The organism is Pseudomonas fragi, from assembly GCF_025426255.1.
In the GTDB taxonomy this organism is placed as follows: domain Bacteria; phylum Pseudomonadota; class Gammaproteobacteria; order Pseudomonadales; family Pseudomonadaceae; genus Aquipseudomonas; species Aquipseudomonas kulmbachensis.
In genome coordinates this window covers 57672-113337 of record NZ_CP104861.1, presented here as the reverse complement: position 1 = coordinate 113337, position 55666 = coordinate 57672, and the positions used below count along the sequence as shown (strand labels likewise).

57 protein-coding genes and 1 pseudogene (2 of these 58 only partly in view) are annotated in these 55666 nt (G+C 58.5%); 25 read left to right on the top strand and 33 right to left on the bottom strand.

Features of this window, described 5'->3' with window-relative positions; translation table 11 throughout:
* The 3 genes in view from dapF to lptM are tightly spaced (at most 9 nt apart) and all read right to left on the bottom strand, a layout consistent with a single transcriptional unit that may run on beyond the window.
* Positions 1-233, bottom strand: partial view of a diaminopimelate epimerase gene (dapF, locus tag N7D90_RS00565; RefSeq protein ID WP_094999749.1) — the start only. 598 nt of this gene lie to the left of the window's left edge; only the first 233 of its 831 coding nucleotides appear in the window; it begins with the start codon at positions 231-233; its stop codon lies beyond the left edge, outside the window.
* A gap of 4 nt (positions 234-237) precedes the next feature.
* On the bottom strand, positions 238-1485 hold the full coding sequence (lysA, locus tag N7D90_RS00560) for a diaminopimelate decarboxylase (RefSeq protein WP_261740427.1): 1248 nt from the start codon (positions 1483-1485) through the stop codon (positions 238-240).
* Positions 1486-1494: 9 nt separating this feature from the next.
* The gene (gene lptM / locus N7D90_RS00555) at positions 1495-1644 is read right to left on the bottom strand and encodes an LPS translocon maturation chaperone LptM (protein ID WP_261740426.1); all 150 of its coding nucleotides are present in this window, start codon (positions 1642-1644) and stop codon (positions 1495-1497) included.
* A 202-nt stretch (positions 1645-1846) separates the two neighbouring features.
* On the opposite strand from lptM, the gene cyaY reads away from it, so the two are divergent.
* The 3 genes from cyaY to rnk all read left to right on the top strand — a co-directional run bounded on the left by cyaY (position 1847) and on the right by rnk (position 3014).
* Positions 1847-2179, top strand: coding sequence for an iron donor protein CyaY (gene cyaY, locus N7D90_RS00550; protein WP_261740425.1), 333 nt, complete (start codon positions 1847-1849; stop codon positions 2177-2179).
* Positions 2176-2394 (top strand): DUF1289 domain-containing protein, encoded by a 219-nt coding sequence (locus N7D90_RS00545; RefSeq protein WP_261742526.1) that lies wholly within the window; start codon positions 2176-2178, stop codon positions 2392-2394. The genes cyaY and N7D90_RS00545 overlap by 4 nt, the downstream gene beginning before the upstream one ends.
* A gap of 206 nt (positions 2395-2600) precedes the next feature.
* Positions 2601-3014: a nucleoside diphosphate kinase regulator gene (rnk, locus tag N7D90_RS00540; protein WP_261740424.1), complete on the top strand. Its 414-nt coding sequence runs from the start codon at positions 2601-2603 to the stop codon at positions 3012-3014.
* Positions 3015-3095: 81 nt separating this feature from the next.
* Here the strand turns inward: rnk and N7D90_RS00535 are convergent.
* Both N7D90_RS00535 and N7D90_RS00530 read right to left on the bottom strand, forming a co-directional pair.
* Positions 3096-4334 (bottom strand): annotated as a pseudogene (locus N7D90_RS00535) (class I adenylate cyclase); the annotation flags it as partial.
* 36 nt (positions 4335-4370) lie between these two features.
* Positions 4371-4619 carry a TIGR02647 family protein gene (locus N7D90_RS00530; RefSeq protein ID WP_261740423.1) on the bottom strand — a complete coding sequence of 83 codons (249 nt, stop codon included), beginning with the start codon at positions 4617-4619 and terminating at the stop codon, positions 4371-4373.
* 432 nt (positions 4620-5051) lie between these two features.
* Between N7D90_RS00530 and oscA the strand changes: the two genes are divergently transcribed.
* From oscA to N7D90_RS00505, 5 genes are all read left to right on the top strand, one after another.
* Positions 5052-5234, top strand: a complete 183-nt coding sequence (oscA, locus tag N7D90_RS00525) for a sulfur starvation response protein OscA (protein WP_261740422.1) — start codon at positions 5052-5054, stop codon at positions 5232-5234.
* Between the two features lie 66 nt (positions 5235-5300).
* Positions 5301-6311, top strand: coding sequence for a sulfate ABC transporter substrate-binding protein (locus N7D90_RS00520; RefSeq protein ID WP_261740421.1), 1011 nt, complete (start codon positions 5301-5303; stop codon positions 6309-6311).
* A 90-nt stretch (positions 6312-6401) separates the two neighbouring features.
* Positions 6402-7220: a sulfate ABC transporter permease subunit CysT gene (gene cysT / locus N7D90_RS00515; protein ID WP_261740420.1), complete on the top strand. Its 819-nt coding sequence runs from the start codon at positions 6402-6404 to the stop codon at positions 7218-7220.
* 13 nt (positions 7221-7233) lie between these two features.
* Positions 7234-8106, top strand: a complete 873-nt coding sequence (gene cysW, locus N7D90_RS00510) for a sulfate ABC transporter permease subunit CysW (protein ID WP_261740419.1) — start codon at positions 7234-7236, stop codon at positions 8104-8106.
* A gap of 3 nt (positions 8107-8109) precedes the next feature.
* Entirely contained in the window at positions 8110-9090 is a 981-nt protein-coding gene (locus tag N7D90_RS00505) for a sulfate/molybdate ABC transporter ATP-binding protein (protein ID WP_261740418.1), read from the top strand.
* A gap of 118 nt (positions 9091-9208) precedes the next feature.
* Here N7D90_RS00505 and N7D90_RS00500 read toward each other — a convergent pair whose 3' ends face one another.
* A complete protein-coding gene (locus N7D90_RS00500) occupies positions 9209-9487 on the bottom strand; it encodes a YheV family putative zinc ribbon protein (protein WP_095027602.1) in 279 nt (92 codons plus the stop codon).
* Positions 9484-11562, bottom strand: coding sequence for an oligopeptidase A (gene prlC, locus N7D90_RS00495; RefSeq protein WP_261740417.1), 2079 nt, complete (start codon positions 11560-11562; stop codon positions 9484-9486). Before prlC ends, N7D90_RS00500 begins: the two co-directional genes overlap by 4 nt.
* Before the next feature lie 75 nt (positions 11563-11637).
* Here prlC and N7D90_RS00490 point away from each other — a divergent pair, with 75 nt between their 5' ends.
* A complete protein-coding gene (locus N7D90_RS00490) occupies positions 11638-12186 on the top strand; it encodes a gamma carbonic anhydrase family protein (RefSeq protein ID WP_261740416.1) in 549 nt (182 codons plus the stop codon).
* Positions 12187-12208: 22 nt separating this feature from the next.
* A complete protein-coding gene (locus tag N7D90_RS00485) occupies positions 12209-12856 on the top strand; it encodes an HAD family hydrolase (protein WP_261740415.1) in 648 nt (215 codons plus the stop codon).
* Between the two features lie 160 nt (positions 12857-13016).
* On the opposite strand, the gene N7D90_RS00480 is transcribed toward N7D90_RS00485, so the two are convergent.
* Positions 13017-13505: a DUF962 domain-containing protein gene (locus N7D90_RS00480; RefSeq protein ID WP_261740414.1), complete on the bottom strand. Its 489-nt coding sequence runs from the start codon at positions 13503-13505 to the stop codon at positions 13017-13019.
* A gap of 121 nt (positions 13506-13626) precedes the next feature.
* On the opposite strand from N7D90_RS00480, the gene N7D90_RS00475 reads away from it, so the two are divergent.
* The 3 genes from N7D90_RS00475 (at position 13627) to N7D90_RS00465 (ending at position 16143) form a co-directional block, all read left to right on the top strand.
* Positions 13627-14208, top strand: a complete 582-nt coding sequence (locus tag N7D90_RS00475; protein ID WP_261740413.1) for an alpha/beta hydrolase — start codon at positions 13627-13629, stop codon at positions 14206-14208.
* A gap of 49 nt (positions 14209-14257) precedes the next feature.
* The gene (locus tag N7D90_RS00470) at positions 14258-15154 is read left to right on the top strand and encodes a sigma 54-interacting transcriptional regulator (RefSeq protein WP_261740412.1); all 897 of its coding nucleotides are present in this window, start codon (positions 14258-14260) and stop codon (positions 15152-15154) included.
* Positions 15155-15360: 206 nt separating this feature from the next.
* Complete coding sequence (locus N7D90_RS00465) at positions 15361-16143, top strand: MetQ/NlpA family ABC transporter substrate-binding protein (RefSeq protein ID WP_261740411.1); 783 nt, start codon at positions 15361-15363, stop codon at positions 16141-16143.
* A 52-nt stretch (positions 16144-16195) separates the two neighbouring features.
* On the opposite strand, the gene N7D90_RS00460 is transcribed toward N7D90_RS00465, so the two are convergent.
* The gene (locus N7D90_RS00460) at positions 16196-17359 is read right to left on the bottom strand and encodes an AAA family ATPase (protein WP_261740410.1); all 1164 of its coding nucleotides are present in this window, start codon (positions 17357-17359) and stop codon (positions 16196-16198) included.
* A gap of 215 nt (positions 17360-17574) precedes the next feature.
* Here N7D90_RS00460 and N7D90_RS00455 point away from each other — a divergent pair, with 215 nt between their 5' ends.
* The 4 genes from N7D90_RS00455 to N7D90_RS00440 all read left to right on the top strand — a co-directional run bounded on the left by N7D90_RS00455 (position 17575) and on the right by N7D90_RS00440 (position 23646).
* A complete protein-coding gene (locus tag N7D90_RS00455; protein ID WP_261740409.1) occupies positions 17575-18666 on the top strand; it encodes an efflux RND transporter periplasmic adaptor subunit in 1092 nt (363 codons plus the stop codon).
* Positions 18663-19730, top strand: a complete 1068-nt coding sequence (locus N7D90_RS00450; RefSeq protein ID WP_261740408.1) for an efflux RND transporter periplasmic adaptor subunit — start codon at positions 18663-18665, stop codon at positions 19728-19730. Before N7D90_RS00455 ends, N7D90_RS00450 begins: the two co-directional genes overlap by 4 nt.
* Positions 19727-22789 carry an efflux RND transporter permease subunit gene (locus N7D90_RS00445; RefSeq protein WP_261740407.1) on the top strand — a complete coding sequence of 1021 codons (3063 nt, stop codon included), beginning with the start codon at positions 19727-19729 and terminating at the stop codon, positions 22787-22789. Before N7D90_RS00450 ends, N7D90_RS00445 begins: the two co-directional genes overlap by 4 nt.
* Positions 22790-22905: 116 nt before the next feature.
* Entirely contained in the window at positions 22906-23646 is a 741-nt protein-coding gene (locus N7D90_RS00440) for an SDR family oxidoreductase (RefSeq protein WP_261740406.1), read from the top strand.
* Positions 23647-23700: 54 nt separating this feature from the next.
* Here N7D90_RS00440 and N7D90_RS00435 read toward each other — a convergent pair whose 3' ends face one another.
* From N7D90_RS00435 to N7D90_RS00405, 7 genes are all read right to left on the bottom strand, one after another.
* Entirely contained in the window at positions 23701-24327 is a 627-nt protein-coding gene (locus N7D90_RS00435) for an ABC-type transport auxiliary lipoprotein family protein (protein WP_261740405.1), read from the bottom strand.
* Positions 24324-25262, bottom strand: a complete 939-nt coding sequence (locus N7D90_RS00430) for an MlaD family protein (protein ID WP_261740404.1) — start codon at positions 25260-25262, stop codon at positions 24324-24326. The genes N7D90_RS00435 and N7D90_RS00430 overlap by 4 nt, the downstream gene beginning before the upstream one ends.
* Position 25263: 1 nt before the next feature.
* Positions 25264-26055: an ABC transporter ATP-binding protein gene (locus N7D90_RS00425; RefSeq protein WP_261742525.1), complete on the bottom strand. Its 792-nt coding sequence runs from the start codon at positions 26053-26055 to the stop codon at positions 25264-25266.
* Between the two features lie 8 nt (positions 26056-26063).
* A complete protein-coding gene (locus N7D90_RS00420) occupies positions 26064-27194 on the bottom strand; it encodes an ABC transporter permease (RefSeq protein WP_261740403.1) in 1131 nt (376 codons plus the stop codon).
* Positions 27195-27273: 79 nt separating this feature from the next.
* Positions 27274-28314 carry a DUF2914 domain-containing protein gene (locus tag N7D90_RS00415; RefSeq protein ID WP_261740402.1) on the bottom strand — a complete coding sequence of 347 codons (1041 nt, stop codon included), beginning with the start codon at positions 28312-28314 and terminating at the stop codon, positions 27274-27276.
* A 264-nt stretch (positions 28315-28578) separates the two neighbouring features.
* Positions 28579-29244 (bottom strand): fumarylacetoacetate hydrolase family protein, encoded by a 666-nt coding sequence (locus N7D90_RS00410; RefSeq protein WP_261740401.1) that lies wholly within the window; start codon positions 29242-29244, stop codon positions 28579-28581.
* Positions 29245-29421: 177 nt separating this feature from the next.
* A complete protein-coding gene (locus tag N7D90_RS00405; RefSeq protein ID WP_261740400.1) occupies positions 29422-30816 on the bottom strand; it encodes an FAD-binding oxidoreductase in 1395 nt (464 codons plus the stop codon).
* A gap of 206 nt (positions 30817-31022) precedes the next feature.
* Between N7D90_RS00405 and serA the strand changes: the two genes are divergently transcribed.
* Positions 31023-32252, top strand: a complete 1230-nt coding sequence (gene serA / locus N7D90_RS00400) for a phosphoglycerate dehydrogenase (protein WP_048361436.1) — start codon at positions 31023-31025, stop codon at positions 32250-32252.
* Positions 32253-32310: 58 nt separating this feature from the next.
* On the opposite strand, the gene N7D90_RS00395 is transcribed toward serA, so the two are convergent.
* Positions 32311-32748, bottom strand: coding sequence for a DUF4399 domain-containing protein (locus N7D90_RS00395; protein ID WP_261740398.1), 438 nt, complete (start codon positions 32746-32748; stop codon positions 32311-32313).
* Positions 32749-32888: 140 nt separating this feature from the next.
* On the opposite strand from N7D90_RS00395, the gene N7D90_RS00390 reads away from it, so the two are divergent.
* On the top strand, positions 32889-33530 hold the full coding sequence (locus tag N7D90_RS00390; RefSeq protein ID WP_261740397.1) for a transporter substrate-binding domain-containing protein: 642 nt from the start codon (positions 32889-32891) through the stop codon (positions 33528-33530).
* Between the two features lie 120 nt (positions 33531-33650).
* On the opposite strand, the gene N7D90_RS00385 is transcribed toward N7D90_RS00390, so the two are convergent.
* The 3 genes from N7D90_RS00385 to N7D90_RS00375 are packed head-to-tail and all read right to left on the bottom strand — an operon-like array spanning position 33651 to position 37441.
* On the bottom strand, positions 33651-34910 hold the full coding sequence (locus tag N7D90_RS00385) for a c-type cytochrome (protein ID WP_405046608.1): 1260 nt from the start codon (positions 34908-34910) through the stop codon (positions 33651-33653).
* Between the two features lie 6 nt (positions 34911-34916).
* Complete coding sequence (locus N7D90_RS00380) at positions 34917-36701, bottom strand: GMC family oxidoreductase (RefSeq protein ID WP_261740395.1); 1785 nt, start codon at positions 36699-36701, stop codon at positions 34917-34919.
* Positions 36702-36703: 2 nt separating this feature from the next.
* Complete coding sequence (locus N7D90_RS00375; protein WP_261740394.1) at positions 36704-37441, bottom strand: gluconate 2-dehydrogenase subunit 3 family protein; 738 nt, start codon at positions 37439-37441, stop codon at positions 36704-36706.
* Between the two features lie 287 nt (positions 37442-37728).
* Here N7D90_RS00375 and N7D90_RS00370 point away from each other — a divergent pair, with 287 nt between their 5' ends.
* On the top strand, positions 37729-38364 hold the full coding sequence (locus tag N7D90_RS00370) for a dual specificity protein phosphatase family protein (RefSeq protein WP_261740393.1): 636 nt from the start codon (positions 37729-37731) through the stop codon (positions 38362-38364).
* Here N7D90_RS00370 and N7D90_RS00365 read toward each other — a convergent pair.
* Positions 38253-39413, bottom strand: coding sequence for an aminopeptidase (locus N7D90_RS00365; RefSeq protein WP_261740392.1), 1161 nt, complete (start codon positions 39411-39413; stop codon positions 38253-38255). The genes N7D90_RS00370 and N7D90_RS00365 overlap by 112 nt on opposite strands.
* A gap of 105 nt (positions 39414-39518) precedes the next feature.
* Here N7D90_RS00365 and N7D90_RS00360 point away from each other — a divergent pair, with 105 nt between their 5' ends.
* The gene (locus N7D90_RS00360) at positions 39519-39935 is read left to right on the top strand and encodes a hypothetical protein (RefSeq protein ID WP_261742524.1); all 417 of its coding nucleotides are present in this window, start codon (positions 39519-39521) and stop codon (positions 39933-39935) included.
* Here the strand turns inward: N7D90_RS00360 and N7D90_RS00355 are convergent.
* Together N7D90_RS00355 and N7D90_RS00350 are read right to left on the bottom strand one after the other, a co-directional pair.
* Complete coding sequence (locus tag N7D90_RS00355; RefSeq protein WP_261740391.1) at positions 39927-40172, bottom strand: DUF1161 domain-containing protein; 246 nt, start codon at positions 40170-40172, stop codon at positions 39927-39929. The two genes, N7D90_RS00360 and N7D90_RS00355, sit on opposite strands and share 9 nt — an antisense overlap.
* Positions 40173-40330: 158 nt before the next feature.
* Positions 40331-40762 (bottom strand): OsmC family protein, encoded by a 432-nt coding sequence (locus N7D90_RS00350; RefSeq protein WP_094999634.1) that lies wholly within the window; start codon positions 40760-40762, stop codon positions 40331-40333.
* Positions 40763-40977: 215 nt separating this feature from the next.
* Here N7D90_RS00350 and N7D90_RS00345 point away from each other — a divergent pair, with 215 nt between their 5' ends.
* Positions 40978-41982 carry an LLM class flavin-dependent oxidoreductase gene (locus N7D90_RS00345; RefSeq protein ID WP_261740390.1) on the top strand — a complete coding sequence of 335 codons (1005 nt, stop codon included), beginning with the start codon at positions 40978-40980 and terminating at the stop codon, positions 41980-41982.
* 105 nt (positions 41983-42087) lie between these two features.
* On the opposite strand, the gene N7D90_RS00340 is transcribed toward N7D90_RS00345, so the two are convergent.
* The gene (locus tag N7D90_RS00340; protein WP_261740389.1) at positions 42088-42312 is read right to left on the bottom strand and encodes a DUF1161 domain-containing protein; all 225 of its coding nucleotides are present in this window, start codon (positions 42310-42312) and stop codon (positions 42088-42090) included.
* Between the two features lie 119 nt (positions 42313-42431).
* Entirely contained in the window at positions 42432-42647 is a 216-nt protein-coding gene (locus tag N7D90_RS00335) for a dodecin (RefSeq protein ID WP_261740388.1), read from the bottom strand.
* A 154-nt stretch (positions 42648-42801) separates the two neighbouring features.
* On the opposite strand from N7D90_RS00335, the gene N7D90_RS00330 reads away from it, so the two are divergent.
* Positions 42802-43128 carry a YqjD family protein gene (locus N7D90_RS00330; RefSeq protein ID WP_261740387.1) on the top strand — a complete coding sequence of 109 codons (327 nt, stop codon included), beginning with the start codon at positions 42802-42804 and terminating at the stop codon, positions 43126-43128.
* On the opposite strand, the gene N7D90_RS00325 is transcribed toward N7D90_RS00330, so the two are convergent.
* A complete protein-coding gene (locus tag N7D90_RS00325; RefSeq protein WP_261740386.1) occupies positions 43125-44021 on the bottom strand; it encodes a LysR family transcriptional regulator in 897 nt (298 codons plus the stop codon). The genes N7D90_RS00330 and N7D90_RS00325 overlap by 4 nt on opposite strands.
* Positions 44022-44134: 113 nt before the next feature.
* On the opposite strand from N7D90_RS00325, the gene trpB reads away from it, so the two are divergent.
* On the top strand, positions 44135-45370 hold the full coding sequence (trpB, locus tag N7D90_RS00320; RefSeq protein ID WP_261740385.1) for a tryptophan synthase subunit beta: 1236 nt from the start codon (positions 44135-44137) through the stop codon (positions 45368-45370).
* Positions 45370-46176, top strand: coding sequence for a tryptophan synthase subunit alpha (trpA, locus tag N7D90_RS00315; RefSeq protein ID WP_261740384.1), 807 nt, complete (start codon positions 45370-45372; stop codon positions 46174-46176). The genes trpB and trpA overlap by 1 nt, the downstream gene beginning before the upstream one ends.
* Positions 46177-46315: 139 nt before the next feature.
* On the opposite strand, the gene epsC is transcribed toward trpA, so the two are convergent.
* The 7 genes from epsC to phoB all read right to left on the bottom strand — a co-directional run.
* Complete coding sequence (gene epsC / locus N7D90_RS00310; protein ID WP_261740383.1) at positions 46316-47242, bottom strand: serine O-acetyltransferase EpsC; 927 nt, start codon at positions 47240-47242, stop codon at positions 46316-46318.
* 95 nt (positions 47243-47337) lie between these two features.
* Positions 47338-48714 (bottom strand): M16 family metallopeptidase, encoded by a 1377-nt coding sequence (locus N7D90_RS00305; RefSeq protein ID WP_261740382.1) that lies wholly within the window; start codon positions 48712-48714, stop codon positions 47338-47340.
* An 83-nt stretch (positions 48715-48797) separates the two neighbouring features.
* Positions 48798-50456, bottom strand: a complete 1659-nt coding sequence (locus N7D90_RS00300) for a Na/Pi cotransporter family protein (RefSeq protein WP_261740381.1) — start codon at positions 50454-50456, stop codon at positions 48798-48800.
* Between the two features lie 253 nt (positions 50457-50709).
* Positions 50710-52023, bottom strand: a complete 1314-nt coding sequence (locus tag N7D90_RS00295; protein ID WP_261740380.1) for a CitMHS family transporter — start codon at positions 52021-52023, stop codon at positions 50710-50712.
* A gap of 306 nt (positions 52024-52329) precedes the next feature.
* Positions 52330-53670, bottom strand: coding sequence for a hemolysin family protein (locus N7D90_RS00290; RefSeq protein WP_261740379.1), 1341 nt, complete (start codon positions 53668-53670; stop codon positions 52330-52332).
* Between the two features lie 99 nt (positions 53671-53769).
* Complete coding sequence (gene phoR / locus N7D90_RS00285; RefSeq protein ID WP_261740378.1) at positions 53770-55092, bottom strand: phosphate regulon sensor histidine kinase PhoR; 1323 nt, start codon at positions 55090-55092, stop codon at positions 53770-53772.
* Positions 55093-55136: 44 nt separating this feature from the next.
* Positions 55137-55666: the 3' portion of a phosphate regulon transcriptional regulator PhoB gene (gene phoB / locus N7D90_RS00280; RefSeq protein ID WP_016782809.1), read on the bottom strand. 163 nt of this gene lie beyond the right edge of the window; only the last 530 of its 693 coding nucleotides appear in the window; its start codon lies off the right edge, out of view — the gene reads right to left on this strand; its stop codon occupies positions 55137-55139.

Here is a 55666-nt window from a genome sequence, read left to right as displayed (position 1 = left end):
CCGTTGCCGCATTGCTCAACTTCGGAGCCGTCGGAGTTGAAGATCCGGTAACGGAAATCCACCTCCGGGTTGCTCGGCGCCTCAACGATCAATAATTGATCAAAACCGACGCCCGTGTGCCGATCACCCCATTGCTTGGCGTGCTTGGGCAGGATGTGCGCGTGCTGGCTGACCAGGTCGAGAACCATGAAATCATTGCCCAGGCCGTGCATTTTGGTAAAACGCAGCAACATGGGATTACTCCGGCAGCAGGCTTTCGCCAGCAAACAACTCGGCCACGGTCTCGCGACGACGTACTTCAAACGCCTGATCGCCATCCACCAGAACTTCGGCGGCGCGGCCACGGGTGTTGTAGTTCGAACTCATGACAAAGCCATAAGCACCGGCCGAATGCACCGCCAGCAGATCACCTTCGGCCAGCGCCAATTGGCGGTCCTTGGCCAGGAAATCACCGGTTTCGCAGATCGGGCCGACGATGTCGTAAGCGCGGGCTTCGGTGCCACGCGGGCGAACCGCGGTCACGTCCATCCAGGCCTGGTACAACGCCGGGCGGATCAGGTCGTTCATCGCCGCGTCGACGATGGCGAAGTCTTTGTGTTCGGTGTGCTTGAGGTACTCGACCTGGGTCAGCAGCACGCCTGCGTTGGCCACGATGAAGCGGCCCGGCTCGAACACCAGCGCCAGGTCACGCCCGTCAATACGCTCGCGCACGGCCTTGATGTAATCGCCAGCCAGCGGCGGCTCTTCATCGCGATAACGCACACCCAAACCACCACCAAGATCGATGTGACGCAGGTAAATGCCGCAATCGATCAAGCGATCGATCAACGCCAGCAGGCGGTCGAGGGCATCGAGAAAAGGTTCGAGGGTGGTCAGTTGCGAGCCGATATGGCAATCGACGCCGACCACTTCCAGGTTAGGCAACTGCGCGGCGCGGATGTAGACATCTTCGGCGTCAGCGATGGCGATGCCGAACTTGTTTTCCTTGAGACCGGTGGAGATGTACGGGTGGGTGCCCGCATCAACGTCCGGGTTGACCCGCAGCGAGATCGGCGCGCGAACGCCCATTTCGGCGGCCACAACTTGCAGGCGCTCAAGCTCTTCAGTGGACTCGACGTTGAAGCAGTTCACGCCCACTTCCAGAGCACGACGCATGTCGTCACGGGTCTTGCCGACACCGGAAAACACAATCTTGTCAGCCGAGCCGCCAGCGGCCAGCACACGCTCCAGCTCACCGCGGGACACGATGTCAAAACCGGCGCCAAGACGCGCCAGGACATTGAGTACACCCAGGTTGGAGTTGGCCTTGACGGCGAAACAGACCAGGTGCGGCATGCCGTTCAGGGCATCGGCGTAAGCGTTGTATTGCGCCTCGATGTGCGCCCGGGAATAGACGTAAGTCGGCGTGCCGAAACGCTCGGCAATGGCCGTCAGCGCAACACCTTCGGCGAACAGCTCGCCGTCCCGGTAATTAAAAGCGTCCATGGTGTTCCCTTATTGGTGCTTGTGCGGTTGCGACGACTTCGCTTGGTCTTCAGGGGATTTGCTGTCATCGGGCAGATACAGCGGTCCTTTTTGACCACAGGCAGAAACAAGGCAGGCGACCGCGACGAGCGCAGCAATAGAAGAGATCAGGCGCTTCATGGCGAAATCCTTTGAAAAGCATTAATTGCGCCCGAGTATACCGAGCGCCTACCAGCTTGCCTATGCAGCAGAGCCGCCAAGCGCAAGGGCCTGTGTGAATAATCAGTAGTGTTGGCGGGCATCTGTCATGGGGTTTGCAATCGGCTTGGAGCGCCCGTATCTTGCGAGCTCCGAGCATGACTAGATATTACGAGGTTCCACCATGAGTTTGACTGAAGCCCGTTTTCACGATCTGGTCGATGCCACCCAGGAAAATCTGGAAGACATCTTCGACGACTGTGATCTGGATGTAGATGTGGAGAATTCCGCCGGAATCCTGACGGTCAAGTTTGAGAATGGCAAAGCCCTGATCTTCAGCCGGCAGGCGCCAGTGCTTCAGCTCTGGCTGGCGGCACCCAGTGGCGGTTTCCACTTCGACTACGATGAAAAGCGCAGTTCGTGGAAGTGCGATAAAACCGACGAGTTGCTCAGTGAAATGGTTCAGCGCCTGACCCTGGAACACGCTGGCGCAGAGCTGGAATTTGAAGAGATCTGATAGTGACCGCTCCTGTTAAACCTGCAAAACCGCTCTACAGCAACGTCAGTCCGGCAGTGCCGTCCCCATGCATCAGCACCTGCCGGCTGGATGAACACAAAGTCTGCCTGGGCTGTTTCCGCCACGTCGAAGATATCCGCGAGTGGCGCTCGGCAGACGACCAGCGGCGTCGGGTAATCTGTGAACAGGCTCAACTGCGCCAGATGCTCCCGTAGCAGCTGCCGCAGGCTGCGGCAGCTGCTACGAATAATCTCCAGTTGCAATCAGTTCAGGGGCAAACAGCAAAACCCCACACAGCTTGTGTATTTATTCTGCTGTGGTAGTGTCGGGGTTCGCCTCGCACTAACGAGGTTCGTCAAAACCCCGCCATTATCCGGCGGGGTTTTGCTTTTTCGTGCAGAAAAAAGGAGTCTGCCAGGTCATGAGCACCCCAACCCCACTCATCCTCACCCGCCTGGACGTACAGCGTCTGGAGCAACTCATCGACAGCTTGCCGGAAACGACTCCTGGCATTGAGGCACTGCAAGCCGAACTCGATCGCGCCGAAACCATCGTCGGCCACGAAGAAGTGCCTGCTGGCGTTGTGACCATGAACTCGCGAGTGCATTGCCGTGAAGAAAGCAGTGGCAAGGACTACCACCTGACACTGGTGTACCCGAAAGACGCCAATGCTGACGCAGGCAAGGTTTCGATTCTGGCACCGGTTGGCAGCGCGCTGCTGGGCCTGCAAGTCGGTCAACACATCAACTGGCCAGCCCCAGGCGGTAAAACCCTCAAGCTGGAACTGCTTGAAGTTGAATACCAGCCAAAAGCAGCAAGCGACTTCAGCGCATAAACCTTATCCGCGATAGGTTCAGATCAGTCATGTCACAGCGGTAGCGCTCGATTGCGCAGCGCTGCCCCAGCTTTATTTCGGCGCGGTTGCTTGCTCCACATGAGCCAGCTGACTCAAAAACCGATAGCTGACACTCAGCTCACGGGCCAATGCCCGGCACTCATGACTGACCTGCTGCACCTCCCACTGCGAGCGACTGTCGAGCATTGCCAAGTGCAGCTCATCCCAGCCCCATTCACGGGTCAGTCGCTGCAGTAACAGATACTGCCACTGCACACCTGCTGCAACGGCACTCAGCTTGTGACCGACCTTCAGATACAGGCTGCGGCGAACCAGCTCCAATCGCTGAAGATCACCACGCTCGATCAGGTAATGCTCTAGCCGGCGGTAAACCACCAGGTAGGGGTCCAGCTCATCAAGGTCCAATTGGTTGGCGTACACCGCCTGTTTGAAACTCAGACTCAGGCAACTGACCCGCGGGTGCTCGCTGGCGTACACCTCAATCAGCAACAGCTTGAGCAGCGACTTGTACGGCGACTCAATACCCTTGAACAACTGCCACAGCCCGGCGCTTAAATACTCGTCAGGGGCGATATGCGCCAGATGTCCAAGATCGATGGTTTCGTCGCCACCCACGACGCGCCTGGCCAATAGCCCCCGAGCAAACTCGGCGTACCGCGCCTCCTCATCCACCGGCACCCACCACCACATCGGCGTACGCCCTGCGAGCCAGATAGCCGTGCGATAAAACTCATCGAGCAACAATCTCTGCCGTGGCTCACCGCCCTCGTCGTTGCGCAGTTGAGCATCGATCAAAAACAAGTGTGCCTCACAGCCCTGACTCGCTGCCCAGGCTTCCAGGCGCCGACATTTCTTGCGCAAGGCCGTCAGTGCCTGATTGCTCAAGTTCGGGGCGAGACAAATCCACACGTCCATATCGCTTTGATCGGTCTGGGCCAAAGTACCGAGGCTACCCATCAGAAAAAGGCCGTGGATCGGCTGCGAAGGGCATGAGCTGCCCATGCTGCATGAAAAGCCCCGAATCAACTGCCGGGCTTCCGTCAGAGCAAGTGCATCGGGTTGATAACCCGAGACTCCGGCAGGGGTACAGTCCGACACATAACCGGGCAAGAGGGGGTGATTCACATGAAACAACAACGCCAGGAGGTTTAGTAACGCTTTCTGGCGTGGCGCCAGCCCCTCCATTGCACGGGCCAGGCGGCCCTCATTGACACTCAAAAAGCGCCCACGCATCTGCTGGAGAACCTGTCGTTCGGCTCCCTCGTTCAGTGCGGGTGTAGATAAGTGTGCCCGCGGAATCATTGATCGTTCAGATCCCGTGGGCGCGACGTGGTGTCAGGCAATTTCTTTGGATTCAACAAGGATCGTCAGCAGCGTCTGGACATTTTGGGCAGCATCGCGTCCCAGGCTTGTCAGGTAGCCGCCATCGGGTTGATCAATCAGCTTTTTTTCAAACAGGCGCTTCGCCGCAGCAATTTTTTCCGGCGCGGCATGTTGATGGATTTTCAGGCCCTCAAGAGTACTTTCCAGGTCAAACAGTGCAAGGACTTCCAGTTCGGCAACCAACTCAGGGGTAAACGACATAAAGACTCCAGACTATGCAGGAAAAGACGACAGCCGCTCTAAGGTGATCGCACTCGCGCTGACTGTCCAGCGACAGTTCCCACCTTTGTATAACAGCCTGTCGTGATAGGGCATTTGGAGTGTAGTCCGAGAACACCTGTATGCCGGGTAATTCGTAGCAGCTGCCGAAGGAACGAGGCTGCGTTCGGCCGCGTAGCGGTCGTAAAACCGGTTACTGCTGGGCTTCAGACAAAACCCGGGGGCAGAGTTTACGGTCGCTTCGCAACCGGACGCAGCCTTCGGCAGCGGCTACATACAGTTGTCCCAGCCTCTTGTTTGATCTTTCAGTTATATAAACATTCTTAAATAGTATTTTTAAGAATATCCGCACCTCACTACTATTGCCCCTACGCCAGCATCCCTGTCGGCACCCCATATTTCAGGAGCAGCACCATGAGCGTATCTCTACGTAGCGTTGACGGTCAGGACGAAGCAACCATTCTGCGGGAAATCCAGAGCGCGCTTCGAGACCTGCGCTTTGGTGCTGTTGAAATCACCGTGCACAACGCTCAGGTGGTTCAGATCGAACGCAAAGAGAAATTCCGCTTGCAGAACCCGAGTCAAAAAAACGCCTGAACCATTCAAAACGCATTCATCTGAGTGCGTTTAATAAAAATTAAGAAATGCTTTGGAGCCTCACCTATGTCCCTACGCCGTTACGCTTTGGCCGCGCTGGCCAGTGCCATTTTTGCTGGCTCCGCTGTAGCCAAAGATTACGAACTACTAAACGTTTCTTACGATCCGACCCGCGAGCTGTACCAGGATTACAACACTGAATTCACTAACTTCTGGAAAGCCAATCATCCCGGCGACAACGTCAAAATCCAACAGTCCCACGGCGGCTCGGGTAAACAGGCTCGCGGCGTAATTGACGGCCTGCGCGCGGATGTCGTGACCCTGGCACTGGCCGGTGACATCGACGAAATCGCCAAGCTGGGTAAAACCCTGCCGGAAAACTGGCAAACCCGCCTGCCGGACGCCAGCACTCCGTACACCTCGACCATCGTGTTCCTGGTACGCAAGGGCAACCCTAAAGGCATCAAGGACTGGGGCGATCTGACCAAAGACGGCGTGTCGGTCATTACTCCGAACCCGAAAACCAGTGGCGGTGCCCGCTGGAACTTCCTCGCGGCCTACGCTTATGGCCTCAAAGCCAACGGCGGTGACGAGGAGAAAGCCAAGGAATACGTAAAAACCTTGTTCAAACACGTCCCCGTGCTGGACACCGGTGCACGCGGTTCAACCATTACCTTCGTCAACAACGGCCAAGGTGACGTGTTGCTGGCCTGGGAAAACGAAGCTTTCCTGGCACTGAAAGAAGATGGCGGCACCGATAAATTCGACATTGTCGTACCTTCGCTGTCGATCCTGGCCGAGCCGCCAGTGGCTGTAGTCGATAAAAACGCCGAGAAAAAAGGCAACACCGAGATCGCCAAAGCGTACCTCGAACACCTGTACAGCCCGGCGGGTCAGGAAATCGCCGCGAAGAACTTCTACCGCCCGCGTGACAAGGCTGTCGCTGCCAAATACGCCACGCAGTTTCCGAAACTGGAGCTTGTGACTATCGACAAAGACTTCGGTGGCTGGAAGACTGCGCAACCGAAATTTTTCAATGACGGTGGCGTGTTCGACCAGATCTACCAGGCGCAATAACCTGCGGGGCGGGCCATCAGGCCATGCTGAAAGCTAGAACATCAGGCCCGCAATTGGTTGCGGGCCTCGTGCGTTAACCCAAGGACTTTTATGTCGCGTCGTATCTCCCCCGTCATACCCGGCTTCGGGCTGACACTGGGCTACACCTTGGTGTACCTCAGTCTGATTGTGCTGATTCCACTGGCAGCGATGTTCGTGCATGCCGCTCAACTGACCTGGGACCAGTTCTGGGCCATCATCACCGCCCCCAGGGTGCTGGCAGCGCTGCAACTGAGCTTCGGCACCGCCTTTGTCGCCGCCATCATCAACGGCGTTATCGGGACCGTACTGGCCTGGGTGCTGGTGCGTTACACCTTCCCGGGGCGCAAGGTCATCGACGCCATGATCGACCTGCCATTTGCCCTGCCGACCGCCGTGGCCGGTATCGCACTGACCGCCTTGTACGCGCCCAACGGCTGGATCGGCCAGTTCGCCGCCGACCTGGGCTTCAAAATCGCCTACACCCCGATGGGTATCACCCTGGCACTGACCTTCGTCACCCTGCCATTTGTGGTGCGTACAGTGCAGCCGGTACTGGCTGACATCCCGCGTGAAATCGAAGAAGCTGCCGCCTGTCTGGGCGCCAAGCCGCTGCAAGTGTTTCGCTACATCCTGGTTCCGGCCCTGCTGCCCGCCTGGCTGACCGGCTTTGCCCTGGCCTTTGCCCGGGGTGTCGGCGAGTACGGTTCGGTGATCTTTATCGCCGGTAACATGCCGTTCAAAACCGAGATTCTGCCGCTGCTGATCATGGTCAAGCTGGACCAGTACGACTACACCGGCGCCACTGCCATTGGCGTAATGATGCTGGTGGTTTCCTTCATTTTGCTGCTGGTAATCAATTTGATTCAGCGCCGCATCGAAAAACCGTGAAGGAGGCCTGACCATGTCCAACTCAACATTAAGCGCCTCATCCGCAGCCAACGCCGCCCGCCGAGGCAGCCCGCTGTCGCGGCGCCTGCTGATCGGCTTCGGCTGGTTGTTTTTCACCCTGTTCCTGTTGCTGCCCCTGCTGATCGTGGTGTCCCAGGGTTTGAAAATGGGCGTAGGTACATTCTTCGACGCCATCCTCGAACCCGACGCCTTGTCGGCCCTCAAGCTGACCATCATTGCGGTGGCGATTTCGGTGCCGCTGAACGTGGTATTCGGCGTCAGCGCGGCCTGGTGCGTAAGCAAATACAGCTTTCGCGGCAAAAGCATCCTGGTCACCCTGATCGACCTGCCGTTTTCCGTCTCGCCGGTGATCGCAGGTCTGGTCTACGTGCTGATGTTCGGCGCACAGGGCTTCTTCGGCCCGTGGTTGCAAGATCACGACATCCAGATCGTCTTCGCTCTACCGGGCATCGTGCTGGCGACCATCTTCGTCACCGTGCCGTTTGTGGCCCGTGAACTGATCCCGCTGATGCAAGAGCAGGGCACCCAGGAAGAAGAGGCCGCACGCCTGCTGGGCGCCAACGGCTGGCAGATGTTCTGGCACGTCACCGTACCCAACATCAAATGGGGCCTGATCTACGGCGTGGTGCTGTGTACTGCGCGGGCGATGGGTGAGTTCGGTGCGGTGTCGGTGGTTTCCGGGCACATTCGCGGGGTGACCAACACCCTGCCGCTGCACGTCGAGATCCTCTACAACGAATACAACCACGTTGCCGCCTTCGCTGTGGCCACTCTGTTGCTGATCCTGGCGCTCTTCATCCTGCTGCTCAAGCAGTGGAGCGAATCCCGTATTAACCGCCTGCGCGCCAGCGCCGCGGAGGAATAAACCATGTCGATCGAAGTCCGTAACGTCAGCAAGAACTTCAATGCCTTCAAGGCGCTGAACAGCATCAACCTGGATATTCACAGCGGCGAACTGGTGGCTTTGCTTGGCCCGTCGGGCTGCGGTAAAACGACCTTGCTGCGTATCATCGCAGGCCTGGAAACCCCGGACGAAGGCAACATCGTGTTCCACGGTGAAGACGTCTCGGGCCACGACGTGCGTGATCGCAACGTTGGTTTTGTATTCCAGCATTACGCGCTGTTCCGCCACATGACGGTGTTCGACAACGTCGCTTTCGGCCTGCGCATGAAGCCGAAAAAAGAACGCCCGAGCGAAACCCGGATCGCCGAAAAAGTCCACGAACTGCTGAACATGGTGCAACTGGACTGGTTGTCGGATCGCTACCCCGAGCAGCTTTCTGGCGGTCAGCGTCAGCGTATCGCACTGGCCCGCGCATTGGCGGTAGAACCCAAGGTGCTGCTGCTGGACGAACCTTTCGGCGCCCTGGACGCCAAGGTACGTAAAGAGCTGCGCCGCTGGTTGGCGCGCCTGCACGAAGACATCAACCTGACGTCGGTCTTCGTGACCCACGACCAGGAAGAAGCCATGGAAGTGGCTGACCGCATCGTGGTAATGAACAAGGGCGTGATCGAGCAGATCGGCTCACCGGGCGAAGTCTACGAAAACCCGGCCAGCGATTTTGTGTACCACTTCCTCGGTGACTCCAACCGTCTGCACATCGGCGAAGACCAGCACGTACTGTTCCGCCCGCACGAAGTGTCGTTGTCGCGTCACGAACTTGAAGACCACCATGCTGCACAGGTACGCGACATCCGCCCATTGGGTGCGACCACCCGGGTGACGTTGAAAGTTGAAGGGCAAAGCGAGCTGATCGAGGTTGAAGTGGTCAAGGACCACGACAGCCTGACCGATCTGGTGCGCGGCGAGACGTTGTTCTTCAAGCCGAAGGTGTGGCAGAAAGCGTAAACCTGTAGCCGCTGCCGCAGGCTGCGATGGGCTGCAAAGCAGCCCCGCTTGTGAATAGAAAGCGAAGGGCCTGCGGCCCTTTTCGCAGCCTTCGGCAGCGGCTACAAGTACATGGCTTTTACGGCTTTTTCAGTTTCGGATTCGGAAAAAACTGCACCGCCTGCACTTTAGGATCCGGGGCTTTTTTCAGCGCTGACGTATTAACCCGCGTACCCAATTCCTTGGGCACCGACAAACCCTGTTCATTCAACGTGTCCGAATAACCGCAGGCCACGCATTCGCGGTGCGGCACTTCGTCTTCGTTCCACATCATCAATTTGTCAGGCTCGCTGCACGCCGGGCAGACAGCCCCGGCGATAAAGCGCTTTTTGGTCACATTCACAGGTGCATCACTCATGCTGCCGAATCCTCAGTCAGGCCGCTGTGACGCAACAAGGCGTCAATCGACGGCTCGCGGCCACGGAAGTCCTTGAACAATTCCATTGGGGCCAACGAACCACCACGGGCCAGAATCGCCTGGCGGAATGCCTTGCCGGTGTGAGGGTTGAATACGCCTTCTTCTTCAAAGCGCGAGAACGCATCCGCCGACAGCACTTCAGCCCACTTGTAGCTGTAGTAACCCGCCGCGTAACCGCCCGCGAAGATATGCGCAAAACTGTTAGGGAAGCGGTTGTAAGCCGGTGGGCGCATGACCGACACCTCATCGCGGATGCCGTCCAGCACCTGCGCTACGCTGCGACCGTCACCGTGGGTGGCGTGCAGTTCGAAGTCGAACAGCGAGAACTCCAGCTGACGAACCATCATCAGTCCGGACTGGAAGTTCTTGGCCGCCAGCATCTTGTCCAGCAGGTCTTTGGGCAGTGCCTCGCCGGTTTCGTAATGGCTGGAAATCAGTGCCAGACCTTCAGGCTCCCAGCACCAGTTTTCCATGAACTGGCTCGGCAGCTCGACCGCATCCCAGGCCACACCGTTGATACCGGACACGCCTGCGTGTTCGATCTCGGTCAGCATGTGGTGCAGCCCGTGGCCGAATTCGTGGAACAGGGTGGTGACTTCGTCGTGGGTCAGCAGTGCAGGCTTGCCCGCAACCGCTGGGGTGAAGTTGCACACCAGGTTGGCCACCGGGCTTTGCAACGTTCCGGCCGCAGTGCGGCGACGATCACGGGCGCCGTCCATCCAGGCACCGCCACGCTTGTTGGCACGGGCGTAGAGGTCAAAGAAGAAGCGGCCAATGTGCTCGCCGTTTTCCTTGATTTCAAACAGGCGAACATCCGGGTGCCAGGTGTCGAACCCTTTGATTTCGGCAATTTCAATTCCGTACAGACGCTGCACGATGGCGAACAGGCCGCCCAACACCTTGTCGATCGGGAAGTAAGCGCGCAGTGCCTCTTGGGACACGCTGTAACGCTGCTCGCGCAGTTTCTCGCCGAAGAAGCCTGAGTCCCAGCTTTTCAGCTCCGCAGTGCCTTGCTCGGCGGCGTAGGCTTGCAGTTGTTCAAGATCACGCGCAGCAAAAGGCTTGCTGCGCTTGGCCAGATCGCGCAGGAAGGTCAGCACCTGATCCGGGGTTTCAGCCATTTTGGTGGCCAGGCTCAGCTCGGCAAAGCTGCCAAAACCCAAGAGCTTCGCAAGTTCCTGACGCAGGTCGAGGATCTCTTCCATCACCGGACCGTTGTCGAACTTTCCGGCATTCGGGCCTTGGTCCGAGGCGCGGGTGCAGTACGCAGCGTAGACTTCTTCGCGCAGAGCGCGGTCTTGCGCATAGGTCATGACCGGGAAGTAGCTCGGGAACTCCAGGCTGATCAGCCAGCCGTCCAGACCTTTGGCCTGCGCAGCGGCAGCCATTTGCGCCTTGGCCGAATCGGTCAGACCCGCCAGCGCGGCTTCGTCGGTGATGTGCTTGGTCCAGGCCTGGGTCGCGTCCAACAGTTGGTTGGAAAACTTGCTGCCCAGCTCGGAAAGCTTGCTCTGCACTTCGGCGTAACGCTTTTGCTCAGCCTCTGGCAGGTCAATACCCGACAGACGGAAGTCGCGCAGCGAGTGCTCAAGAATAGTTTTTTGTGCCTGATCGAAATCGGCTACTTGCGGGCTGTGGGCCAGGGCTTCGAAAGCCTGGAACAACTCACGGTTCTGGCCCATCTCGGTGGAATAGGCGCTCAACGCAGGCAGGCAAGCCTCGTAGGCTTCACGCAACTCTGCGCTGTTGCACACTGCATTGAGGTGGCTGACCGGGCTCCAGGCCGCGCCCAGTCGGTCGTTCAGCTCATCCATCGCCAATACCAGGCCAGCCCATGTCGGGTTCTGGCCCTGGTCCTTGAGGATGGCTTGAATGCCTGCGCGGTTGTCGGCGAGGATCTGCTCGATGGCCGGCTGTACGTGCTCAGGACGGATCGCCGAGAACGGCGGCAGGTCGTAGGGCTGCAAAAGAGGGTTGTTCTCGCTCACGTTTGGCACCTTGGCTTGAAGAAACATTGAGCCATCTTAATTACAATCGACTCAGACCGCAGCATTGCAACGCCCTATTACGGCTAAAGAAGGAAGCTATTTGTGTCCATCCGTCCATTCCAGCAGCACACACCGACCCTGGGCGAGCGCGCCTTTGTCGACCGCTCGGCGGTGGTGATCGGCGATGTGGAGATCGGCGCCGACAGTTCAATCTGGCCGCTGACCGTGATTCGCGGCGATATGCACCGCATCCGCATCGGTGCCCGCACCAGCGTGCAGGACGGCTGCGTACTGCACATCACCCACGCCGGGCCCTTTAACCCCGAGGGCTTCCCGCTGTTGATCGGCGACGACGTAACCATCGCCCATAAAGTCATGCTGCATGGTTGCAGCGTGGGCAGCCGTATCCTGATCGGCATGGGCAGCATCGTGATGGACGGCGCGGTGATTGAAGACGATGTGATCGTCGGTGCGGGCAGCCTGGTACCACCGGGCAAGCGTCTGGTCAGCGGTTTTCTGTATGTGGGCAGCCCGGTCAAACAGGTGCGTGAGCTGACCGAAAAGGAAAAAGCGTTCTTCACCTACAGCGCCGGCAACTACGTAAAACTCAAGGACCAGCATTTGGCCGAAGGCTATCACCTGGCCGTTTAAGCCCCCTATTTTGGAGCCCTGCATGCATTACCAAAACGTATTGTTCGACCTCGACGGCACCCTGACCGACCCACGCGAAGGCATCACCCGTTCGATCCAGTTCGGCCTGAGCAAGCTGGGCATCGATGAACCTGACCTGACTAAGCTTGAGCACTTTATCGGCCCGCCGCTGCTGCAACAGTTCATGGCCACATATGACTTTGACGAAGCAAAAGCGTGGGAAGCAATGGGCTTTTACCGCGAGCGTTTCGCCGTGACCGGCCTGTATGAAAACCAAGTGTTCGAGGGCGTCACGCCGCTGCTCGAAGAGCTGGTGGCACAGGGTCGCCAACTGTTTATTGCGACTTCAAAACCGCATATCTATGCGCGTGAAATTGCTCGTCATTTTGATTTCGCCAAGCACTTCAAAGTGATCTACGGCAGCGAACTGGATGGCACCCGCACCAACAAGGTCGAGCTGATTGCCCACTTGATAAGTGAGCAAGGCCTGGACCCGGCTCAAACCCTGATGATCGGTGACCGCAAGCACGACCTGATCGGCGCCCGCGACAATGGTATGGACGCAGCAGCTGTGGGTTATGGCTTTGGCAGCTTTGAAGAGCTGAACTCGTTTGCGCCCAAGTACCACTTTGAAACACTGGCCGAGCTGCATCAGGCCTTCAAGCGCTGAAGAGCTTCGTAGCAGCTGCCGTAGGAACGAGGCTGCGTCCGGTTGCGCAGCGACCGTAGAACCTGAAATTCGGGTTTAACTGGCACACTGCAGTGTCTGATTTTACGACTGCTGCGCAGCCGGACGCAGCCTCGTTCCTTCGGCAGCTGCTACCGGAGTCTTATCTTTGCAGCGGCTGCCGCAACTCAATCTCGCGGCGCAAATCCTCGCGCCAGCCCAGCAAAAAACCCAGCTCCGCCACCACAAACAGCGGCCCCACTATCAGTCCGGTCAGATCATCGATAAACGCCGGCTTGCGCCCTTCGTAGTAATGCCCGACAAACTGAATCACCCAGCCCAACACAAACAACCCAACGCTCCAGCCCAGCCAAGCGGCCGTGCTCAACGACGCCAGCGAATGCCCCAGCCATACCGCCAACCCCAGCAGCAGCGTCATCAATACTCCGAGCCGCAGCTCAAGGCGCAGGTAAAAAACCGCGCTTGCCAGCATCACTAACAACGCCGGTGAAACTCCTGCCCATTGCGGTCGCGACAGCAGCGCAGCCACGGCAACCACAATCAACGGGATGCCAATGAAGTGGCTGACGATATTGCGTCGGTCACGGTGATAGGCCGCGTATTGGCTCAGGTGGTCGACCAGGCTTTTCATGGTGCAGAATCCTCAAGGATCACTTTTTGGTTATAAACAAATAGCTTCTTATTCCTTAGCGAATCTAAAAACCGTCCCTATACTGACTCGGTAACACACATACCGCTGGAGGCGCACACCCATGGGCAACGATTCGATTCGCTATTTGATAGTGCCGGGCTGGCAAGGTTCGTCCGACGATCATTGGCAAACCCACTGGCAAAACAGCTTACCGAACAGTACTCGGGTGGAGCAGGCCGACTGGCTGACGCCGCGCCACGAGGACTGGATCGCCGCCCTGGCCGAGGCCATTGCCGCCGACAGCACTCCCGTGATTCTGATTGCCCACAGCCTGGGTTGCATTACCGTAGCCCATTGGGCCGAGCGTGCGCCAGAAAGCCTGTTGAGCCAAGTGCGCGGCGCGTTACTGGTAGCCCCGGCCGATGTCGAGCGCCCGGCCTGTGCGCCCGCCTTGCGCAACTTTGCACCTATACCGACCCGACCATTACCGTTCCCCAGCCAGATAGTCAGCTCGGACAACGATGGCGCAGTCAGCGCGCCACGAGCCATGGAGTTCGCCCGCCAATGGGGCGCCGAGGTCGGCATTATCAGCGGTGCCGGGCATATCAACGTCAAGTCCGGACACCAGCGCTGGGAGCAAGGTTTCGCCTTTTTGTACCGCCTGCAAACCCGCATCGAACATGGCGCCCTGCGCCGCGCATGAATTTTTGTAACGCCCGCGCCCACCCTTAGGCGGCGGGCGGGAGCCTGCCATGAGCCTGCATGAAACCTTCGGTCAGCCGTTGCTGACCTTTCCCGACGCGGAAAAAAGCCCCCTGAGCATTCGCGCCAAGGCGCTGGTGTTTGTCGACCCGCGTTCGCGCCAACTACGCAACGATCTGGAACAGTTGGCGCCCCGCGCCTTGCCCGTGTTGATCCGGGGCGAAACCGGCAGCGGCAAGGAGCTGCTGGCGCGGCATATTCACCGCGCCAGCGACCGCACCGGTTTGTTTGTTTCGGTCAATTGCGGGGCGATCAGCCCCACTTATGCCGATGCCGAGCTGTTCGGCTATGCCGCAGGAACCCACAACAGTTCGGCCAGCAGCCGCGCGGGGTGGTTTGGCTCGGCCAATGGAGGAACTTTATATCTGGACGAAATTGGCGACTTGCCTCTGGCGATCCAGGTCAAGCTACTGGCCGCGCTTGAAACCCACGAAGTCACCCGTGTGGGCGCCCATCAACCCAGCCCGGTCGATGTGCGACTGGTCGCGGCCACCAGCATTGATCTGGCCCAGGCGGTAAGTGCCGGCAAATTCCATGAGCGGCTGTATTACTACCTCAGCGAAGGGCGACTGGACTTGCCCGCGTTGCGCGAACGGCCAGGGGACATCCTGTCCCTGGCTGAATACTTTTTAGGCATCTACAGCCAACGCCTGAGCCTGCCCGTGCCGTTTATCAGCGACAGCGCGCAACGGGTACTTGAGCGCTACAGCTGGCCGGGCAACACCCGTGAACTGGAAAACGTGATTCATTTTGCACTGCTGGTGAGCACCGGCGAAGAGATCCAGCCCGAGCACTTGAACCTTCCCGATGGTCTGAGCCAGATTGAACAATTTATAAAAGGGGCGACAGAGCAGGAGTTGGCGGCGCTCAAGCAACTTCTTTCTTGACCCTGTGGGAGCGAGCCTGCTCGCGAAGACGCGCTATCGTTTACGACCTTCGCGAGCAGGCTCGCTCCCACAAACATCTCGTCAAGCGAACAAAATGGCATAAGAAGCTGAATAAATATTATTGTTCTGGAATAAAGAAACTCGGTATTGTCCATTTCGTCTTCCAAGAACCGTCATCCGAACGGTCACACACTTAAGGGTATTGCATGAAAAAGGTTCTGTTGTTTACCGCATTGGCGGCTGCTTTGACTGCAGGCCTGGCACAAGCTGGCGAAAAGCTGGTTGTGGCTGCAACGCCAGTCCCCCACGCCGAAATCCTTGAGTTGATCAAACCAACCCTCGCCAAAGAAGGCGTGGATCTGGAAATCAAAGTGTTCACCGACTATGTGCAACCGAACGTGCAAGTTGCCGAGAAGCACCTGGATGCCAACTACTTCCAGACCCTGCCGTACCTCGAAAGCTTCAACAAAGGTAAAGGTACTAACCTGATCACCGTGGTCGGCGTTCACGTTGAACCGTTCGGCGGCTACTCGAAAAAGATCAAAAACCTGTCTGAGCTCAAAGACGGCGCGACCATCGCTATCCCTAACGAAGGCAGCAACAGCGGCCGTGCTTTGATCCTGCTGCAAAAGGCTGGCTTGATCGAACTCAAAGACCCGACCAACGCTGTTTCCACACCAAAAGACATCGCCAAGAACCCGCACAACTTCAAGTTCAAGGAGCTTGAGTCTGCACTGCTGCCACGCGTGCTGGACCAGGTTGACCTGGACATGATCAACACTAACTACGCGCTGGAAGCGGGTCTGAACCCAGCCACCGACGCGCTGATCATTGAAGGTGCCGATTCGCCGTACGTGAACTTCCTGGTAGCCCGTCCTGACAACAAGGACAGCGTAGCGATCCAGAAGCTGGCCAAGGCCCTGACCAGCCCTGAAGTGAAAGCCTTTATTGCCGAGAAATACAAAGGTGCGGTGCTGCCAGCGTTCTAAACCACGCCCGCTTCACTGCAAACGCCGACGACTTTTAAAGCCGTCGGCGTTTTTATTTGTCGGGCCAATACCACGTGGGCTTATCCAGCATCCGCTGGCCGACCACTTCAGTCTGGCCAAGGTTTTTTTCCAGCACGATGCAGTTGCACTCCGGGTCTTGCTGCAAGGCGGCGATCAGGCGCCGGGCATGGGACACCACCCATATCTGTGAGTGCTGCGAGGCGCTGATGATCAACCGCGCCAAGGCAGGCAACAGGTCCGGGTGCAGGCTGGTCTCGGGCTCGTTGAGCACCATCATGCTCGGCGGGCGCGGGGTGAGCAGGGCGGCGATCAACAACAGATAGCGCAGCGTACCGTCTGACAACTCGGCGGCCGACAATGGCCGCAGCAGCCCCTCCTGATAAAACTCGATATAAAAATGCCCGCCGGGCACGCACTCGATTTCCAGCCTGGCGCCGGGGAACGCATCGCAGATCGCGGCATGCAGGGCTTCGGGGTTGCCAACTTCAAGGATGGTTTGCAACGCCGCCGCCAAATCACGGCCATCGTGATGCAGCACCGGCGTGCGTGTGCCCAGTTGCGGCTGGCGCACAGGAGCGTCGGGGTCGGTGCGAAAGTGATCGTAAAAGCGCCAGCCACGGATGGACTCGCGTAACTGCAAGACTTCAGGCGACGCCTGTAAGCTGCCGATCTGATCGAACAGGCTGTCGAACAACGGCGTGTGCTGTGCCAGCACCTGCCAGTTGCGACCATCACGAGCGCGAACCATGGGCCCTTTGCGCTCCACCAGCTCACTGGCCGGCCGATAAAAAGGCCCCGCCCAGATACTCTCGTGCTTGATTTGCGGATCGAGGTTGAACTGCGTGCGCCCTGGTATCGGCAAGCCCAAGGCGATTGCGTAGCTGAAATCCTCTGCGGCAAACCCCAGGCGCAGCCGCTTGGCCCCCTGATGGACGCTGGCATTTATATCGACTTCGCCCTGTTTCATGCGCCGAGAAATCACCTCTGGTCCGGCCCAGAATGTTGAACTCAGACCACCTTCGCGGGCCAGGGCATTGACCACTCCGCCCTGGGCGGTTTCGGCCAACAAGCGCAGTGCTCGGTAAAGATTCGATTTGCCGCTGCCGTTGGGGCCAGTGATCAGATTCAGTCTGGCCAAGGGCACCACCAACTGGTTGATGGAGCGGTAATTGGCCACCGCCAGGGTGGTAAGCATGGATAACCTCATTTCGAAGTAGATATTTGTAGCCGCTGCCGCAGGCTGCGATAAGGGCCGCAGGTCCTTCAAGATTTCAGGGTCACTACGCAACCGGTCGCAACCGGCGGCAGCGGCTACAAATACAACGCACATAGAGTCCCACAGAGTGGAAAGCCTGTTCTACGCTATCAACCGTATTCGAATGTTAATCAGCATCACGCAAAGGAGCTTGCATGGCTGGTCCACTGAACACGGGCATTTTGGGCTTAAGCCTGTTGGCGCTACTCACCGCGTGTGGCAAAGAGGGGCCCAAAGAGCCTTTATCGCCTCGGGTGTATGTACAGCAGGTAAGCACTCGCGAATTTGCACTGCCGATTCAACTCAGCGGCGATATTCAAGCCCGGGTCGAAACCCGGCTTTCATTTCGCGTGGGCGGCAAGATTATCGAACGCAAGGTCGATGTGGGTGATCACATCCAGGCCCAACAGGTGCTGGCCCGCCTCGACCCCAAAGACCTGAAGATCCAGGTCGAGACCGCCCAGGCCAGCGTCAACGCGCAGCAAGCGCAAGTGGTGCAAACCCGGGCTGCGTTTATTCGTCAGCAAAAATTGCTGCCAAAAGGCTACACCAGCCAAAGCGAATACGACGCGGCCAACGCGGCCCAACTGAGTGCCAAAAGTGCCTTGGCGGCTGCCCAGGCCCAACTGGCCAACGCCCGCGAACAACTGAGTTACAGCAACCTTGAAGCCGAGGCACCCGGCATCATCACCGCGCGCCAGGCCGAAGTCGGGCAAGTGGTGCAGGCCACCATGCCGATTTTCACCCTGGCCCGCGACGGTGCCCGCGACGCAGTTTTCAACGTGTATGAGTCGTTGTTTATCGAGCCGCCCAAGAACCCCACGGTGCAAGTCACGCTGCTGAGCGATCCGACGATCAAGGTCAACGGCCAGATCCGCGAAATCACCCCCACGGTGGCCGCGCAAAGCGGCACGCTACAAATCAAGGTACAACTGGATGCACTGCCCAAAGGTATGGACCTGGGCTCGATTGTCAGCGTCAACCTGACCCCGCCACCCAGCCGCAGCATCGAGCTTCCATGGTCGGCCTTGACCAAAGACATCAGCGAACCCGCCGTGTGGATCGCCGACGAGCAAAGCAACGTACGCCTGCAGCGGGTCAAGGTCGGGCGTTACCTGACCGGCAGCGTGATTGTCAGCGATGGTCTTAAGGATGGAGAGAATGTCGTGGTCGCAGGCGGACAATTGTTACACCCCGGCATGAAGGTTGAAATCGTCCCAGCCCCGGCCCAGGGGGGGCAGCTATGAGACATTTTTGGGTGATGCCATTGGCCGCCGCCATGCTATTGGGCTGCTCTGAAAAACGACCACCCGAGCCCGTGCGCCCGGTGCTGTACGTAGTGGCCCAACCAGAGTTGGCGCAAAACCTGGGGCGCTTTGCCGGCAATATCGAGGCCCGTTACGAAAGCACGCTGGGCTTTCGTGTACCGGGGCGCATTGTGCGGCGCTTTTACGATGTGGGCGCGGAGGTCAAACAGGGCGACATTCTGGCCAACCTCGACCCGACCGATCAACAAAACCAGTTGCGCTCGGCCCAAGGTGATCTGGCCAAGGTACAAGCGCAGTTGATCAACGCCCGAGCCACCGCCCGACGCCAGCAAGAGCTGCTCGACCGTGGTGTTGGCGCTCAGGCTCAACTGGACACCGCACAAGCCGACCTCAAGACCACCCAGGCCTCGATGCAACAGGCGCAAGCCGCGGTGAACCAGGCCCAGGACCAACTCAGTTACTGCAACCTGCGCGCTGACCATGACGCGGTCATCACCCAATGGCAGGCCGAGGCCGGGCAAGTGGTCAGCATCGGCCAGGAAGTCGTTACCCTGGCCCGCCCTGAAATCAAGGAAGCCGTGATCGACTTGCCGGGCCCGCTGGCCGAGGAGCTCCCCAAAGGCATCGTGTTCCTGGTCGCCGGTCAGCTCGACCCGAACGTCAACACCCGCGCCCATGTCCGTGAGATCGCCCCGCAAGCCGACAGCGCCACCCGTACTCGTCGTACCCGCCTGACACTGGACCAGACTCCGGCTGCATTTCGTCTTGGCAGTTCGGTCAGCGTGACCGTCAGCAGCCCGACCGCCGAGCATTTCCAGTTGCCACTGACCGCCGTGCAAGTCATCGACGGTCACAGCCGCGTGTGGGTTATCGACAAGGCAGCGCAAACCGTCAGCCCGCGTGACGTCACCGTACAGCGACGCGATGCAAAAACCGTGTTGTTGTCTGGCGGCATAACCGCAGGCGACAACGTAGTCAGCGCCGGCGTGAACAGTCTCAGTCCCGGACAGAAAGTCAGACTCGATAAGGAAAGCTCGCAATGAATGGGAAGTTCAACCTGTCCGAGTGGGCCCTCAAGCATCAGTCATTTGTCTGGTATTTGATGTTTGTGGCGGTGGTCGCCGGGATTTTTTCGTATATCAATCTGGGCCGCGCAGAAGACCCGTCCTTCGCCATCAAAACCATGGTGATCCAGAGCAAGTGGCCTGGTGCTACGGTCGATGAAACCCGATTGCAAATCACCGACCGCATCGAGAAAAAGCTCGAAGAGCTGGATTCGCTCGACTACGTGCAAAGCTATACCCGGCCCGGCGAATCCACGGTGTTTGTGTTCCTCAAGGACACCACCAAGGCCGATGCCATTCCCCATATCTGGTATGAGGTCCGGAAAAAAATCGGCGACATCCGTGGCGACTTCCCCCAGGGCATTCAAGGTCCGGGGTTCGACGATGAGTTCGGTGATGTGTATGGCACCATCTTCGCCTTCACCGGTGACGGCTTCACCATGCGCCAGCTGCGCGACTACGTGGAGCAGGTGCGCACCGGGATTCGCGATGTTCCCAACCGCGGCAAGGTAACGACCATTGGCGAGCAGGAGGAAACCTTCTACCTGGACTTTTCGACCCGCAAACTGGCAGCGTTGGGCCTGGACCAGGAACATATCCTTGAAAGCCTGCAACAACAGAACGCCGTGACCCCCGCCGGGGTCATCGAAGCGGGCCCGGAACGCATGTCGGTACGCACCTCGGGGCAGTTCCACAGTGTTGAAGACCTGGCAGCGGTGAACCTGCGGGTCAACGACCGTTTTTACCGACTGGCCGACATCGCCGATATCAGCCGGGGCTACGTCGACCCGGCAGCCCCCATGTTCCATTACAACGGTAAGCCAGCCATCGGCCTGGCAATCGCCATGATCGACGGCGGCAACATTCAGGAGTTCGGCAAGGAGCTGCAACAACGCATCGACGACCTGACTGCACAGTTGCCGGTGGGCGTGGGCGTACACATGGTGTCCGATCAGGCGCAGGTGGTTGAAGTGGCCGTGAGCGGCTTCACCAGCGCGCTGTTTGAAGCCGTAGTGATCGTATTGGCAGTGAGTTTTATCAGTCTGGGACTGCGCGCCGGGTTGGTGGTAGCGATCTCGATCCCGCTGGTTCTGGCCCTGGTGTTCGTGTTTATGGAGTTCACCGGCATCGCCATGCAACGGGTGTCGCTGGGTGCATTGATCATTGCCCTTGGCTTGCTGGTGGACGATGCGATGATCACCGTGGAGATGATGATCACGCGGCTCGAACTGGGGGAAACCAAGGAGCAGGCAGCAACCTTTGCCTATCACTCCACAGCCTTCCCGATGCTCACCGGCACACTGGTCACGGTGGCCGGGTTTGTCCCCATCGGACTGAACAACAGCTCGGCGGGGGAATACACCTTCACCCTGTTTGCGGTAATTGCCGTGGCGATGCTGGTGTCATGGGTGGTGGCGGTACTGTTCGCCCCGGTGCTGGGCGTGCATATCCTCAGCGCCAAGGTCAAACCCAAATCCGAGACACCAGGGCGTCTGGCCCAGGTTTTCAACAGCGGTCTGCTGTGGTGCATGCGTAATCGCTGGTGGACCATCGGCGCCACGGTGCTGATGTTTGTAATGGCGGTGTTCGGCATGGGGCTGGTGCAGAACCAGTTCTTCCCGGCCTCCGATCGCCCCGAAATCCTGGTGGACCTGAACCTGCCGCAAAACGCGTCGATTCAGGAAACCCTGAAAGTCACCCAGCGTTTTGAAGAGTCACTCAAGGGCGACCCGGATATCGTGCGCTGGAGCTCATACATCGGCGAGGGTGCGATCCGTTTCTACCTGCCGCTGGACCAACAACTGCAAAACCCCTTTTATGCTCAGTTGGTGATCGTCAGTACCGGGCTTGAGAGTCGCGATGTGTTGATCGAGCGTCTGAACAAGCGTCTGCGCGAGGAATTTGTGGGGGTCGGCAGTTTTGTCCATACCCTGGAGCTGGGCCCTCCGGTAGGGCAGCCGCTGCAATACCGGGTCAGCGGGCCGAACATCGATCTGGTGCGCAAGTATTCGATCGACCTGGCCTCGGTGCTCGATGCCAACCCCAACGTCGGTGAAACCATCTTCAACTGGAACGAACCCGGCAAGGTCCTGCGCATCGACATTGCCCAGGACAAGGCCCGCCAGTTCGGACTGTCGTCCGAGGACGTGGCCCATGTGATGAACAGCATCGTCAGCGGGGCAGCCGTCAGCCAGGTGAAGGACAACATCTACCTGATCAATATCGTCGGACGGGCCAACAGCAGTGAACGTGGCACCCCCGAAACCCTGCTCAACCTGCAAATCACCACGCCGAGCGGCACCTCGATTCCGCTACTGGCCTTTGCCACGGTGCGCTATGAGCTGGAGCAGCCGTTGATCTGGAGCCGTGACCGGATTCCCACCCTGACGCTCAAAGCCTCGGTGCGCGGTTCAATGCAACCGACCGATCTGGTCACGCAGCTCAAACCGGACGTCGACAAGTTCGCCGACAGCCTGCCCTTGGGCTACAACCTGCAAACGGGCGGCACGGTGGAGCAAAGCGCCAAGGCCCAGGGCCCGATCGCCAAGGTAGTGCCGTTAATGCTGTTCTTGATGGCAACGTTCCTGATGATCCAGCTGCAAAGTGTGCAGAAGATGTTCCTGGTGGTGAGTGTCGCGCCGCTGGGGCTGATCGGCGTGGTTCTGGCGTTGGTGCCAACCGGTACGCCGATGGGCTTTGTGGCAATTCTGGGGATTTTGGCGCTGATCGGCATCATCGTCCGTAACTCGGTGATTTTGGTGACCCAGATTGACCAGTACGAGCGTGACGGCTATGACCCGTGGCACGCGGTGATGCAAGCCACCCAGCATCGACGCCGGCCGATCCTGCTCACCGCTGCGGCCGCCAGCCTGGGCATGATCCCGATTGCCCGTGACGTGTTCTGGGGGCCGATGGCCTACGCCATGATCGGCGGGATCCTGTCGGCCACCTTGCTCACGCTGCTGTTCCTGCCAGCGCTGTATGTGGCCTCGTACAAGATCAAGGAGAACAAGAACCCGCCGCCCACACATGTTTGATTATCCCTGTGGGATTAGTGTGAATTTACGAATACCGGTATCAAATCAGCGGTCTTTATCCGCGTGAACGCACATGTGAACCTAGCCCAACGCCTAATCCAATACGGAGTGTTGCCATGAGTTCCACACAACCTGACGTCGCCATTATCACTGGCGCTTCTCGCGGCATCGGTGCCGTTATTGCCAGACAGCTGGCCCGCCAAGGTTTTGCCGTGGTCATCAACTACGCCAGCAGCGCCAGCGAAGCCACTGCCTTGGTCGCAGAACTGCGCAGGGACGGGCACCAGGCGATTGCCGTGCAAGCCGATGTGGCCAGCGCCGCCGACGTAAAGCGCTTGTTCGATGAAACCGAGCAGCAGCTCGGCAAGGTTGATGTACTGATCAATAACGCAGGTGTGCTCAATGTTCTGCCGCTGGCCCAGTACAGCGACGAACTGTACGACCACACCTTCAATATCAATACCAAAGGCACTTTCAACACCCTGCGCGAAGCCGCCACCCGGCTGAACGGCGGCGGGCGCATCGTTAACTTTTCGAGCAGTACGGTGGGCATGAACCTGCCGGGTTACGCGGTGTACATCGCCAGTAAAGCGGCGGTTGAGTCATTGACCCAAGTGTTTGCCAAAGAGCTGCGCGGTCGCCAGATCACAGTCAACGCCGTGGCTCCGGGGCCAGTAGCGACGGAGCTGTTCTTGCGTGGCAAGAGCGAAGAACAGATCCAGACCTTCTCCCAGATGCCGCCCCTGGAGCGCTTGGGCCAGCCGCAAGACATCGCCAATATCGTCTCATTTCTGGTGAGCCCGGCAGCGGATTGGGTCAATGGGCAGATTTTGCGGGCCAATGGAGGGTTGGTGTAAGCAAAAGAGCCCCTCACCCTCCGGGAGAGGGTGAGGGGCTCTTGCCTTGGGCTTTTAACGCTCCGCCTGCCCCTGTTGCATCACCCACTGCACCACTTGCGGCATGAGGGTGTCGCTGGCTTGGCCAAAGCCGGCAACCACGCTCGGCACCATTGGATTGCTCAGTGGCTGGCGCGCTTCAAAACGCTTGGAGGCGATCACCCGCTGGTCGCTGCTACGCACCAAGCGAGCGTTGTACTGGATCAGCACTTGCGGGCTTTTGCCATTGTAGTGTGTCTGGAACGCCAACAATTCCCCACCCAGCTCGTAATCCGACTGCAAGTTGCTGTCGTCGGTACTCAAGCCCTGGATCCGGCCATCCTGCAGGAAGGCATCGAGCAGACGGTTGCGCAGCAGCACCGGCGCGGTATCACTCCAGCGCGCACCCTTGTAGTTGCTGATCAGGTTGCCCTCGGGCACCACTGCAATGTTCTGGTTGTTCAGCGCACCGCTGGCCATCGGCTTGTCGAGGCGCAACGACCACGTCACCGGGGCGCTGTGGCTGGCAGCAACAGGCACTTGCGCAGCCGGCAACCGATACATATCGACCTGCTCCGGCTTGGGCAAGATTGAACAGGCGCTGAGCAGGCTCAGGCTGGCCGCAAGGACGATAGAACCTGCCAGGCGATAAGTACGCTTCATGGGGTAAATTCCTTGTTCTGTTCGCGGCCCAGCAAGTAACCGCTTGGGTTGGCTTCCAGGCGTCGCGAGATCGAGCGCAATGTGCCTAGGGTTTCGCGCAGTTCATTGACCGCCGGGCCAAGTTGATTCAGACCTTGCAGGCCGCTGTTAAGCGATTGCTCATTGTTGTCGATCAGCTTGTTGATGGTTGCGCTACTTTGTTCCAGAGACTTCATGGCGCTCTCTGCGCTGCTGAACATCTGTTTGCCATCGGTGCTCAGCAGACCATTGGCGTTGCGCATCAGTGCAGTGGTTTGCTCAAGCGTGGCGCTGGCCTGTTTGCCGACCTGGGCCAGCTGTTTCAACGTCTGGCTGATATCGCCACGCTGGCCGGCTATGGCCGTGGTGGTTTGCTCAAGATTATCCAGCGTCTTGCTGACGCGGCTGATGTTCTCTTCAGAGAACAGGCCATTGGCGTTATGCAGCAGCATGTTGACGTTGGCCAACAAGTCGTTGCCATCGGTCAACAGCCGGGCAATCGGCGAAGGGGAAGCCACGATTTCCGGCAGTTTGCCGTCCTTACCCTTGAGGGCAGGGCTGCTCGGATCGCCACCACTGAGCTGGATAATCGAGGTGCCGGTGACGCCGGTCAGCGCCAGCTTGGCCTTGGTGTCGACCTTGACCGGCGTGCCAGCCGCCAGGCGAATACGCGCCAATACGCGCCGCGGGTCTTTTTCGTCCAGGCGCAGTTCGATAACGTCACCTACCTTGATTCCGTTGTATTGCACCGAGCTGCCTTTGGACAGACCGCTGACGGCTTCATTGAACACCACTTCGTAATCCTTGAACGTGCTGTCCATGCTCGCCTTCGCCAGCCACAGGCCAAACAGCATGCCTCCAACGACAACCAGGACGCTGAACAGGCCGATCAATACATGATGGGCACGGGTTTCCATGTCATTGCTCCTTAAGCTGGGTTGCCGCTTCGTATGCGGCGCGGCCACGGGGGCCATGGAAATATTCATGAATCCACGGGTCGTCGAAGTCTTCAACTTCACGGATGGGCGCAGCCACCAACACCCGTTTTTGCGACAGCACTGCCACCCGGTCAGTGATGGTGTACAGCGTGTCGAGGTCGTGGGTGACGAGAAACACACTTAAACCCAGCGCATCGCGCAGGGTCAGAATCAGTTGGTCAAACGCTGCCGCACCAATCGGATCGAGCCCGGCGGTGGGTTCGTCAAGAAACAGGATGTCCGGATCCAGCGCCAGCGCCCGTGCCAATGCCGCGCGCTTGACCATCCCGCCCGACAGTGAAGACGGGTATTTGTCGGCGGCCGACAAGGGCAACCCGGCCAGCGCCAGCTTGACGCACGCCAGATGCTCGGCGTCAGGGCGGCTCAGCCCCGCGTGCTCGATCAGGGGCAGGGCGATGTTTTCAGTCACCGTCAGCGAAGAAAACAGCGCACCACGCTGAAACAACACGCCAAAGCGCCGTTCAATCAACGAGCGCTCGGTTTCCTGCAGGTTCATCAGGTCTTGGCCAAACACTCGCACTTGCCCTGACGTGGGCCGACGCAGGCCGACAATACTGCGCAGCAGTACGGATTTACCGGTGCCGGAACCCCCGACCACACCGAGAATCTCCCCCTTGTACACATCCAGATCGAGGTGTTCGTGCACCGTTTGGCTACCAAAGCGGTTGCACAAATCACGCACCTCGATCACCGCCTCGCCGGGCTTGCGCATAGACACACTCACCAGCCCATCTCCATAAAGAACAACGCGGCTACGGCGTCGAGGACGATCACGATAAAGATCGATTGCACCACGCTGGACGTGGTGTGGGCGCCGACAGATTCGGCGCTGCCGCTGACCTTGAAGCCCTCAAGGCAGCCCACTGCAGCGATCAGAAAGGCGAAGAACGGCGCTTTGACCATGCCCACCAGAAAGTGCTGAACACCGATATCGGAGTGCAGCAGCGAAATAAACATGTCGGGGGAAATGCCCAGCGATACCACGCACACCACGGCGCCACCGAGGATGCCCGCCATCATGGCCAAAAAGGTCAGCAGCGGCAGAGCGATCAACAGGGCCAGTACCCGCGGCAGCACCAGCAAGTCCATCGGATCGAGGCCCAAAGTACGAATCGCATCGATCTCTTCGTTGGCCTTCATTGAGCCGATTTGTGCAGTAAAGGCACTGGCCGTGCGGCCAGCCAGCAGGATGGCGGTCAGCAACACGCCAAATTCACGCAGGAAGGAAAACGCCACCAGGTCTACGGTGAAAATTCCTGCGCCAAAGTTGGCCAGCACCGTGGCGCCAAGAAATGCCACCACAGCGCCCACCATAAAGGTCAGCAACACCACAATCGGCGCGGCGTTGAGCCCGATCTGCTCGATATGTGCTACCACTGGTGTAATGCGCCACTGTTTGGGGCGAAACAGATTGCGCACCAGGGTTTGCAGGATCAAGCCGATAAAACCCAGCAGTTGCAGCGTGTCTTGCCACAGCTTGTAGACCGAGCTGCCGATGCGGCTCAACAACAAAATGCCTATGTTCTGCTCAGCGGTTTTGACCGGCACACAGAAATCACGCATTGAGGAATAGACCGTTTGCAGCAAAGCACGGTCGGCGGCGGGAAGTTTCTGTGCGGTTTTGGTCAACTGACTGACGCGCTCTGCACCCAACAACTCCACCAACAGCGACGCACCCGCCGTATCGATACTGGAGACGTCATCCAGGTCGATGGCGGTCTGGTCGTCGTACTGACCGACCAGTTGCTCGGTCTGCTGCTTGAGGCGAGTGTAATGGGCAAGCGTCCAGTCGCCGCTGATCAGCAGTCGCGCAGGATTACTGGACGTGTCTAGTTGGGCATTGCCCGCCATGGCCGTAATAGTCTTAAGCTCCCAGCTCAGTACGTTGAAACGCAGACCTTATGTAATAGCACAATCCTGCAAAAGTGTTTCAGTTTGCCGGAGCTAGCGCAGGCACAGATTGATCTGGATTAACTCGGAAGCGCAAAACGCCGATCATCTGCCCATCTTCAGTCAGCACCCGAACTTGCCAACGACCCACTGGATCGGGCGGGAAGTTCTGTTTGTGAGTCCAGGCGCGATAGCCCTCTTTGCGCCCGCCATGGATATCCAGGGCTATACGGTCGACTTCCTGGCCGTTGAGTTGCCACACATGGTAAATCCGCTCGTTCAGACCCCGCGGAGCATTGATCGAGGTATACGCGTAGAGCCCACGAGTACGCAGCTCGCTGACGCTGATGTCCTCGATACTTTCGCCCGGCGTACGGTCTTGCAGCTGGGTGGTGACCGCGACTTCAGTCATCCACAGCGTGGCGGGGGGTACCCAGGAGCGCAGCAACCAGCCGGTGCCACCCAGCACCATGACGATCAGCGGTAGCACCAGCCAGCCGCGCCAGGTTTTCAGCGGCAAGCTCACGGCCAGGCTGGGGATTGAAAGCAACACAGCGGTGCCCAGCGCCAGCTTGTAGCTCTGGGCGGTGGTCAGGTTAAGGATAATCGGCAGCGCCGTCAGCATCGCCGCGAACAGTGCCAGGGTGTGCAACGCCAAAAACAGCCAGCGCCGGGGGGCCAGCCATTTGTAATACAGCGGGTCGGTAATGGTGATCAACGCGCACACACCGAGCAGCCCGGTAAAGACCAGCTGGCCGCTGTTCCAGGTAGTGGTGATGAAGAAAAACGGCAGGACGAAAAACAGACTTTCCTGGTGGATCATCTGGGTTGCATAGCGCAGCAAAGGAGGGGGGATTTCGCGTTTGAACACCCGGCTGAACAACTGGGTGAAACTGTTTTCCAGCATCAGCCAGACCCAGCTCACCAGCAGGATCACGGCGATCCAGCGGGCCATACCTTGCTGACGGTCCACCAGAATAAAACTGCTCACACCCGAGCAAAAACCAAACGCCGCGATCAGCCCTGGGTAGCGCTTCATCAACTCAAGGATGCGCTGTACGTAGTGGTTCCAGTCTGGCATTTAGCGATTCACATTCTGTAAGGACAATATCCTCGACAGAATAGCGTTTTAGACGGGATACGTCTGGGACGTTTGCTCAAGTCATGGTGCGAAATCCGTAGCAGCTGCCGAAGGGACGAGGCTGCGTTCGATTGCGAAGCGATCGTAAAATCAGGGCGCGTGTTTTAACTGAATAATCGCGTTTACTGATTCTGCGACGGCTTCGCCGCCGAACGCAGCCTCGCCCCTTCGGCAGCTGCTACGGGACTTGCTTGCAGTTTCTGATTAACGCACGCTGCTTTCGAAGCGGCTCACACCCGTCAACTCCAGCACCAGTTCATCACCCACATTCAGCGGGCCAACACCCACCGGGGTGCCGGTCATGATCACGTCACCGGCTTGCAGCGAGAAGCACGCGGCCATGTGTTGGATCATCGGTACAATCGGATTGAGCATCAGGGCGCTGCTGCCGTCTTGGCGCACTTCGCCATTGATGGTCAGGCGAATGCCAATATCGGCCAAGTCAGCAAACGTGCTGCTCTGTACGAAAGGGGCGAGTACGCAGGCGCCGTCGAACGATTTGGCGATTTCCCACGGCAAGCCCTTGCCCTTGAGCTCTGCCTGTTTGTCGCGCAGGGTCAGGTCCAGGCCGGGAGCAAAACCGGAGATAGCGTCCAGCACTTCTTCCACACTCGGGTTGTTCGACAGGGGCTTGCCGATCAGCACCGAGATTTCTGCCTCGTAGTGGACTGAGCCACGCTCGGTCGGAATGTTAAAACCGCCTTCCAGCGGCACGACACAACTGCCCGGCTTGATGAAAAGCAGAGGTTCAGTCGGGATCGGGTTATCCAGCTCTTTGGCGTGCTCGGCATAGTTACGGCCGATGCACACCACTTTCCCGATAGGAAAGTGAATCCGGGTACCGTCGACATACTGGTGCTGATAGCTCATGGACCGACTCCGCTGTTGGCTAGTGACTCCGTAGCAGCTGCCGAAGGCTGCGTCCGATTGCGAAGCGACGTAAAACCTCAGAACGTGATTTAACAGGTAGACCACGTTCTACGGACTTACTACGGCTACGCCGCCGAACGCAGCCTCCGGCAGCTGCTACGGGTTTTGTATTGTTAGTTAAACCGCAAAAATCTTGCCGGGGTTCATGATGCCTTTCGGGTCGAACACTGCCTTGAGCGCTTTCATGTACTCGATCTCGACCGGCGAACGGCTGTAGGTCAGGTAATCACGCTTGGTCATACCCACGCCATGCTCGGCAGAGATCGAACCGTTGTACTTCTCGACGGTTTCAAATACCCACTTGTTCACTGTCGCGCACTTGGCGAAGAACTCGTCCTTGCTCAGGTTTTCCGGCTTGAGGATGTTCAAGTGCAGGTTGCCGTCACCAATATGGCCGAACCAGACGATTTCGAAATCCGGGTAGTGTTCGCCGACAATCGCGTCAATTTCTTTCAAAAATGCCGGGACTTTCGACACAGTGACCGAAATGTCGTTTTTGTAAGGCGTCCAGTGGGAAATGGTCTCGGAGATGTACTCGCGCAGTTTCCACAGGTTTTGCAGCTGGGTTTCGCTCTGGCTCATCACGCCATCGAGCACCCAGCCCTGTTCCATGCAGTGTTCGAAAGTTTCCAGGGCCGCGGTGGCCACTTCTTCGGTGGTCGCTTCGAATTCCAGCAGCGCATAGAACGGGCAGTCGGTCTCAAACGGCGAAGGCACATCACCACGACCCATCACTTGGGCCAGCGCCTTGTCGGAGAAGAACTCAAACGCCGTCAGATCCAGCTTGCTTTGGAACGCGTGCAGCACCGGCATGATCGAGTCGAAATCGGCCGTACCTAACACCATCGCGGTCAGGTTTTTAGGTGCACGGTCCAGACGCATGGTGGCTTCCACCACAAAACCCAGGGTGCCCTCAGCGCCGATAAACAGCTGACGCATGTCGTAGCCGGTGGCGTTTTTGATCAGGTCCTTGTTCAGTTCCAGCACATCGCCCTTGCCGGTCACGACTTTCATGCCCGCCACCCAGTTGCGGGTCATGCCGTAGCGAATCACCTTGATCCCGCCGGCATTGGTGCCGATATTGCCGCCAATCTGGCTGGAACCTGCAGAGGCGAAATCCACCGGGTAGTACAGGCCGTTTTCTTCGGCCAGGTTTTGCAGGTGCTCGGTGACCACACCCGGCTGGCAGACCACGGTGCGGTCGGTCAGGTTGATGTCCAGCACTTGATTCATGTAATCGAACGACACCACCACTTCGCCATTGGCGGCCACGGCGGCGGCGGACAAACCGGTTCGCCCACCCGATGGCACCAGCGCAACGTTGTGGGCGTTGGCCCACAGCACGATGGCCTGCACTTGTTCGGTGGTTTTGGGGAACACAATAGCCAGCGGGGCCGGGGCGAAATGCTTGGTCCAATCCTTGCCGTAAGCATTAAGGGAGTCGGCGTCGGTCAGGACCTTGCCAGGCTCTACCAGGGTCTTTAGCTCATCAATCAAGGCAGGATGGGTCATCAACAGAACTCTCGAACAATTCATGGTCATCCTGAGAACGCTTCACGTCGCAGGAATGGGTGTTTAGCGGGGCTCTTATGCTAGCATACGACCCCCCCGTAGAATCGAGCCGTAGGACGATTCTCGGTGCCGGTCTTCACGCCGGCCAGGTCAGCTCTCGCTGTCCATTCCCTGCCATTTTTTCTCTGGGACACAGGTTTACGCAGATGAGCAAGACTTCTCTCGATAAGAGCAAGATCAAGTTCCTTCTTTTGGAAGGCGTCCACCAATCCGCTGTTGAAGTACTCAAATCTGCCGGGTATACCAGCATTGAGTACATCACCAGTTCCTTGCCTGAAGCCCAGCTGAAGGAAAAGATCGCTGATGCCCACTTTATCGGCATCCGTTCTCGTACCCAGCTGACCGAAGAAGTGTTCGACTGCGCCAAGAAATTGGTTGCTGTTGGTTGTTTCTGCATCGGCACCAACCAGGTCGACCTCAACGCTGCTCGCGAACGCGGTATCGCTGTTTTCAACGCTCCTTACTCCAACACCCGTTCGGTGGCCGAGTTGGTACTGGCTGAAGCGATCCTGTTGTTGCGTGGCATCCCTGAGAAAAACGCTTCCTGCCACCGTGGTGGCTGGATCAAAAGCGCTGCCAACTCCTTCGAAATCCGGGGCAAGAAGCTGGGCATCGTCGGTTACGGTTCGATCGGTACTCAGCTGTCGGTCCTGGCTGAAGGCCTGGGCATGCAAGTGTTCTTCTACGACACCGTGACCAAACTGCCATTGGGCAACGCGACTCAGGTCGGCAACCTGCACGAACTGTTGGGCATGTCCGACATCGTGACGCTGCACGTGCCTGAAACCGCCGCCACTCAGTGGATGATCGGTGAGAAAGAAATCCGCGCCATCAAAAAGGGCGGGATTCTGATCAACGCCGCTCGTGGCACCGTAGTTGAGCTGGACGCCCTGGCTGACGCGATCAAGGACAAGCACCTGATCGGCGCCGCCATCGACGTGTTCCCGGTTGAGCCGCGCTCCAACGACGACGTGTTCGAAAGCCCGCTGCGCGGCCTGGATAACGTAATCCTGACCCCGCACATCGGCGGCTCCACCGCTGAAGCGCAAGCCAACATCGGTCTGGAAGTGGCAGAAAAACTGGTCAAGTACAGCGACAACGGTACCTCGGTATCGTCGGTGAACTTCCCGGAAGTGGCCCTGCCGGCTCACCCTGGCAAGCACCGTCTGCTGCACATCCACGAAAACATCCCGGGTGTGATGAGCGAGATCAACAAGGTCTTCGCCGAAAACGGGATCAACATCTCCGGCCAGTTCCTGCAAACCAACGAAAAAGTTGGCTATGTAGTGATCGACGTCGACGCCGAGTCTTCGGACCTGGCGCAAGAGAAGTTGCAGACCATCAAAGGCACTATCCGTTGCCGCGTGCTGTTCTAAACGCGCTGCAATAAAAAGGGAGACCCTAGGGTCTCCCTTTTTTATGCGTCGAAAACGCTTATTTCACATCAACTGTGATTTTCTTGGACACAATGCTTGGCTTGAACGGCACGTGAACCTGGTTGCCCAGCACCAACTGCAAGGTGTGCTTGCCTGGTGGCAGAGTTACCTGGGTTTCAGTCTGGGCCTTGCCGAAGTGGATATGGTTGGCATCGGCCGGGATGGGTGCGTTCTCGGCAGGCAACTGGTCGACATCGATCAGCAGGTGGTGGTGGCCTGCGTGAGGGGTGGCCTCGGTAATAGGCGCCAAAGGCATGCCTTCGATACCGAACTTGACCGTGAAGGTTTGATCAACCGTTGCACCGTCTTTAGGTTCGACGATGAACACTTTGCCGCCTTTTGGAGCCGGTTCCGATTCCAGGCCAGCCGCTGAAGCCATGACCGAAGCGCCCATCAATACAGAAGCCAACGCAACACGAGACAGTAGAGCTTTCATTTTTTTCTCCGGTTTTTTTGCAAAATTCTTCGATGCAAGACAACTTTGAGTCAATCTGTTGTCCAACGCCGCAATTGACCAACATAAAGCAAAGCGAACGCCAGTTGCGAATCGCTTGCAACAATTTCAAAGGAGTGACCATGCGTTTTCTGCCAGGCCTGATGCTTTTACTGCCATTGGCGAGCCCTTTTGCTCAAGCTGAACTGATCGATGACGTGAACGACCGCGGCGAACTGCGCATTGCCCTCGAGGGCGACATGCCGCCGTTCAGCTTCAAGCAGGACGGGCGCCTGACCGGCTTCGACGTCGAACTGGGCGAACTGTTGGCACAGGAACTGGAAGTGCATCCCTCCATTCTTGTTACCGACAGCGCTGACCTGCTGCCGGGTGTTGAGAGCGGTAAATACGATGTCGCCATCAACCACATCGCTTTGACTCCCGAACTCCAGGATCGTTTCGACTTCAGCGAACCTTACAGCCACACCCAAGCACAGAAGATCGCCCGCAAGGAAACACCGCACCCGGCCAATACCCTTGCAACACTTCAGGGTCAGCTTCTAGGCGTAGCTCAAGGCAGCCAGTTTGTCGAACATCAGCCATTGGTGACCGTGGCTCAAAAGCCGCCGGTCACGGATGAGGAAGTGACGCTGGCGATACCCTTCCAGAAGGGCAACCCAGCGTTCCAGGCCAGCCTGGACAAGGCGCTGCAACGGATCAAGGCCGATGGCCGGCTAGAGGCGTTGTCGCAGAAGTGGTTGGTCGGGGATGCAACTCAGCCGTAGGAGTTTTAACCCTGTAGCCGCTGCAGCAGGCTACGATGGGCAGCGCAGCGGCCCCGACATTTTGAGGGTCCTGCGGACCTTATCGCAGCCTCGTACCTCGTCAGCGGCTGCAGCTTCGTATTACTCGCGCAACACCTTCACATCACTGGCCTTCACTTCAGCCGCCTTATTGCCCCAACTGGTACGGATGAAATTGACCACATCGGCCACTTCCTGATCCGACAAACGCCAGTCGAAAGCAGGCATGGTGAAGGTCGACGGCGCCGTATGTGTCGCTGGCAACGTCCCACCTTTAAGCACGATATGTATCAGCGACGTCGGGTCGTTTGACTGCAACACCGGGTTACCCGCCAATGCCGGGAACACGCGGGTATAGCCGTGACCATCAGTCCGATGGCAGGCCGCGCAGTTGTCGATATACACCGCCGCGCCGCGCTTGCTGTCATCACCATTCCATAGGGCATCAGCCACCGTCGAGTCGTACTGATGCGGGGCATCCGCAGGGTCAACCGCAGGTAACGACTTCAAGTAGCGAGCGATAGCGGTCAGGTCTGCCTCGGACATGTACTGCATGCTGTGTACGATCACATCACTCATGCCGCCAAACACCGCACTGCGATCGCTGCGTCCGGTCTTGAGGAACTGCACCAACTGCTCTTCGTTCCAGCTACCCAGGCCGTCCTTGTGGTCGCCACGCAGGTTCTTCGCGATCCAGCCTTCCAGCGGTGCGCTGCCTGACAGGAACGCCGGGCTGTCGCTGGCGCTCAGGGCTTTTTCCTGCATGGTCAGTGCCCGTGGTGTGTGACACGCGCCGCAGTGACCGAGACCTTCCACCAGATAGGCGCCACGGCTGAGCACCGCGTCTTGCCCGGCTTGCGGCTTGAAGTCTGCAACCGCTGGGGCAAACAGCCAGCGCCAGATTGCCAGCGGCCAGCGCATGCTCAGCGGCCACGGAATATCGGCTTCCTGATTGGCTTGCTCGACGGGTTTAACGCCCTTCATGAAATAGGCATACAACGCCTGCATGTCGTCCTGGTTGACCCGCGCATACGATGGATACGGCATGGCCGGATACAAGGTGCTGCCGTTTTGCGCTACGCCGTGGCGTACGGCTTTGTCGAAATCTTCAAAGCTGTAGCTGCCAATGCCGCTTTTACCCGGCGTGATATTGGTCGAATAGATCGTACCGATCGGGGTTTCCATCGCCAGGCCACCGGCAAACGGCTTGCCGTCCTTGGCCGTGTGGCAGGCCACACAGTCACCGGCGCGAGCCAGGTATTCACCTTGCTTGACCAGTGCCTGTGGGTCGCTGTCAGCGGCCACCGCCGAGAAACTGCTGAACAGGGCCAGGGTCGCAATAACAAATGCTTTCATGGTCATCGCTCCTTATGCCTGAACCAGTGGGCCGGGGTTTTTCAGGTACTGCTCGCGGATCGCCCGGGCCGACCAATAGGTCAACGCAGCAACCAGGCCGGTCGGGTTGTATCCCAAGCCTTGCGGGAAGGCCGATGCACCCGGCACAAACACGTTGTGTACGTCCCAGCTCTGCAGGTAACGATTCAGAGCGCTGGTTTTCGGGTTCGTCCCCATGATCGCGCCACCGTTGAGGTGGGTGGTCTGGTAGGAGGCCGTGTTGAAGTGATCACCCACTTGCTTGCCGATTCGTGCAATGGCCTTGGGGTTCATCGCGTCGGCGATCTTGCCCATTTTTTCCATCATGAAACGATTCATTTTGATGTCGTTTTCTTGCCAGTCGAACGTCATACGCAGCAACGGCTGACCGTAGGCATCGCGATAGACCGGGTCCAGGTCGAGGTAGTTGCAACGGTAGGATTGATGCGCACCGTGGGAGTCCATCGACACCTGATGGGTGTAGTAATCGGCGGTTGCACGCTTCCAGGCACTGCCCCAGGCCGGAGTGCCCGGCGGGTTCGAGGTGCCGGCAATCGGTCGGCTGCCCGCCTGGTTGACCCACATCGGCGAACCACCGACAAAGCCGTGAGGCCCGTGGTCGAAGTTGTCCGCGTTGAAATCATCAATCGCCACGCCATTGCCGCCCGCGCCGATAAAGTTGTTGGTGTGCACGTCTTTATCGAAGTAGGCCTTGATGGTGCCCATGTTCTGATAAGCGAAGTTGCGGCCCACCACACCTTCGTTGGTGACTGGGTCGTAAGGCTTGCCAATCCCCGACAGCAGCATCAAGCGCACGTTATGCAGCTGGAACGCGCCCAGAATCACCAGGTCGGCCGGTTGCTCGATCTCGCGGCCCAGTGCGTCGATGTAGGTCACGCCGGTGGCCTTGCTTTTGCTGCTGTCCAGATTGACCCGAATCACATGAGCGTCAGGGCGCAGCTCAAAGTTGGGCAGCGGCTTGAGCGCTGGGAGAATGTTTACGTTGGGTGATGCCTTGGAATACATGTAGCAGACATAGCCGCTGCAAAAACCGCAGAAATTACACGGCCCCATCTGCGCACCATAGGGGTTGGTGTAAGGTCCCGAGGTGTTGGCCGATGGCAGGTTGTAAGGTTTGTAACCCACCTCATTGGCCGCTTTCTGAAACAACTGTGCGGAGTAGGTGTTCTTCTGCGATACCAGCGGGAAGTTATCGGAGCGATCCGGCGCATAAGGGTTGCCGCCCTTGCCTTGACCGACCAGTTGGCCGTTGACGGTCCAGGCCTGGCCCGAGGTACCGAAGACTTTTTCGGCGTAGTCAAAGAACGGCTCCAGCTCTTCATAGCTGACGCCAAAGTCCTGGATGGTCATGCCCTCAGGGATAAAGTTTTTGCCGTAGCGTTCTTCGTAATGGCTGCGCATGCGCAGCTCTGTCGGGTCGACCCGAAAGTGCACGCCCGACCAGTGCAAACCCGCGCCGCCCACACCGTTGCCAGGCAAAAACACACCCAGTTGGCGGTTCGGCAGGGCCACATCCTTGATGCTATGGCGGATAGTGACGGTTTCTTTGGAGACGTCCTGAAACAACTTTTTACGCACGCTGTAGGTCAGTTCGTCGATCACCTGTGGATAGTTACCGTCCGGGTAGGTGTCCTGCATTGGGCCGCGTTCAAGGGCCACAACATTCAGGCCAGCTTCGGTCAGCTCTTTGGCCATGATCGCGCCGGTCCAGCCAAAACCGACGATAACTGCATCAACTTTCTTCATAACGGTCGACATGCTCAAGCCCTCTCGCCGCGGATGGAAACTGCCGGGAAGGGGTACTGCTCGTTGCGTTCAACCCAATCCATAAAATCAGCGCGCGCGCCGGGGAAGCCGATCATGGTCCAGCCGACCATGCCCTTGTTGCCACCGTGAATCGGGTCGCAAAAGAAGCCTTCCTTGGTGTTTTGCAGCAAAAAGCTGAAAAACATTTTGGCTGGAACGCTCTCGAATTTAGGGGTGCCCGCTTCCAATTGTTTGAGCACTTCGTCTCGGGTAGCGCTGTCTAGCCCAGCAAATGTTGAGTTATAGACCTTTTTGCACAGTTCCTCCGTGGCAGCGATGCCCAGACGATAGATCTGCTTTGGCACCAATTTGCTCTGCCAGCCCATTTCAGGTGGCGCGTCGGCATTGAACGGCCCTTGCATAAACCACAGCGCGCCGCTGGCATAGGGCGTGTTCATCTGGCGGTCGATATATTCCGGGACACCAGCTTCCAGAGCGCCGGGGCCTTGCTCGTCTGCCGGGATCAGACGCGCGACAGCGGCGTTTACAAACACCCACTCTTCAGCGGTGAACCAAGTCGGCTCGTAGGCTTTGCCAGGGCTCGAAGGTCGCTGTGCAGGCTCAGGTGCTGCGGCCGCAGGCGTGGCCATCAGCACGGAACCACCAAGGCCGGTGCTGGCGACGGTGACCACTGGAATCAGGGTCAGGGTTTTGCGCAAAAACTCACGCCGGGGATTGTCTTGCTCAGACATGCGGGGCACCTCATCAGGCAGTCACGGATTACAGCCGCTCATGGGCGGCTTTTCGTTTTGGCAGCGATACGGGTCGACGTCGACCTAAGGAAAACAACACGCAGGCAAAATTTGGTTACAAATACTAACAGGCCAAGCGCCTGGATGAATCGTTTCATGCGTGATTTTGCCGCAGCTGCCATCAGCGCTATAACAGAATTTTTACAAACAGCTCACAGGGTTTTGATCCGGTTTGACTCAATCTGCCGCCACCTCCTGATAATCCCTGTAGAAGTGGTCGAACTGACATGCCGAAAACCCGGTTTTTCCCTGCTCTGTGCCTGACATTACTGGCAGCCTTTGCGTTGCCTCAGGCTCAGGCCGACGAAACAACCCAGGCGCGGCCAGCGCAGTGGGCACAACCCGTTGCTGCGCAATACAACCTGTATCAAATGTCACCGACCCTGTACCGCAGCGCCTTGCCCGACAGCGCTGCACAGCCGTTGCTGGAAAAACTGCAGATCGCCACCGTGATCAACTTCTTGCCCGAGGCCGATGACGCCTGGCTCAAGACCCCCGGTGTCACCCAAGTCCAGCTGCCTTACCGGACCAATCATGTGGATGACGCCGATGTGCTGGCCGCATTGCGCGCCATTCAAACCGCACAAGCCCAGGGCCCGGTGTTGATGCACTGCAAACACGGCGTGGACCGCACTGGCTTGATGGCAGCGATGTACCGCGTGGTGGTGCAGGACTGGAGCAAGGAAGACGCACTCAAGGAAATGACTCAGGGCGGCTTTGGCCAGACCTCACACTTCAAGGATGGCGTCAGCTACATGACGAAAGCCGATATTCCCAAATTGCGTGAAGCCTTGAGCAGCGGCGCCTGCAGTACCAGCGCGTTTGCCTCCTGCGCGGTAAAGGGCTGGTTCAAGTCCAGCTGACTGTTGGCTCGCGCCCACTGCTCCAAAGCAGCCTTGCGCTGTTGTCGGGGCAGTTTGCCGAGTTGTTCAACCTCGCGATAAAACCTTGGCCAATCGCGATCAAGGTGTTCAAACAGCGCAGCGAAAGCCGGCACCCATTGGTCGTACAGGCCAAACGGCAGCAGCTTTGCGTTATTCATCGGCGCATTGACCCACGCATCAAACCGATTATTCCCAGCCCATTCCTTATGGCGTAACTGACGGTACTCGCGGCGCATTCGCTCAAACTCTGCAGCTTTGCGCTGACGCATTTCAGCGTCAGGCACAGGCTGCGCGTAGAGGTCTTGCAGGCGCTGACGGGTGTTGAGTACTAACCCGACAAACTGCTCGCGCTGCTTCAAGCTATCGCGGCTTGAGGGCGGCAGCCCTTGGTGGGCGCGCCATTGGCGGGTACCTTCCTGATCAACGAAGCTGGCAAAAGACTCATTGAACTCACTGTCATCCTTCACATAGACGCGCTGGTGCGCCAGTTCGTGAAAAATCAGGGTGGCCAGGCGCTCATCGCCCCAGGTGAGCATGCTGTTGAGGATAGGGTCATCAAACCAGCCCAACGTCGAGTAAGCCTCGACCCCACTGATAAGCACGTCATTGCCCTGCTGATGTTGCAGGGCCGCTTCGCCGCGCGCCGCACCCTGGCTGTAAAAACCTCGGTAGGCCACGCACCCGGCAATCGGAAAGCAATGGGTCACGGGGTTGAGGGAAAACTCTGGGGTGGCAAATACATTCCACACCACATAGGGCCGTTTGAGGTCGGCATACAGGCGATAGCTCTGATTGTCCGGCAGGTACAAATGCTGGCTGGCAAAGGTGCGGGCAGCCTGGGCATTAGCCAGATGCTGGCGCAGGACAGGCGGCTGCTGCGGGTCGGCAATCACCTTGGCCACCGGCTGGCGGGCTTTTAATAATTGCCATTGGCCATCGGCCAATTGAGCGTAGTACGCAGCACTGGAACAGCCATTGAGCAGCGGTATCAGGGCAATGGCGAGCAGGCAGCGAATACGCAACGTCATAAAGCGATCTCGATAGGCGAGTGGCGCAAGATTAACCGAAGGCGACACGCGATAGGCCAATGGATCAGCGCTATGCTTGTGCTTCACACCCTTGTGGAAATCACCATGCGCACGTTTTTGCTATTGCTGACAGCCTGCCTGCTGAGCGCTTGCGTCAGCACGCCATTGCCCGCGCCGGACCCGAAGATGGCCTGGGTCGACCTTGAAACACAAACCGGCAAGCTGGTGATGGCAGAGCGCCTGGACAATCAGCGCATGAGCGACGGACGCTACTTTCAAGTCACCCCAGGCAGCCATGAATTGATGGTGCGTTTCGATTTCGAGGTATTTGTCGGCGGCATGGGCATGTTCAGCGATCCGCAGGAACGGCTGTGCTATGTCACCGTCAATTACGATAACTTCGAGCCCGGCCAGCATTACCGGTTGCAAACACGCTCGCTGGGTTTCAACGCCTACGCCCGACTGTACAACGCAGCGGGCAAGGTGGTGGCCGAGGAGCGGCTGGTTAACTGCTTACCGTGAGGCCTGACGATCGTTGTTCTGATAAATGATTTTTTTGCTGCCGTATTCGCACGACCCAACCACCATATTCTCGTCATGGACGTCTTCGGTAGTCACGATTTCCAGCGTGTAGGACGACACATTGTTGGCCTGGATCTTGGCTTCGATTTCAGCCTTCAGTTCTTCACACGGCTTGGGGGCAGCCAAGGCCGAAGTAGCCATGGCGCAGCAAACAACAGCTAGAGCAAAACGTTTCATGGTGAGACTCCCTTGAGGCAGGACGCAAAGTCATGATCTGACGCGAGTGGCGATCATTCGATCACATTTAGCGCAGCACAGGACTGATCTGTCGCAGCCGGGTACCAACTGCCCGGGCCAACGCCGCCCCGCTTATGGCTGCGGGGCGGCGTGTACCGTCAGCTCACCAGCGTGGCGTCGAGAGTGATTTTCGCATTCAGCACCTTGGACACCGGACAGCCTTCCTTCGCCTTGGTGGTCAGTTCGTCAAATTGCGCCTGGGTTGCGCCGGGCACTTTGGCCTTGAGCACCAGATGCACGGCAGTGATCGCAAAGCCGCCGTCCACCTGATCCAGCGTAACCTCGGCAGTGGTGTCGATACTGTCGGCCTTGAGGCCAGCATCACCGAGGATCATCGACAGCGCCATCGAAAAGCAGCCTGCATGGGCTGCGCCAATCAGCTCTTCGGGGTTGGTGCCCTTGCCGCCTTCAAACCGGGCCTTGAAGCCATATGGCGCTTCGCGCAGCACGCCGGTTTCCGTGGAGATGGAGCCGATGCCGGTTTTAAGGTCGCCTGCCCAATGAGCCGATGCTTTCTTTTTGATACTCATGCGTGCCTCCTGAAGTACGGCGCGAAGGTTTCACGCCTTGAATGAACTAGTGAGGGTAGTTCGTCTCACAAAGTTCATCTTGTCGGACCAGTCGTCATTTTTATCGGATCAATTCCCTGCCCACCATTGAAACTCGGGTATATGCCCATATTGCTGTAAGCACTGGCAGATCAAGCGAGCACCTTGACCTGCATCCCACCTGGAGTAGCCAGCTGATGAAACGATTGTCTGACATCAAATTCTCGACCCTCGACCTGGTGCCTGTGCGCGAAAATGGCAGCGCCGCCCAGTCGTTGCGCAATTCGCTGGACTTGGCACAGCACGTAGAAAAGTTGGGTTACAACCGTTTCTGGGTCGCCGAACACCACAATATGGACGGCATCGCCAGCTCGGCGACCTCGGTATTGATCGGTTATCTGGCCGGGGGCACTTCGACCATTCGCGTGGGCTCGGGTGGCGTGATGCTGCCCAACCATGCGCCGCTGGTGATCGCCGAGCAGTTCGGCACTCTGGAAAGTCTGTACCCGGGGCGGATCGATCTGGGCCTTGGTCGTGCGCCGGGTTCGGACCAGATGACCGCCCGCGCCCTGCGCCGTGAGCGTTCAGGCAGTGCCGATGACTTCCCGCAGGATGTGGCCGAGTTGATGCGCTATCTGGGCCCGCGCACCCCGGACCAACAGATAATCGCCATGCCGGGCACCGGGAGCAACGTACCGGTCTGGCTGCTGGGCTCCAGCTTGTTCAGTGCACAACTGGCCGGTGAACTTGGCTTGCCTTACGCCTTTGCCTCACATTTCGCACCGCGCTTGATGCACGAAGCGATTCGCGTGTATCGCAACCACTTCAAGCCATCGGCGACCCTCGACAAACCTTACGTGATGCTTGGCATTCCGCTGGTTGCAGCCGATACCGACGAGCAGGCCGAGTATCTGGCCACTTCTGTACAACAGCGGATTTTGGCGTTGATGCGTGGGCAAAGCCTGGTGCAGCGCCCACCTGTGGAAACGATGGATGGCCTGTGGTTGCCCCACGAGAAAGAGGCGGTGATGAGCTTCCTGGGTCTGGCTATGGTCGGCAGCCCGCAGAAAATTCGCGCCAAACTGGACGTCTTGATTGAACAAACCCAAGCGGACGAGCTGATCTTTACCTGTGATTTGTATGAACATGCAGACCGCATTCATTCGTATGAATTGCTGTCGCAGGTGATGAAAGAGGCTTAACCCTAAAGCAAACGTGGGAGCGAGCCTGCTCGCGATGGCATCGACGCAGTTCAACTGAAACACCGCGTCGTCTGGCATCGCGAGCAGGCTCGCTCCCGCAGAGAATTACCCGCGCTTGTAGACGATTTCCTTGGTACCGCCTTCGCAGGTACCCACTACTTTGCCGTCAGCCGAAGTGCCTTTTTCCACAGTGGTCAGCGAATAATGCTGGGTCCCGTGAGCCTCAATCTTCGCGGCGATTTCGCTTTTCAGTTCTTCACAAGGCTTGCCCTGTGCAAACGCCGTTCCTGCCAGACTCAGCAAACCTACAGCCAATAAAATCTTTTTCATCGGTCACATTCCCCGGTCAAAACAAAAAGGGTGCAATGCGCATGTGCCGCATTGCACCCAGACGGTGTAGCGGACTTTATGGCAAACGGCCAGCCCGCTGATCAAAAGGCTGTGTCAAATCAACTGGTAGCAATCCGAAAACCGATTTTGAGTGTCACCTGATAGTGCGCCACCTTGCCGTCCTTGATGTGCCCGCGGGTGTCGATCACTTCGAACCATTCCATGTGTTTGATGCTTTTGTTGGCTTCGGCCAGTGCATTACCGATGGCGTCTTCTATGCTGCTCGGGGACGAGCCTACCAGTTCAACTTTCTTGTAGGTGTGATGGTCAGACATAACGTTCTCCTTTGTCGTAGATCAAAGCCTAGCAGCGATTGTGCTAAATACTTTGTAGGCAATCTGAAAGGAAAAGTTCAGGCCAACTGCACTTTCTGAAATCTGCGTAGTCGGACTTAACAAGCACCTCACTCATCAATGCAGGAGAGCCCTAATGGCTAGCAACTCTTTACGTAAAGCCTCATTGCAAAGCATGGAAGCAGAGATCGAGAGCCTGCTCAAGTCTCTGGAAAGCCTCAAGCACGATGCTTCGGACGAATCCAAAAAGACGCTTAGCGCCCTCAAAAGCAATGCCGAGAATGCACTCAAGCATTCGCGCCATCTGCTCAGCGATGCCTACGAAGAAGTGAAAGACAAAACCCGCGAAACCGCGATCGCCACCCGCGAATACGCCCAGGAACACCCGTATGCCACCGCAGGCGTTGCCATAGGCGCACTGGGCCTGCTGGCGGCCTTCCTGATGTGCAAGCGCGGCAACTAATCCGCGCTACGCGCAAGCTCAGCCTTGAGCCATTGCGCCAGTTGCCGGGCGCGCCCATCTGCGGCGCGCTTGGGCAACCATAACGTCAACTGCGCCGCAGTCTCGTTGAAGCCCCACGGCGCCACCAGGCGTCCAGCCTGAAGGTCTTGCACCACCAGCGGCTCGGGGGCAATTGCCACACCCAGGCCCGCAACGGCGGCCTCAAGCAAGTAATACAAGTGTTCAAACCCCTGCCCGAACTTCAAGTCCTTTGATTCGATTGCATTCTGCTGCGCCCAGTTTGGCCAGGCCTGAGGCCGCGAAGTGGTGTGCAGCAACGGTTCGTCGAGCAAGACGCTGGCCGGGGCGTGACGCAGTTGTTCGTAGCGCGCATAGCGCGGGCTGACCACCGGGCCAATACGCTCACTGACCAACTCATACACCTGCATATCCGCGGGCCACGGCGGCTCGGCAAATACCAGCAAGGCATCCAGCCCTGGGCGTCGCGGGTCGAGATCGCCTTCACCGGCCGACAAGTGCAAGCGCAAGTCCGGCAAATCGGCATTCAGTCGACCCAAGCGCGGAATAAACCAGCGCGCCAGCAAACTGCCTGAACAGCCCAACACAAACGGGGCATCAACCTGGCTTTGCGTGAGTTCAGCGCACACATTTCGTAGACGTTCGAAAGCTTCGCTGCTGGCATCACGCAGGCGGGTTCCGGCGTCGGTAAGCTTTAGTCCACGCCCTTCCTTGACGAACAGGCTCACCCCCAAGTGCTCTTCGAGTACTTTTAGTTGGCGACTGACGGCGCCGTGGGTGACATTCAATTGCTCGGCCGCCTGGCTGACGCTAGTCAGGCGGGCGGTGGCTTCGAATGCCCGCAAGGCATTCAGGGGAGGGAGGTCGCGACTCATGATATCTGTGAGTTTTCCTGACAGGTTACGGCGATCTTATCGGTTTTCATCCTGGGCTGTCGCGGGTAAAGTCAGGTCCATCGACCTTCGTAACTTTTTATCTGGAGCGTCACATGACTCAATCCACCTTGCGTACCGGCCCTGATGCCAATGGCCTGTTTGGCTCATTCGGCGGCCGTTACGTGGCTGAAACCCTGATGCCGCTGATCCTTGATCTGGATCGCGAGTACGAGCTGGCAAAAACAGACCCTGAGTTCATCAAGCAACTGGCCTACTTCCAGCGCGACTACGTGGGCCGCCCAAGCCCGCTGTACTTCGCCGAGCGGCTCACCGAGTTCTGTGGCGGCGCCAAGATCTACCTCAAGCGCGAAGAGCTGAACCACACCGGCGCGCACAAGATCAACAACTGCATCGGCCAGATTCTGCTGGCGCGACGCATGGGCAAAAAACGCATTATTGCCGAGACCGGCGCCGGCATGCACGGCGTGGCCACCGCCACCGTGGCAGCGCGCTTTGGTCTGCAGTGCGTGATCTACATGGGCACCACCGACATCGAGCGCCAGCAGGCCAACGTGTTCCGCATGAAGCTGCTGGGCGCTGAAGTGATCCCGGTTATCGCGGGCACCGGCACTCTCAAAGACGCAATGAACGAAGCCCTGCGTGACTGGGTGACCAACGTTGAAGACACCTTCTACCTGATCGGTACTGTGGCGGGTCCACACCCGTACCCAGCCATGGTGCGCGACTTCCAGGCCGTGATCGGCAAGGAAACCCGCGACCAGATGCAAGCCCAGGAAGGACGCCTGCCAGACAGCCTGGTGGCATGCATCGGTGGCGGCTCCAACGCGATGGGCCTGTTCCACCCGTTTCTGGATGACACCAGCGTCGAAATCATCGGCGTGGAAGCGGCGGGTTACGGCATCGAAACCGGCAAACACGCGGCCAGCCTCAACGGCGGCGAGCCGGGCGTACTGCACGGCAACCGCACCTTCCTGTTGCAGGACGACGATGGCCAGATCATTGACGCCCACTCGATTTCAGCGGGTCTCGACTACCCTGGCATTGGCCCTGAACACGCCTGGTTGCACGACATCGGCCGCGTCGAGTACACCTCGGTGACCGACGACGAAGCCCTGGACGCCTTCCACAAATGCTGCCGCCTTGAAGGCATCATCCCGGCCCTGGAAAGCGCCCACGCGCTGGCCGAAGTATTCAAACGCGCACCCACCCTGCCAGCCGATCACCTGATGGTGGTCAACCTGTCCGGTCGAGGCGACAAAGACATGCAAACTGTGATGCACCACATGGAAAACTCTCAACAAGAGCAATCCCAGCAGGAGAAACACTAATGAGCCGCCTGCAAACGCGCTTCACCGAACTCAAGGAGCAAAATCGCGCAGCCCTGGTCACCTTCGTCACTGCCGGTGACCCGGATTACGCCACCTCGTTGGCGATCCTCAAGGGCTTGCCTGCAGCGGGCGCCGATGTGATCGAACTGGGCATGCCCTTTACCGACCCAATGGCCGATGGCCCGGCGATTCAGCTGGCCAACATCCGCGCCCTGGGTGCCAAGCAGAACTTGGCCAAAACCCTGCAAATGGTTCGCGAGTTCCGTGAAGACAACAGCAACACGCCGTTGGTGCTGATGGGCTACTTCAACCCGATCCACCACTATGGTGTGCCCAAGTTTATTGCCGAAGCCAAAGCGGCAGGTGTAGACGGCCTGATCGTGGTCGACATGCCGCCCGAGCACAACAGCGAGCTGTGCGATCCGGCGCAGGCAGCGGGCCTGGACTTTATCCGTCTGACCACGCCGACCACTGACGATGTGCGCTTGCCAACCGTGCTGGCGGGCAGCTCGGGCTTTGTGTACTACGTATCGGTAGCGGGCGTGACCGGTGCCGGTTCCGCGACAACCGAGCAAGTGAGCGCGGCCATTGAGCGTCTGCGTCGCCATACCGACCTGCCGATCAGCGTGGGCTTTGGCATCCGCACCCCAGAACAGGCTGCGGCGATTGCGCGGTTGGCAGATGGCGTGGTGGTGGGCTCGGCCTTGATCGACAAGATCGAGAATGCAGCGACGCCTGAGCAGGCGGTGGATGGTGTGCTGAGCTTGTGTGCAGCGCTGGCAGAAGGCGTGCGTAGCGCCCGCTAATTCAAGATCAAGAGCCCCTCACCCTTGCCCTCTCCCGGAGGGAGAGGGGACTAAAGGCACAAGCAGCTTTGCGCCACACCCAAGATCGGCTCCCTCTCCCTCGGGAGAGGGCTGGGTGAGGGACAAGGTTCACGCGATCTTACTTCTGCGTCCCATCATCGTGCAGCAAATTGGCCTGGGTCAGGTTGCTGCCCGCGGGCACGCTGCGGGTCAGCCATACGTTGCCGCCAATGGTCGAACCCTGGCCAATGGTGATGCGCCCCAAAATCGTCGCGCCAGCATAGATCACCACATCATCCTCAACGATCGGATGGCGTGGATGGCCCTTCTGCAATTGCCCTGACTCATCCGCCGGAAAGCGCTTGGCGCCCAGCGTCACAGCCTGATAGATCCGCACACGCTCGCCGATAATCGCGGTTTCTCCGATCACAACGCCCGTCCCGTGATCGATAAAGAAACTACGGCCAATCTGCGCGCCGGGGTGAATATCAATGCCGGTGGCCGAGTGCGCAATTTCTGCACTGATCCGCGCCAGCAATGGCAAACCGGCGCGGTACAGGTGATGCGCCAACCGGTGATGAATCACCGCCAGAATCCCCGGATAGCACAACAACACTTCATCCACACTGCGCGCCGCCGGGTCGCCGTGGTAAGCAGCCAGTACGTCGGTGTCCAAAATGCCGCGCAAGCCGGGCAGGGCCAAGGCAAAGTCCTGAATCAGCAAGGTCGCGGTCGCATCCACACCCTCGTCGGGTAACCCGCCCTGGCGTGCCGCGTAGCGCAGCTCCAGCCGAGCTTGGGTCAGCAACGCGTTCAGCGCCACATCCAGTGTGTGGCCGACATAGAAGTCTTCGCTCTCTTCACGCAGGTCTACCGGGCCCAGACGCATTGGAAACAATGCGCCGCACAAGGCTTCAAGAATATCGGCCATCGCGGCACGTGACGGCAGCTCACGACCGCCCTGTTCCCCGCTGACACGCCCGTTTTGTGTACGCCACTGGTTTCGCGCCGTGCGCAGTTGGCAGACGATGGCCTGCAATTGCCAAGGATTGGAACGATCACTCACGATGAATACTCCGCACGCTGGCGGCTGGATCGACCAGCCGAAAATTGGCAATGACTTTACGCTATCAAAAGGCTGGCGACTCGGGCAATCACTGGTTAACGCCGACGCCAGGCGCGCCAGCCCACCCCTACGATGACCAGCAACACCAACCCGCCAAAAATGGCCATGCTCAAGCCCTGATAACTGAACAGCGGCTTCTCGATGCGCACATAGCCTGGCTCGGCAAACAACTCGCGCAATGCCGTGTTGGCTTGCTTCAGGGTGATGGCCTGAAGCTGTTTGGCCGGGTCGGCGAAGTGCCCATCGTCGTAGTCGCCCAACGAAGACCAATAGTAATCGGCCAGCGCACTGTTGCCTTGCACCGACCACGCCTTGCGGGCAATGGCGGCGTTCTTGAGCCGGGCAAATATCTGCGGATCCAGCCCGTCCTTGAGCAGTTGCGCCTTGAGTTGCTCAACCACCTGCCGGGCCTGGGCCACGTTATCGCGTTCAACATCCGCATTCAGGCTCAAGAAGCCCACGCCGCCGAACACTTCGCGCTCAGCCCAAGGCCCGTAAGACAAGCCCTTCTTGAGCCGTAGCTCGCTGTACAGCGCCCATTCCAGATAATCGCGCAGCAGGCTCCAGGTTTCATCGGACAGGCCTTCGATCACCGGCTCCGGCAACAGCCAGTGCAGGGTCGCAGTGTCGCCGACCACCCCGCGCACCAGTTCGCGCTCGGCGTCGGCCTTGGCATCAATCGCGGCAAGAGGTTTGTGTTCGCTGGGCTCAACCGGCTCGAGCGCACCGTAGGTGCGCTCCAGATAGGCTGGCAGCAGCCGGTCGAGGTCACCGACGATAATCAGCGTCATATTGTTGGGCGCATACCAGTTCTGGCGCACAGCCTCTAACTGCTGGCGCGTGAGGTTATGCACTTCTGCCCGCTCGGCGCACTTAAGCCCCAACTCGACCGCCAACTGATTACTGGCGCCGTGGCCCAGGTCCTGGCGGTCCAGCCAACGCTGCAAGTGCGAGTAATGACCGCCGTCTTCGCGTTCAACCACTTTCTTGGCGTCGCTGATACGTTGCTCGGTCAGTTGCGTACGGGTCAGCAGGCCCAGGAGCAGGTCGAGGATTTTGCGCTGGTTCCTGGCCGGAGCTTCAATCACAAACGTGGTGTCGGCATTGCTGGTGAAGGCATTCCACTCGCCACCCAGCGCCTGCATGCGCTCCTCCAGGCCACCTTCACCAGTGTCGTCGATCCCGCTGAACAGCATATGTTCCAGCAAGTGCGGCAATTGCTGGTCGGCGCATGAAAAATCATCCAGGCCCACACCCACCACCAACCGAATGGCCACGTGACCGCGCTCATTGCCGGGTTTGAGGATCAGTTGCAGACCATTGGGCAGTTGATAGCCCTCGACACTGTAACGATCAAGGGCAAAGCCCTGAGTTGCGCCAAGCAGTAAACAGATGAACAGCAGGCAACGCATAAAAAATCCCTGAATTCTCGAATCCTTGAGCCCGTGCAGCTTAGTCGCTGCTTACCGGCTGACAACAGCCCGCCCCACAACGTTCAAGGTGAATGCTGGGTATCAGCTGCGTCATTGAGCTCCAGCGCTCCGGTTTCAGAGGTTTCCAGCACCACATAAGCGCTGCCACAGAACAGCGAATTCAGGCGCTGCATATCAGCGATCAGCTCCAGGTGCATTGAACTGGTCTCGATACTTTGAGTGATTTTACGTTGCAGACGACTCACGTGAGCGTGGGCCAAACGCCGCTCTTGCGCGCGAAAGCGGCGCTTTTCGCGCAACAGCTGGCGTGCGCTCTGAGGATCGGAGCTGAGGAAAACCGTCAGCCCAAGGCGCAGGTTTTCGATCAACTGGGTTTGCAGCCCCACAAGCTCCTCCAGCCCCGTTTCTGAAAACGATCGGCGCTGCGAGGTTTTCTGCTGCTGGACTTTACGCAGCATGCGTTCGATCACGTCGCTGGCAAGCTTGAGGTTGATCGCCAATTCGATGATTTCTGCCCAACGTCGGCTGTCTTGCTCACTCAAGTCTTCCCTGGGCATCTGCGCCAGGTAGAGTTTGACTGCGCTGTACAGCACTTCGACTTCATCGCTCAGGGTGCGCATTTCCTGGGTGACGGCGGTCTGCTTGCCGCGCAGAACATCGAGCATATTGACCAACATGGTGTCGATCAGGTCGCCAATGCGCAGGGTCTCGCGCACTGCGTTGGTCAGTGCCAGGCTCGGTGTGTCGAGCGCTGCCGGGTCCAGATGACGCGGCTTGACCACGCCGTTGGTTTGTTCGCGCTCGGGCAGCAGCCAGGCGCAAATGCGCGCCATCAGACTCACTGTCGGCAACATCAAAAAGCAGCGCACGGTGTTGTAGAGCAGGTGAAAACCAATCACCAACTCTTGCGCGCTGTAGCTGAGGCTGTCCATCCAGGCCACCAGCGGATTGAGCACGGGCATGATCAGCAACAGGCCGATAAGTTTGTACAGCAGGCTACCCAGAGCCACCTGACGTCCGGCGGCGTTTTGCATATTGGTACTGAGAAACGCCAGCACGCCGCTGCCAATATTGGCGCCAATCACCAAGCCGATTGCCACGTGCAGGCTGATCACGCCGGCGCCAGCCAATGTGGCGGTCAGCAGCACGGCCGCCAAGCTTGAGTAGGAAATCATCGCGAACAGGGCGCCGACCAGCGCATCCAGCAGTATGTCGCCGGTCAACGAGGCGAAAATCACCTTTACGCCTTGGGCATGGGTGATCGGTGAGGCCGCTTCGACGATCAGTTGCAGCGCCAGGATAATCAGCCCCAGACCGATCCCGACGCGGCCCAGTTGTCCGGCACGGGTTTGCTTGCGGGTCAGAAAGAAAATCACACCCAGGAAAATCAGCAGCGGGGACAACCACGACAGGTCGAAGGTCAGCACTCGGGCCATCAGGGCCGTACCGACATCGGCACCGAGCATGGTTGCCAGCGCGGGGGTGAGTGCCATCAGCCCCTGGCCGACAAATGATGTGACCAGCATGGCCGTGGCGTTGCTGCTCTGCACCATGGCCGTGACCACGATCCCGGCGACAAAGGCAAACATGCGCCGGGACACGTTTTGCCCGATGACATGACGCAGGTTGGTGCCGTAGACCCGCAGAATGCCGGTTCGGACGATATGCGTGCCCCAGATCAACAGGGTCACGGCTGAAAGCAGATTGAGCAGGGTCAGCATGCTGGCTCCCTGTAATGGATGTGTCTAAGGATCAGATAGCTGCGGGCCGTTCTTACAGATGTTTCTTAAGATGTAGTCGGCATTTGAGCAGAACGCCAGCATCGCATAGCTGGCGGAGGGTTGAAACTCTTCTGGGCAATGATGTACCTGTGGGAGCGGGCTTGCTCGCGATGCAGGCAACGCGGTTTATCTGAATGACCGCGTCGATGCCATCGCGAGCAAGCCCGCTCCCACAGGGGGTATGACAGATGTGTTACAGCGTACTGAACAGCGGGAATGTCCCCAGCAGCAACGCCGCAACCATGATGCACATGCACACCAGAATTGCCCATTTCAGGGTGAAGCGCTGGTGATCACCAAACTCGATACCAGCCAGAGCCACCAGCAAGTAGGTCGATGGCACCAACGGGCTGAGCAAATGCACAGGCTGGCCAACAATCGAGGCGCGGGCCATTTCGGCCGCGGTGATGCCGTAATGGCTGGCGGCTTCTGCCAACACAGGCAGTACACCGTAGTAGAACGCATCGTTGGACATGAAGAAGGTGAACGGCATACTCACCAGCGCGGTGATTACCGCCAGGTAAGGCCCGAGCGCAGGCGGGATCACGGCCAGCAGGCTTTTGGACATGGCGTCGACCATGCCGGTGCCCGACAGGATGCCAGTAAAGATACCTGCCGCAAAAATCAGCCCGACTACCGCCAATACGCTGCCCGCATGTGCCGCGACGCGGTCTTTTTGCTGTTGCAGGCAAGGGTAGTTGACGATCATCGCGATGCTGAACGCGACCATAAACAGCACGGGCAGAGGCAGCAAACCGGCGATCAGGGCGACCATCAGCGCCAGGGTTAACGCGCCGTTGAACCAGATCAGTTTTGGCCGACGGGCATCCGGGTATTGCGAGACGCTGATTTCGCTGTGGTCGATTTCATCACCATCGCCGTGCAGGTGCAGCTCACCCAGACGCGCACGCTCACGCTTGCCGTAGAACCAGGCGATAGCCAGGATCGCCACGCAGCCAGCGAGCATTGCCGGGATCATTGGCACAAAAATGTCCGAAGGGTCGACATGCAGCGCACTGGCCGCCCGGGCGGTCGGGCCGCCCCAGGGCGTCATGTTCATCACGCCACCCGCCAGAATGATCAGGCCAGCCATGATCCGCGGGCTCATGCCGATACGGCTGTAGAGTGGCAGCATAGCTGCCACGCAAATCATGTAAGTGGTCGCGCCGTCGCCATCCAGAGAGACCACCAGTGCCAGCACCGCAGTGCCCACCGAGATCTTCAGCGGGTCGCCTTTGACCAACTTGAGGATCTTGCGCACCGCCGGGTCAAACAAGCCCGAATCGATCATCAGAGCAAAGTAGAGAATGGCAAACATCAGCATCACCCCGGTCGGGGCAAGCTTGGTGATGCCTTCAAGCATCATCGGCCCGATTTTCGGCGCAAAACCACCGAACACGGCAAACAGGATGGGTACCAGAATCAGGGCTATCAGGGCGGAAAGGCGCTTGGTCATGATCAGGTACATAAATGTAATGACCATGGCAAAGCCAAGGAAGGTCAGCATGAAAGTCACCCTTATTGTTGTAGTAGGGCTCTGACTGCGTGTTATGCGCATGCCAGGCCAACCGGTCTGTTGCCGGTGATGACCTGATGCTAGAGGGGGAAGCTTTCAACCAGCTTTCGCCGGTAAAAATTCTTACAGGAGGGTTTGTAGCCGCTGAGGAGAGCAGCGCGGCTGCGATCGGCGGCGAAGCCGTCGCAGAACATGAACAAGAGGAGTGCCTGGAACACCGGATAACCTGATGTTACGACGGCTGCGCCGCCGATCGCAGCCTTCGTTCCTCGTCAGCGGCTACAGGTCATATGGTCTTTAATCCAGCTTAAGAACCTTGGCCAATACGATTTTCGGGCCTTTCATCTTTTTGATGATAATGCGCAAACCTTCGACTTCCAGTTGCTCTTCTTCGGCGGGTACCCGCTTGAGGGTGTCGTAGATCAGGCCTGCGACGGTTTCGGCCTCAACATGGTCCAGATCCACACCCAGCAGGCGCTCGATCTTGAACAGCGGTGTGTCACCGCGTACCAGCAGTTTGCCGGGCTGATAAGACAGGATGCCGCGCTCGGCCTTGCGGTGTTCGTCCTGGATATCGCCAACCAGTACTTCCAGCACGTCTTCCATAGTCAGGTAGCCCACGACCTTGCCGTCAGCTTCTTCGACCAGGGCAAAGTGCGCGCCGCCCTTGCGGAACTGCTCAAGCAATTGCGACAGCGGCATATGCCGCGATACGCGTTCCAGCGGCCGGGTCAGCTCTTCAAGGTTGAACGTCTCTGGCAAGTGATCAAGGTCAGCCAGCTCAAGCAGCAGGTCCTTGATGTGCAGCAGGCCGACGAAAGTATTGGTATCGGCGTCGTACACCGGGTAACGGCTGAACTTGTGGCGACGGAACAGCGCCAGGATTTCCTTGAGCGGTGCCTTGGAATCCAGAGTCACCAGGTCTTCGCGGGAGTTGGCCCAGTCGACCACTTCCAGCTCGCCCATTTCGACCGCCGAAGCCAACACGCGCATGCCCTGGTCGCTCGGGTCCTGACCACGGCTCGAGTGCAGGATCAGTTTGAGTTCTTCGCGGCTGTAGGCGTGATCGTGGTGAGCGCCAGGCTCACCTTGACCGGCAATCCGCAAAATCGCGTTGGCGCTGGCGTTGAGCAGGTAAATAGCCGGGTACATGGCCCAGTAGAACAGGTACAGCGGCACGGCGGTCCACAGCGACAGGGTCTCTGGCTTGCGGATGGCCCACGACTTGGGAGCCAGCTCGCCAACCACGATGTGCAGGTACGAAATAATAAAGAAGGCGGCAAAGAACGATACGCCCTTGATTACTTCAGGCGACTCGACACCGATTGCACCCAGCAGCGGTTCCAGGATGTGAGCGAACGCCGGTTCACCGACCCAGCCCAGGCCCAGCGATGCCAGGGTAATACCCAGTTGGCAAGCCGAGAGGTAAGCGTCGAGCTGATTGTGCACGGTGCGCAGGATCTGCCCGCGCCAGCCGTTGACGTCGGCGATGGCCTCGACCCGGGTGGAGCGCAGTTTGACCATGGCGAATTCGGCCGCAACGAAAAAACCGTTGAGCAAAACCAGGATCAGAGCAAAAAGAATCATGCCGAAGTCGGCGAAGAGTGTCGCGAGGGTCAAGCCAGGGGAAGGGTCCATGATGGAGTTTTACGGGTTCCGTCGTTACAAATAGGGAGGTAAGGCCAAGCAATGTAACGGCTGATGTGGCCCTTGCCTAGTGGGAAAAGGCCACAGGGCCTAGTCAACCTGCGTCTGCAGTCGTGGTTTGGCCACCTGAACCGGGGCGAAATGGCAGGTAAACGTACTGCCATGACCCAACACGCTGCTGATCTCCAGGCGTGCGCGATGGCGTAACAGCACATGTTTGACAATGGCCAACCCCAACCCGGTGCCGCCCGTGCTGGCGTTGCGGCTGGAGTCGACGCGGTAGAAGCGTTCCGTGAGGCGCGGCAAGTGTTTTTTGTCGATGCCCACACCCGAATCCTGCACGCTCAGGTGCGCACCCGTGCTGTCTGCCCACCAGCGAATGCGCACACTGCCGCCATCCGGGGTGTATTTGACTGCATTAAAAACCAGGTTGGAAAATGCGCTACGCAACTCGGCTTCACTGCCTTTGAGCGCGCAATCGGCCTCAACGTCGAGGGTAATGGTCTGATTGCGTTGCCCGGATAAGGCCTGGGCATCGCTTTTGATCGAGCGCAGTAACGTGTCGATGGCCACCGGCTGGTTATCAGACGGGTAGTCCGTGGCTTCGAGCTTGGCCAGCAGCAGCAAATCGTTGAGCAAGGTCTGCATGCGTTCACCCTGTTGCTGCATTTGCGACAGCGGGCGCTTCCAACGCGGGTTCACGTCATCGACGTTATCGAGCAGGGTTTCCAGATAGCCGCAGATCACCGTCAATGGCGTGCGCAGCTCGTGGGATACGTTGGCGATAAAGTCTTTACGCATCTGCTCCAGCTGATGAATCCGCGTCACGTCGCGCACCAGCATCAAGTGTTCGTTGTTACCGTAGCGAGTGATATAGAGCTGGATGCGCAGGTGATCGTTGACCGGCGAAGGGATATCCAGCGGCTCGCTATAGTTGTCCTGCTCGAAGTATTCCTTGAAGCGCGGGTGGCGCACCAGATTGGTCACTGGCTGACCGCTGTCCTGAGGCGTCTTCAGGCCCAGCAATGTCTCTGCAGCGCGGTTCCACCATTCCAGGTTGCCGTCGCTGTCGAGCATGATGACCGCGTCCTGCAGGGCTGCCGTAGACTCCTGCACCCGATCGATTACCGCTTGCAGGCGCCCGCGTACCCGCTGATCGCGGCGTTGCAGGTGGTAGATGCTGTCAAACACCTCGCCCCACAGGCCATAGCCATCGGGCGGTGCTTCGTCGGGTTTGTGCTGGCGCAGCCACTCGTGCAAACGCAGCAACTGCTTGAGGGTCCAGCCCAGATAGAACGCCAGGCCTATGGCCAGGCTCCAGCCGTAATAGCCACTGAGCAACCCGACCACCAGGCAGGCGGCGACCAGAAGCAACAAATGACGAATCAGAGTGCCATGCCAGTTTTGATTCACGTCGCGCGGGTCCTTGCTTGCCGTTGGATCAGATAAAGCCGGTATCAGGCCTTGGTCGAAAACCGGTAACCGGTGCCACGCACGGTTTGTACCAGATTTTCGTATGCCTCACCGAGCGCTTTGCGCAGGCGGCGGATGTGCACGTCCACGGTGCGCTCTTCCACGTACACGTTGCCGCCCCAGACCTGGTCGAGCAATTGGCCACGCGTGTAGGCACGCTCCTGGTGGGTCATGAAGAATTGCAGCAGGCGGTATTCAGTAGGGCCCATTTCGGCCGGGGTGCCGTCGATGGTCACACGGTGACTGATCGGATCGAGCAGCAAGCCACCGATCTCGATAGGGGATTCTGCATCGGCCGGGCCTGCGCGGCGTAGTACGGCCTTGAGGCGGGCTACCAGTTCACGTGGGGAAAACGGCTTGGTGATGTAGTCATCAGCGCCGACTTCCAGGCCCTGAATCTTGTTGTCCTCTTCACCTTTGGCCGTCAGCATGATGATCGGAATATCACTGGTCAGCTCTTCGCGCTTGAGGCGTCGGGCCAACTCGATGCCGGACGTGCCGCCGGGCAGCATCC

What these genes read in the sequence shown, in the direction of transcription:
- N7D90_RS00480 (WP_261740414.1), bottom strand. Translation starts at nt 13,505, where the DNA reads ATGAAAAGCCTGGTCGACCACCTGAGCCAATACGCGGCCTATCACCGT.
- N7D90_RS00385 (WP_405046608.1), bottom strand. Translation starts at nt 34,910, where the DNA reads ATGACCATGAAAGCATTTGTTATTGCGACCCTGGCCCTGTTCAGCAGT.
- N7D90_RS00485 (WP_261740415.1), top strand. Translation starts at nt 12,209, where the DNA reads ATGCATTACCAAAACGTATTGTTCGACCTCGACGGCACCCTGACCGAC.
- N7D90_RS00330 (WP_261740387.1), top strand. Translation starts at nt 42,802, where the DNA reads ATGGCTAGCAACTCTTTACGTAAAGCCTCATTGCAAAGCATGGAAGCA.
- rnk (WP_261740424.1), top strand. Translation starts at nt 2,601, where the DNA reads ATGAGCACCCCAACCCCACTCATCCTCACCCGCCTGGACGTACAGCGT.
- N7D90_RS00395 (WP_261740398.1), bottom strand. Translation starts at nt 32,748, where the DNA reads ATGAAAGCTCTACTGTCTCGTGTTGCGTTGGCTTCTGTATTGATGGGC.
- N7D90_RS00445 (WP_261740407.1), top strand. Translation starts at nt 19,727, where the DNA reads ATGAATGGGAAGTTCAACCTGTCCGAGTGGGCCCTCAAGCATCAGTCA.
- N7D90_RS00530 (WP_261740423.1), bottom strand. Translation starts at nt 4,619, where the DNA reads ATGTCGTTTACCCCTGAGTTGGTTGCCGAACTGGAAGTCCTTGCACTG.
- cysW (WP_261740419.1), top strand. Translation starts at nt 7,234, where the DNA reads ATGTCCAACTCAACATTAAGCGCCTCATCCGCAGCCAACGCCGCCCGC.
- N7D90_RS00425 (WP_261742525.1), bottom strand. Translation starts at nt 26,055, where the DNA reads ATGCGCAAGCCCGGCGAGGCGGTGATCGAGGTGCGTGATTTGTGCAAC.
- N7D90_RS00435 (WP_261740405.1), bottom strand. Translation starts at nt 24,327, where the DNA reads ATGAAGCGTACTTATCGCCTGGCAGGTTCTATCGTCCTTGCGGCCAGC.
- N7D90_RS00460 (WP_261740410.1), bottom strand. Translation starts at nt 17,359, where the DNA reads ATGCTTACCACCCTGGCGGTGGCCAATTACCGCTCCATCAACCAGTTG.
- N7D90_RS00440 (WP_261740406.1), top strand. Translation starts at nt 22,906, where the DNA reads ATGAGTTCCACACAACCTGACGTCGCCATTATCACTGGCGCTTCTCGC.
- oscA (WP_261740422.1), top strand. Translation starts at nt 5,052, where the DNA reads ATGAGCGTATCTCTACGTAGCGTTGACGGTCAGGACGAAGCAACCATT.
- N7D90_RS00465 (WP_261740411.1), top strand. Translation starts at nt 15,361, where the DNA reads ATGAAAAAGGTTCTGTTGTTTACCGCATTGGCGGCTGCTTTGACTGCA.
- N7D90_RS00380 (WP_261740395.1), bottom strand. Translation starts at nt 36,701, where the DNA reads ATGTCGACCGTTATGAAGAAAGTTGATGCAGTTATCGTCGGTTTTGGC.
- lysA (WP_261740427.1), bottom strand. Translation starts at nt 1,485, where the DNA reads ATGGACGCTTTTAATTACCGGGACGGCGAGCTGTTCGCCGAAGGTGTT.
- N7D90_RS00325 (WP_261740386.1), bottom strand. Translation starts at nt 44,021, where the DNA reads ATGAGTCGCGACCTCCCTCCCCTGAATGCCTTGCGGGCATTCGAAGCC.
- N7D90_RS00300 (WP_261740381.1), bottom strand. Translation starts at nt 50,456, where the DNA reads ATGCTGACCCTGCTCAATCTGCTTTCAGCCGTGACCCTGTTGATCTGG.
- N7D90_RS00410 (WP_261740401.1), bottom strand. Translation starts at nt 29,244, where the DNA reads ATGAGCTATCAGCACCAGTATGTCGACGGTACCCGGATTCACTTTCCT.
- N7D90_RS00390 (WP_261740397.1), top strand. Translation starts at nt 32,889, where the DNA reads ATGCGTTTTCTGCCAGGCCTGATGCTTTTACTGCCATTGGCGAGCCCT.
- N7D90_RS00405 (WP_261740400.1), bottom strand. Translation starts at nt 30,816, where the DNA reads ATGACCCATCCTGCCTTGATTGATGAGCTAAAGACCCTGGTAGAGCCT.
- N7D90_RS00430 (WP_261740404.1), bottom strand. Translation starts at nt 25,262, where the DNA reads ATGGAAACCCGTGCCCATCATGTATTGATCGGCCTGTTCAGCGTCCTG.
- N7D90_RS00290 (WP_261740379.1), bottom strand. Translation starts at nt 53,670, where the DNA reads ATGGACCCTTCCCCTGGCTTGACCCTCGCGACACTCTTCGCCGACTTC.
- N7D90_RS00345 (WP_261740390.1), top strand. Translation starts at nt 40,978, where the DNA reads ATGAAACGATTGTCTGACATCAAATTCTCGACCCTCGACCTGGTGCCT.
- N7D90_RS00520 (WP_261740421.1), top strand. Translation starts at nt 5,301, where the DNA reads ATGTCCCTACGCCGTTACGCTTTGGCCGCGCTGGCCAGTGCCATTTTT.
- N7D90_RS00355 (WP_261740391.1), bottom strand. Translation starts at nt 40,172, where the DNA reads ATGAAACGTTTTGCTCTAGCTGTTGTTTGCTGCGCCATGGCTACTTCG.
- N7D90_RS00365 (WP_261740392.1), bottom strand. Translation starts at nt 39,413, where the DNA reads ATGACGTTGCGTATTCGCTGCCTGCTCGCCATTGCCCTGATACCGCTG.
- serA (WP_048361436.1), top strand. Translation starts at nt 31,023, where the DNA reads ATGAGCAAGACTTCTCTCGATAAGAGCAAGATCAAGTTCCTTCTTTTG.
- N7D90_RS00420 (WP_261740403.1), bottom strand. Translation starts at nt 27,194, where the DNA reads ATGGCGGGCAATGCCCAACTAGACACGTCCAGTAATCCTGCGCGACTG.
- N7D90_RS00305 (WP_261740382.1), bottom strand. Translation starts at nt 48,714, where the DNA reads ATGCGTTGCCTGCTGTTCATCTGTTTACTGCTTGGCGCAACTCAGGGC.
- trpB (WP_261740385.1), top strand. Translation starts at nt 44,135, where the DNA reads ATGACTCAATCCACCTTGCGTACCGGCCCTGATGCCAATGGCCTGTTT.
- N7D90_RS00375 (WP_261740394.1), bottom strand. Translation starts at nt 37,441, where the DNA reads ATGTCTGAGCAAGACAATCCCCGGCGTGAGTTTTTGCGCAAAACCCTG.
- N7D90_RS00360 (WP_261742524.1), top strand. Translation starts at nt 39,519, where the DNA reads ATGCGCACGTTTTTGCTATTGCTGACAGCCTGCCTGCTGAGCGCTTGC.
- N7D90_RS00475 (WP_261740413.1), top strand. Translation starts at nt 13,627, where the DNA reads ATGGGCAACGATTCGATTCGCTATTTGATAGTGCCGGGCTGGCAAGGT.
- N7D90_RS00295 (WP_261740380.1), bottom strand. Translation starts at nt 52,023, where the DNA reads ATGCTGACCTTCCTTGGCTTTGCCATGGTCATTACATTTATGTACCTG.
- trpA (WP_261740384.1), top strand. Translation starts at nt 45,370, where the DNA reads ATGAGCCGCCTGCAAACGCGCTTCACCGAACTCAAGGAGCAAAATCGC.
- N7D90_RS00455 (WP_261740409.1), top strand. Translation starts at nt 17,575, where the DNA reads ATGGCTGGTCCACTGAACACGGGCATTTTGGGCTTAAGCCTGTTGGCG.
- lptM (WP_261740426.1), bottom strand. Translation starts at nt 1,644, where the DNA reads ATGAAGCGCCTGATCTCTTCTATTGCTGCGCTCGTCGCGGTCGCCTGC.
- N7D90_RS00340 (WP_261740389.1), bottom strand. Translation starts at nt 42,312, where the DNA reads ATGAAAAAGATTTTATTGGCTGTAGGTTTGCTGAGTCTGGCAGGAACG.
- N7D90_RS00450 (WP_261740408.1), top strand. Translation starts at nt 18,663, where the DNA reads ATGAGACATTTTTGGGTGATGCCATTGGCCGCCGCCATGCTATTGGGC.
- prlC (WP_261740417.1), bottom strand. Translation starts at nt 11,562, where the DNA reads ATGTTTCTTCAAGCCAAGGTGCCAAACGTGAGCGAGAACAACCCTCTT.
- N7D90_RS00470 (WP_261740412.1), top strand. Translation starts at nt 14,258, where the DNA reads ATGAGCCTGCATGAAACCTTCGGTCAGCCGTTGCTGACCTTTCCCGAC.
- N7D90_RS00370 (WP_261740393.1), top strand. Translation starts at nt 37,729, where the DNA reads ATGCCGAAAACCCGGTTTTTCCCTGCTCTGTGCCTGACATTACTGGCA.
- N7D90_RS00505 (WP_261740418.1), top strand. Translation starts at nt 8,110, where the DNA reads ATGTCGATCGAAGTCCGTAACGTCAGCAAGAACTTCAATGCCTTCAAG.
- cysT (WP_261740420.1), top strand. Translation starts at nt 6,402, where the DNA reads ATGTCGCGTCGTATCTCCCCCGTCATACCCGGCTTCGGGCTGACACTG.
- N7D90_RS00500 (WP_095027602.1), bottom strand. Translation starts at nt 9,487, where the DNA reads ATGAGTGATGCACCTGTGAATGTGACCAAAAAGCGCTTTATCGCCGGG.
- cyaY (WP_261740425.1), top strand. Translation starts at nt 1,847, where the DNA reads ATGAGTTTGACTGAAGCCCGTTTTCACGATCTGGTCGATGCCACCCAG.
- N7D90_RS00415 (WP_261740402.1), bottom strand. Translation starts at nt 28,314, where the DNA reads ATGCCAGACTGGAACCACTACGTACAGCGCATCCTTGAGTTGATGAAG.
- N7D90_RS00350 (WP_094999634.1), bottom strand. Translation starts at nt 40,762, where the DNA reads ATGAGTATCAAAAAGAAAGCATCGGCTCATTGGGCAGGCGACCTTAAA.
- N7D90_RS00335 (WP_261740388.1), bottom strand. Translation starts at nt 42,647, where the DNA reads ATGTCTGACCATCACACCTACAAGAAAGTTGAACTGGTAGGCTCGTCC.